The following is a 55,652-nucleotide window of genomic DNA, read 5'->3' as shown; positions in this document are numbered from 1 at the left end:
CTCCACAGGGCCGCGTCCCCCTCATCGATCAAAACACCTTACTGGCCCTTGCAGATCAGCTCGAAAACCCGTCGGCCGTCAAGGCATTCATCCTCGACTTCATCCATGTTTGGGATGAAAGGTTTATCCGGCTGGCGGACACCGTTTCCCGTGGTGACCACGCCGCCGCTATGGAAGCGGTGCTGAGCGTCAGAACCAGCGCGATGATGGTCGGGGCAGCGCGGCTCGCCAGCCTGGCTTCCGCCCTTGAGGAATCAGTCCGGCTCAACGACCTGATCGAAGCCGCCGACATCCTTCCGCTCGTGGAAGCGTGCGGCATCCAAACGATCCGCGAACTGGCTCTTTGCTCTGAGGCTGTTCCCGGGTAGAACGAATGATGGCCGCTGGATCAGGTTCGCTTGGGCGCCAACCTGTAGCCAACCCCGCGGACGGTCAACAGCCACCTGGGTTCGCGCGTATCCTCGCCCAGCTTCCGGCGGAGATTGCCCATATGGACCTCTACCGCCCGCTCGTCGGCATCACTGATATAGGCGTCGTCCCGGTAGTGGTGACCCCTGACAACCCGGACCAGATTCGCTTTGGTACGGACTGATCCGCCGCTTCGCAGGAGATCGTGCAGCAAGTCGAACTCACTGCGTGTGAGGCTGAGTTTGTTCCCCGCCAACGTCGCGGTCCGCGTTTCGTGGTTGAGCGCCAGCCCATTGTGCAGCAGTACCCCGGGTTCCCCTTCGTCGGGAGTCGGAGCGCTGCCCTCCCCTGTTGCATCGGGGTTCCGTGGCCTACGGAGCATTGCGGCTATCCGCGCCCGAAGTTCCCGTGGTCGGAAAGGTTTGGTGATGAAATCATCCGCACCTGATTGCAGTGCAGTAAGGGTATCCAGTTCGTCGGTTCGAGCCGTAAGCATCAGAACGTAGCAATTACTCGACTGCCGGATCCTGCGGAGCACCTCGTACCCGTCGATATCCGGAAGGCCCACATCGAGGGTCACAATGGTCGCGTGATGTTTGCCGACCAGCTCGACCCCTTCGCGGCCGGAGCCCGCCGAATGAACTTCAAATCCAGACTGGGTCAGGACAGCATCGACCAGGTTTCGCACATCGGCATCGTCTTCGATAACCACTGCAACTCCGGGATCGCTCATATCATTCCCTATTGTCGGCTCGTCTGGCCACTAGGCCATTGGGCTGTAAAGGATACGTCCCCCCGCATTTCACAATACTTCCGTTCGGTCCCCCAGCATACTCTTTGCAGTGGAGTCTGCTCGGTTTGAATCCGCAGACCGTCTCGACTGCGTATCAATATGCGAGATTCCCGGTGCGAGGGTAGGCAACTCCGATTGTTGGGAGATAATGGGCGCATGCGTTACGACGGCTCGGGGAAGCCGACAACCGAATACTCTCGCCATGATTCCGGAAACTCGGCTACGCCTGAGCGCTTGTGGCTGCCCGGATTCGGACGGTTCGAAGGGGGCTTCAACCCTCGTAAAAAGGCGGCAATGCACCAATTGCCCCTGACGATTGCGGTCGTAATCATTGCCGGGACCGCACCGCTATTGAATCCGGATTTACTGCTGAGCGGACTCTTTCTCACAGGACTATTCCTGACCATTGCTCTTTTCGCGGCGTGTTTCCTGGTTCCATGGGGGCGCCTACCAACAGGGGCAATGCTTGCCATCCCCATCCTGGATTTTGTAGCCATTTTGCTCTGCCGGAACGGCGCCGTCGACATCGTCCCTGGCCTGGGCGCGCTTGCGGCCTTCCCTGTCGTCTGGCTGGCTGCGTCCGGTCTGATGCCCCTGCTGGCCGCGATAGTCAGCTTCGTTGGACCCTACCTCATTGTCCTTTTCCCCTATTTGCTGGACTCCACCACCACTTATGCATCCCTGGTGGACACCCTGTTGCTCCCGACCATGACGCTGGCCCTTTTCCTCGTGATGAGAGTCCTCACGCTCCAGATGCGGATGCAACGGCTGGAGTTACAGCAAAAGGCCGATGAGGTGTTAGCCCTTGAGGCTCAGAGTGGTGATCGCGAGAGACTGCTCGCTGCCATCCTCGACACGGTCGACGTCGGCGTCCTCGCCGTCGATACGGAAGGAAGGACCTTGCTGTCCAACCGGCAGCAGCAACTGTTCCAGCAGGGAGCGTCCTCCCAAGACTGCGACGAAGACATCAGGTTCTTCGGAAGCAAGGGATCCACTCCCCTACCCGAATCGCTGCACCCCATTCGACGGGCCGCCGAGGGCGAATCCTTCTCCAATAACCTTCTCTGGTTCGGCGAGGGAGACTGTCAACGGGCGGTGTCCACAGCAGCCCGGCCGATGACTGGTAACGGCGGGGAGTTCACCGGCTCAGTCATCGTCTTCACGGACGTCACCGACCTGGCGAAGGCGCTGACGGTGAAGGAGGATTTCGTCTCCAATGTCACGCACGAGTTCAGCACACCGCTCACTTCCATTCTCGGCCATCTCGACCTGGTACTCGAGTCCCCGGACGTCCTGACCCCGCATACCCGGGAGTCCCTGGGCATCGCCAGACGGAACGCTGAACGCCTCTCCATCCTGGTTTCGGACCTCCTGTCGGCAGCCTCCGCTTCGATCAACCTGCATGCCAAGCCGACCGAGCTGACGGCTCTTCTGACCTCCCGGATACGGTCGGCCCGGACGCACGCGACCAACGCCGGAATCACACTCGTTTCGGAGGTACCTCAGTGCCTGTGGGCCATCGCCGATCCAATGAGGATGGGCCAGGTGGTAGATAACCTGCTCTCGAACGCCATCAAATACTCGCCCGATGGTGGAGCCGTCACTGTCCGGGCACATGCGGGAGAGGGAAAGGTCCTGCTGGAAGTCGAGGACTGCGGAATAGGTATGACCCCGGACGAGACAGCGCTGATTTACGGTCGGTTTTTTCGCGCTCACAGCGCAAGGGAATCGGCGATTCCCGGGGTCGGTTTGGGCCTGGCCATCACCAAGGCAATTGTCGAAGGCCACGGCGGCACGATTCATTGCTCGAGCTCACTCGGAACCGGTACAAAGTTCACTGTCAGTCTGCCAACAACCATGGCCCATGCGCCGGCAGTCGTTGGCTGACCGGATGCCGATGAGGGAATCTGTTGGCAGCGAGGTCCTGGCTTTGCCACGCGCTGCCCGCATCGTGACCGTGGCTGTGACGGCGTTGCTGGCCGGACTAGTTCTCCTGCGGTTCGGGTGGGCACCCGAGACCCCTTCGTTCCTTGTGCTGCCCCTGTTCGGGGTAGTGCTGGCCATGATCGATCTGCGCACAAGGCTCCTGCCGAACGCGCTCTTGCTGCCGTTCGCGGCCACCACGCTGGTCCTTCTCCTAGCGTCCAGTGGCCTGTCCGGCGACTGGAACCGGCTGGCCGGCGCGGCCCTCGGCGGTGTTGCCATGTTCGGCATCTACCTTGTGCTTGCACTTGTTTCACCGGGCAGCCTCGGGATGGGCGACGTAAAGCTCGCCGCGGTGCTTGGTCTCTACGGGGGTTATGCCGGAATGACCACCTGGTTGGCAACGCTGCTCGGCGGCTTCCTCATCGGCGGCCTTATCAGTGTGTTCCTGCTTCTCTTCACCAAAGCGTCGGCCCGTTCGGTTTTCCCGTTTGGACCGCCGATGCTCGCCGCGTGCTTCGCTGCGATCGTCGCGTTCGGCTAATGCCGTAGCGCGGTGACGCTGCCGTCTCGGCGCGCACGGGTCTCCTCAGCGCGGGAGCCAATGCCGTCGTCGTCGGGGTACCGGACCTCTTCGAGGACCAGCGGGTGAGGGGCAGCGAGCACGGACCGCGCCTCCTTGCTGCGCGCGGTGAGCCGTTCGAAGAGCCACTCGGGGTCTTTCTCCCCCACACCCACACGCAACGTTGAGCCGATAAGCCCTCGCACCATGTTGTGGCAAAAGGCGTCAGCCTGAATGGCCGCGGTGATGACGCCGTCGTCGCCGCGGCTGAAGTCGAACCGCTGCAGCTCGCGGACAGTTGTCGCGCCGGGCCGCGGTTTCACAAAGGAGCGGAAGTCCTGCAGGCCGAGTAGCAGCCGGGCGCCGTCGTTCATCCGGTCGACCTGCAGCTCGTCGGGGTGCCAGAGCGTCACGCCGCGGACCAAGGGGTCCCGCAGTTCGGGACGGTCGGCGATCCGGTAGCTGTAACGACGCCACAGCGCCGAGAACCTGGCATCGAACCCGGTGGGGGCCAGCCCTACCTTGAGAACGACGACAGCGGGCACCTGGTGGCGCTGCCGGTCGACTTTGTTGAGTTCACGGCTGATCGTGGCTCCCAGCCTGCGCATCATTGCCGTTTCCGGGGTCATCTCCTTGCCGCGGCTGAGACCAAACCATTCCGCTGGGGTGAGATCCACATGAGCCACCTGACCGCGGGCGTGGACGCCGGTATCGGTGCGCCCCGCGACCGTCAGCCGAGCGGGACGGCGCAACAGCGTTGCGAGCCCTGCCTCGACCGCTCCCTGTACGGTGAGCAACCCAGGTTGCAGGGCCCATCCGGAGAAGGACGCTCCATCGTAGGCAAGATCGAGCCGGACACGCAAAAGCCCGCTGTCCTCACGAAGGACAGCGGGCTTTTGCTCAGTCATGGTGCTTATTCAGATGCGGAAGAATTACTTCTTGCCGTCGTCTTCGGTGGTGCCTTCTTCGACTACAACAACCTCATCGGCGCCGGCCTCGGCGCTGACGTTGGTGTCCTCAGCGGCGACCTCTTCGGCCGACGATGCTGAATCTGCTGAATCTGCTGAATCGACCGAGTCAGCTGACTCTGGCGAATCCGCTGAATCCGCTGACTCTGGTGAGTCTGCCTCTACCGGAGCGGCTGGAGCTGCGTTCGCCTTGGACTGCTCGGCTTCTGCAACGACTGACTGCTTCGCTGACATTGGCTCCAGAACCAGTTCGATGACGGCCATCGGGGCGTTGTCGCCCTTACGGTTACCGATCTTGGTGATGCGGGTGTAGCCACCTTCGCGCTCGGCAACGGCAGGAGCGATGTCCGTGAACAGCTCATGGACGATGCTCTTGCTGCTGATGACGCCCAGGACGCGACGACGTGAGGCGAGATCGCCCTTCTTCGCGAAGGTGATCAGGCGCTCGGCGTAGGGGCGAAGCCTCTTCGCCTTGGTCACCGTGGTGGTGATGCGCTTGTGCTCGAACAGTGAGGCGGCCAAGTTGGCGAGCATCAGGCGTTCGTGCGCCGGACCGCCTCCGAGACGTGGGCCCTTTGTTGGTGTGGGCATGATTGTTTCTCCTCTAAGTGGTCCTGTCCGCCGCTATCAGCGGCGGACAGGTCTTTCTAACGTTGTTAGAGCTCGTCGTCGCTGTATGCGGCGTCGTCTTCTTCAATGGCTGCTGCGCGAGCCGCGAGGTCGAACCCTGGAGGGGAATCCTTCAGGGACAGACCCAGCTCAACCAGCTTGGCCTTGACCTCATCGATCGACTTGGCACCGAAGTTCCGGATGTCCATCAGGTCGGCCTCGGAGCGCGCAACGAGTTCACCCACGGTGTGGATACCCTCACGCTTGAGGCAGTTGTATGACCGAACAGTCAGCTCGAGATCTTCAATGGGCAGCGCCATGTCGGCTGCCAGGGCAGCGTCCGTTGGCGATGGGCCAATCTCGATGCCTTCGGCGGCGGTGTTCAGCTCACGAGCCAGTCCGAACAGTTCCACCAGGGTGGTACCGGCCGAGGCTACTGCATCGCGGGGGGCGATGGCGTCCTTGGTTTCGACGTCGACGATCAGACGGTCGAAGTCGGTGCGCTGCTCAACACGGGTTGCTTCGACCCGGAAGGTGACCTTCAGGACCGGCGAGTAGATCGAGTCGACCGGGATGCGGCCGATCTCCGAGTCGCCGGACTTGTTCTGTGAGGCCGACACGTAGCCACGCCCACGTTCGATGGTCAGCTCGAGTTCAAACTTCCCCTTCGAGTTAAGGGTGGCGATGTGCAGATCCGGGTTGTGGAACTCGACACCGGCTGGCGGTGCAATGTCCGCCGCGGTGACGACGCCGGGACCCTGCTTGCGCAGGTAGGCGACAACTGGCTCGTCGTGCTCGGAAGACACGGCCAGGTTCTTGATGTTCAGGATGATCTCGGTGACATCTTCCTTGACACCAGGAACCGTGGTGAACTCGTGCAGAACACCGTCGATACGGATGCTGGTTACAGCTGCACCCGGGATCGAGGAAAGCAGGGTGCGGCGGAGTGAGTTTCCGAGGGTGTAGCCGAAACCGGGCTCAAGCGGCTCGATGACGAACCGTGAGCGGTTGTCGGCGACGACTTCTTCAGTCAGGGTGGGGCGCTGTGCAATAAGCACTTACATTTCCTTTCAGGGTGCATCCGCTATATGACGCAACACAAATGGTGGAAAGGGACAGCTAGCAAGCAACGCTTATTAGCTTGGGGAGCGGTGTCGAACGCCGCCCTGAACAATCCCAGGTAGTGGAATCATTCAGCGCGGCATTCGCACCGTAAAAGCTAATTAGACGCGGCGACGCTTCGGAGGCCGGCAACCGTTGTGGGCGCTGGGGGTGACATCCTGGATGGAGCCAACCTCCAGGCCGGTGGCCTGCAGCGAGCGGATAGCTGTTTCGCGTCCTGAGCCTGGGCCCTTGACGAAAACGTCGACCTTCTTGACGCCGTGTTCCTGCGCACGCTTGGCGGCAGCCTCGGCTGCCATCTGAGCGGCGAACGGGGTCGACTTACGAGAGCCCTTGAATCCAACTTCACCGGCGGAGGCCCAGGAGATAACTGCTCCTGACGGGTCCGTGATGGACACGATGGTGTTGTTGAAGGTGCTCTTGATGTGCGCCTGTCCAAGCGCGATATTCTTCTTATCCTTGCGACGCGGCTTACGTACCGCTCCACGAGTCTTGGGGGGCATTGCTTCTCCTACGAAAGGTGATGGGTGAGGTGCCGGGACCTGAGGGCCTGGCGAAGGCGAGCTATGGAACCAATCCTGGGCCGCCTGATGAGGAAGCCAATGGGTGGGCCCATGGCCGCCGGATTCCCTGGCCGGACGAGCGCTAGCGAGTCAGGTTAGGGAGCTGCCAGAGACTAGCGCGCGGCCTTCTTCTTGCCGGCCACGGTGCGCTTGGGGCCCTTACGGGTACGCGCGTTGGTCTTCGTACGCTGTCCGCGTACAGGAAGACCGCGGCGGTGCCGGATGCCTTCGTAGCTTCCGATCTCCACCTTCCGGCGGATGTCGGCGGCTACCTCACGGCGGAGGTCACCTTCGACCTTGTAGTTGACTTCGATGTAGTCACGCAGCTGCAGCAGCTCCGCGTCACTGAGGTCCTTGACGCGCGTATTCGGGCTGATCCCGGTTTCTGCCAGCGTCTGGTCTGCACGGGTCTTGCCCACGCCATAGATATAGGTAAGCGCTATCACTACCCGCTTTTCGCGGGGAATGTCTACGCCAGCGAGACGTGCCATAGTGGCGGTTCTCCTTTGGTGTTTCTGGAGGTCTGAGACAGAGCGGCCTGCTGAGAATCTCAGCTCCCCGGCCTCCGTGCCCGGGGGTGTGCTCCCACTGATCGTGGGAACTGCTCTGCCTTTATGGTTGTACTACTGCAGCGCGTGGGTGGTGCTTCTCCTGAAGAGAAGAACTAGCCCTGACGCTGTTTGTGGCGCGGGTTTTCGCAGATTACGAGTACGTTGCCCTTGCGGCGAACCACCTGGCACTTATCGCAGATCCGCTTGACGCTCGGCTGGACCTTCATGGTTTTCCTTTGCGTTGTTTGCAGATTGTGCTGTAACTACACTCCCTATCCTGAGGCAGGACGGGAGAATTCCTTATTTGTAGCGGTAGACGATACGGCCTCGTGTGAGGTCGTAAGGGCTAAGCTCCACTACCACCCGGTCCTCAGGAAGGATCCGAATATAGTGCTGACGCATTTTTCCCGAGATGTGGGCGAGGACAATGTGACCGTTTGCCAGCTCAACGCGGAACATCGCGTTGGGCAGAGCCTCGTTCACAGTGCCTTCAATCTCAATGACACCGTCTTTCTTGGCCATATCCTCCGCTAACGTCTATGCCAGCCACTTACGCGGTTGGCGATTGGGGTTGTGATCGTTGACCTACTCCCAGCGCAGCAACAGATTCGGGTTACCGGACCGTGCACACGTGGCACCCTAAATGGGCACACGAGTAGAGACAACCAACAGGCAACTCTACGCTAACAGTTGTGAAATGTTAAATCTGAGGCCCGGGAATCAGAGCGCGACGGGCGTGACACCCAAGGGCGCGAGCTTGGCCGCTCCCCCGTCTTCGGCGCTGAGCACCCAGATGCCACCGTCGTGTACCGCAACGGTGTGCTCCCACTGACATGACCGCTTGCCGTCAGTGGTGACAACGGTCCAGTCGTCGTCGAGCAAAGTTGTCTCCAGGCCACCAAGAACAAGCATGGGCTCTATCGCCAAACACAGCCCTGGCTTAACCTTGGGACCGCGGTGTCCACTGCGGTAGTTGAGCACGTCGGGAGGCTGGTGCATGGCGGTCCCGATGCCATGCCCAACATAGTCCTGCAGGATCCCTAACGGAGCGCCATCAAGCCCGGAGACGTAGTCGTCAATAGCGTTGCCCACGTCGCCGACATTCCGAGCGTTCGCCAACGCGGCGATCCCATGCCACATGGCCGACTCTGTCGCGTCTGACAGCCGCTGGTCCTCGGCGCGCGCCTGCCCGACAATCACCGAGCGGGCGGAGTCTGAATGCCAGCCGTCCACGATGGCGCCACCATCAATGGAGAGGATATCTCCGTCCTGCAGCGCATAGTCCCCTGGGATCCCGTGCACAACCTCATGGTTCACCGATGCGCAGATCGATGCGGGGAACCCGTGGTAACCCAGAAAGTTGGACGTTGCTCCCGAAGCCTTCAAGACACCAGCGAACACGTCGTCGAGTTCGCGGGTGGTCACGCCCACCGCGGCGGCGGCTACGGCCTCATCCAGCGCTGCCGAAAGGATCAACCCGGCCTTCCGCATGATGCGGATCTGCTGGTTGTTCTTGTATTCGACCTTCGACTGGCGGAACATCGTCAATCTACCGGGTGCCGTTCAGGGCGCCGACAACTCGTTCGGTGACTTCGTCGATGGCTCCGATCCCGTCGACCCGCCTGACGATGCCGCGCCCCTCGTACTGCGAGACAACCTCTTCGGTCTGCTCGTGGTACAGGTCGAGCCGGTGGCGGATGACGGTTTCGTTGTCATCGCTGCGGCCGTCCAGCTCGGCGCGCCCGGTCAGGCGACGGATCAGTTCCTCGTCTGGGGCCGTGAGCTGCAGAACGGCGTCGAGGGTGAGCTCGTTCTGCTTGAGGATGTCATCCAGTTCCACCACCTGGGCTGGCGTGCGCGGGTAGCCGTCGAGGAGGAACCCCTCGCGGACATCGTCTTCCTTCAGACGATCCCGCACCATCGAGTTGGTGACGCTGTCTGGTACGAAGTCTCCGGCGTCCATGTACTTTTTGGCCTCCAGGCCAAGTGGAGTCTCGCGCTTCACGTTGTCCCGGAATATGTCTCCGGTAGAAATCGCGACGACGCCTAGCCGCTCGGAGATCCGCGAAGCCTGTGTGCCTTTGCCGGATCCGGGAGGACCAATTATGAGCATGCGTGTCATCGCAACAACCCTTCGTAGTGACGCTGCTGAAGCTGGGCGTCGATCTGCTTCACCGTTTCGAGTCCAACACCCACCATGATGAGGATTGAAACACCACCGAACGGGAAGTTCTGGTTTGCGTTGATCAGCACGAGCGCGATCAACGGGATCAGTGCTACCAGGCCGAGGTAAAGGGCGCCCGGGAGGGTGATGCGGGACAACACGTACTGCAGGTACTCGGCCGTTGGCCGCCCCGCACGGATGCCCGGAATGAACCCACCGTATTTCTTCATGTTCTCCGAAACCTCGTCCGGGTTGAACGTGATTGCTACGTAGAAGTAGGTGAAGAAGACGATCATGGCGAAGTAGAGCGCCATGTACAGCGGGTGGTCGCCGTTGGCGAGGTAGGTGGTGATGAAGTTGACCCATTCCGGCGGCGGAGTCTGGCCGTCGGTGGGTGTGTTGAACTGTGCGATCAGGCTTGGCAGGTACAACATCGACGACGCGAAGATCACCGGGATGACGCCGGCCATGTTCACCTTGATCGGGATGTAGGTACTGCTTCCCCCGAGCGTGCGTCGACCAACCATCCGCTTGGCGTACTGCACGGGGATTCGACGCTGCGACTGCTCAACAAAGATCACCAGTGCAACCACCACCAGACCGATGGCGATCACTGCCACAAACACCGTCCAGCCCTGGGTGCGGAGGATCTCGCCCAGAGAGGTTGGGAAGCCTGCAGCGATGGCGGTGAAGATGAGCAGTGACATGCCGTTGCCGACTCCACGCTCGGTGATGAGTTCACCCATCCACATGATCAGGCCGGTGCCGGCAGTAAGGGTCAGGATCAAAAGCAGGATGGTGATGATGCTGTCATCCGGGATGATCGGCACTGGACAGTCACCCAGCAGGGCTCCCGATCGGGCCAGGGAAACCAGCGTGGTCGCGTTGAGCAAGGCCAACGCGATGGTCAGGTAACGCGTGTACTGGGTCAGCGTTGACTGCCCCTGCGCGCCTTCCTGATGCAGCTCCTGGAACCGCGGGATGACCACGCGGAGGAGCTGGGTGATGATGCTCGCCGTGATGTAGGGCATGATGCCCAGAGCGAAGATGGACACTTGCAGGAGAGCGCCACCACTGAAGAGGTTCACGAACTCGTAGAGACCGCCCTCGGTGTTGCCGAGCTGCAAACACTGCTGAACATTGCCGTAGTCAACACCGGGCGCGGGGATGAAGGCACCCAGGCGGAAGATGGTGATGATTCCAAGCGTGAACAACAGCTTGCGCCGCAAGTCTGGCGTCCGGAAAGCCCGGCCAATAGCGCTAAGCAAGCGTCCTCCTGAAGGTCTTGGTGTCCATGGCGGACAGATACACAACAACCGAGTCTAACGGTTGAAACCCGGTGCGTCGGACCCGGGGGCGGCTAGGTAAGCCTACTTGGCCGTAAAAAAACTCTTGGTGGGCCGGAATGTTCCGGCCCACCAAGAGTCTAGTTGCTAGATCGGGTAGATCACAGCGGCTCTGAATTAGAGTCCGGTGACCGAACCGCCGGCTGCAGTGATCTTCTCTGCAGCGCTAGCCGAGTACGCGTGCACGGTGACATCGACCTTGACGGTGATATCACCGGTGCCCAGTACCTTCACGGGCTGGTTCTTGCGAACCGCACCGTTGGCGACCAGGCTGTCGACCGACACCTCGCCACCGTTGGGGTAGAGCTCCGAGATCTTGTCCAGGTTTACAACCTGGAACTCGACCCGGAATGGGTTCTTGAACCCACGCAGTTTAGGAAGGCGCATGTGCAGGGGAAGCTGTCCGCCTGCGAAGCCTGCCTTGACCTGGTAACGGGCCTTGGTTCCCTTCATACCGCGTCCTGCAGTCTTACCCTTGGAGCCTTCGCCACGGCCCACGCGGGTCTTGGCGGTCTTCGCTCCAGGGGCGGGACGCAGGTGGTGGACCTTGAGCGCGTGAACGCGCTCGTTGTCCGGATTGACCGTGGCTGCTGCCACATTCTTCTCTGCCATTAGTTGGCCTCCTCAACCTTCACGAGGTGCGGAACCGTGTTGACCATGCCAACGGTAACGGCATCAGCGGTACGGACAACTGTGTGCCCGATGCGCTTGAGGCCGAGGGACCGCAGGGTGTCGCGCTGGTTCTGCTTGCCGCCAATGACGGACTTGATTTGGGTGATTTCAAGCTTCGCTGAGCTTACTAACACGCGCTTGGGAGTTGCCATTACGCACCTGCCTTTTGTTCCTGCATTGCGCGCAGCATCGACGAGGAAGCCACCTGATCCAGCGGCAACCCACGACGGGCCGCTACTGCCTGAGGCTCTTCCAGCCGCTTCAGCGCGTCAACAGTTGCGTGAACAATGTTGATGGCGTTCGAAGAACCGAGTGATTTGGACAGAACGTCGTGGATGCCGACGCATTCCAGCACAGCACGCACCGGGCCACCGGCGATAACGCCGGTACCTGGGGAGGCTGGGCGGAGCAGGACTACGCCTGCGGCCGCTTCGCCCTGAACCAGGTGAGGAACCGTACCACCGATGCGGGGGACCTTGAAGAAGGACTTCTTGGCCTCTTCAACGCCCTTTGCGATAGCTGACGGAACTTCCTTGGCCTTGCCGTAACCGACGCCGACCATTCCGTTACCGTCGCCAACGACAACCAGGGCGGTGAAGCTGAAACGCCGTCCACCCTTGACTACCTTTGACACACGGTTGATGGCAACCACGCGCTCGACAAACTTGTCTTTGTCGTCGCCACGGCCCCCGTCACGGCCACCACGGCCGCCGTCGCGACCGCCACGGCCGCCGTCACGGCCACCGGCGCCGCTGTTGCGGCCACCACGTTCTCCGCGGGCACCGCCCTTGCGGTCGTCGGCTGCTGCCGTTGCGGGTGCCTCTGTAGCCGGAGCTGCAGCGGCAGGCTGTTCAGTACCTGTACTCAATTCAGGTTCCTTTGCATTGTTTTCCTCGGTCACAGTGCCAACCCACCTTCGCGGGCGCCATCAGCGATGGCGGCAATACGGCCGTGGTACTTGTTGCCGCCGCGGTCGAAGACTACTGCTTCGATTCCCGCGGCCTTGGCACGCTCAGCTACGAGGTTGCCCACGCGCTTAGCTTTGGCGGTCTTGTCGCCGTCGAATGCACGCAGATCGGCTTCGAGGGTCGATGCCGAAGCAACCGTGACACCCAAACCGTCGTCGACAACCTGAACGAACATGTGACGTGCAGACCGGTTGACTACCAGACGCGGGCGGACCGCTGTTCCGGTGATGCGCTTACGCACACGGAGGTGGCGGCGTCCACGCTGGGCGGACTTGCTCTTCGAGCTTCGCTTCTTATTAATGCTGATAGCCATGATTATTTACCAGACTTTCCGACTTTACGGCGAACAACTTCGCCTGCGTAGCGCACGCCCTTGCCCTTATAGGGGTCCGGCTTCCGCAGCTTGCGGATGTTTGCGGCGACTTCGCCGACCTGCTGCTTGCTGATGCCGGAGACGGAAACCTTGGTAGGTCCCTCAACGGTCAGAGTGATGCCCTCCGGTGCCTTGACGGCGACCGGGTGGCTGAAGCCCAGTGCGAACTCCAGGTCGGAACCCTTAGCCTGCACGCGGTAACCGGTGCCAACAATTTCCAGGTTCTTCTTGTATCCGTCAGTGACACCGGTGATCATGTTGGAGATCAGCGTGCGTGTCAGGCCGTGCAGCGAACGCGATTCGCGCTCGTCGTTGGGCCGGGTGACGGTCAGTGTGCTCTCGTCGAGATCCACCAGGATTGGGCTGGGCACGGTGTGGCTCAGCTCGCCCTTGGCTCCCTTGACGGAGACCACGTTTCCGGTGATTTTTACCTCAACACCCGCGGGAACGGAGATGGGGAGACGTCCAATACGTGACATGTGTTTACTCCTTCTCTGTTCCGGCTACCAGACGTAGGCGAGGACTTCCCCACCCACGCCCTTCTTGGATGCCTGGCGGTCTGTCAGCAGTCCGGAGGACGTGGACAGGATTGCGATACCAAGACCACCCAGCACGTGCGGCAGGTTGGTGGACTTCGCGTAAACACGGAGTCCGGGCTTGGAGATGCGGCGGATGCCGGCGATTGAACGCTGGCGCTCAGGACCGAACTTGAGGTCGATGGTCAGCTTCTTGCCAACCTCCGCTTCCTCTTCCTTCCAGCCTGCGATGTAGCCTTCAGCCTTGAGGATGTCGGCGACGCGAGCTTTGAGCTTGCTGTATGGCATGCTCACGGTGTCGTGGTATGCGGAGTTTGCATTGCGCAGACGTGTCAGCATGTCTGCCACAGGATCTGTCATTGTCATGTGGGCTCTTGCCCTTCCTCGTAACGGTTTCCGGGGCCCGGTTTAGGGTGTTGGACTTGCGCCCTGCCCTGCCCGGTACGGACCTGGAACGTAGTTAGATTAATCTTCGGATTTAAACGGGAAGCCGAGCGCTTTGAGCAGTGCGCGACCTTCGTCATCGGTTTTTGCGGTGGTGACAACGGTGATGTCCATGCCACGTACGCGGTCGATCTTGTCCTGGTCGATCTCGTGGAACATTGACTGTTCCGTGAGTCCGAAGGTGTAGTTGCCGTTTCCGTCGAACTGGCGGCCGCTAAGGCCACGGAAGTCGCGGATACGGGGCAGTGCCAGTGACACTAGACGGTCGACGAATTCCCACATCCGGTCGCCACGGAGAGTTGCGTGGCAGCCGATTGGCATTCCCTCGCGCAGCTTGAACTGAGCAATGGATTTGCGGGCCTTGGTGACCTGAGGCTTCTGACCGGTGATCTGGGTCATGTCGCGTACAGCGCCATCAATGAGCTTGGAGTCCTTGGCGGCATCTCCAACACCCATGTTCACAACAACCTTGACCAGGCGTGGAACCTGGTTGACGTTGGTGTAACCGAATTCTTCCTGCAGTCCGGACTTGATTTCAGCGGCGTAGCGCGTCTTCAGGCGCGGGGAGATCTTTGTCTCTACGGCTTCGGTAGTCATTAGAGATCCTTCCCTGATGCCTTGGCGACACGAATCCGGACCGTACGCTCTTTACCGTCTTTTTCGACGGTATCGATGCGGTAGCCAACGCGGGTTGGCTTGTTGGTCTCGGGGTCAACCACTGCAACATTGCTGATGTGGATGGGGGCTTCAATGACCTCGATGCCGCCGGTCTTCGAGCCGCGCTGCGACTGTCCAACCTTGGTGTGGCGGGTGACGCGGTTGATTCCCTCGACGAGGACCCGGTTGTTCTCCCGGAATACCTTCAGAACCTTGCCCTGCTTGCCGCGGTCTCCGCCGCGTTCCTGCTTGGCTCCGCTGATGACCTGTACCAGGTCACCCTTCTTGATCTTGAACTTCACTGTCTTATTCGCTCCCATGGATTAGAGCACCTCCGGCGCTAGCGAGATGATCTTCATGAAGCGCTTGTCGCGGAGTTCGCGACCGACGGGACCGAAGATACGCGTACCGCGTGGGTCGCCGTCTGTCTTCAAGATCACCGCAGCGTTCTCGTCAAACTTGATGTAGGAACCATCCGCGCGGCGGCGTTCCTTCTTGGTGCGGACGATAACCGCCTTGACGACGTCGCCCTTCTTTACGTTACCGCCGGGAATTGCATCCTTGACGGTGGCGACAATGACGTCGCCGATGCCTGCGTAGCGACGTCCAGATCCACCGAGAACACGGATTGTCAAGATTTCCTTGGCACCCGTGTTGTCGGCGACCTTAAGTCGCGACTCCTGCTGAATCACTTATTGCTCCTGTCGTCGCGCTGGTTCTCTATACGAGCCTTGCGGAACGGATATGGGTTGGCCCCGTAATACTGGTCCTCAGCCTGCGCGGGCGCGAACACGCCTGCGCAAAGAATGCTGAACAAGATTATCGGGCTTTTGTCTCAATCGCCGGTGTGGAAGCTCATACCTCTAACCCACCGGACAGACAAGATTTTCATCTTATCGCGAAAGTGCCCCGGAGGTGAAATCGCAGTGCGATATCACCTCCGGGGCCCAGTCGTAACAGCTGGTTCCCTTGCGGGAGCCTACTTGGCGCGCTCGATTACCTCGACCAGACGCCACCGCTTGGTAGCGGACAGCGGGCGGGTCTCGCTGATGAGAACGTGATCGCCGATGCCGGCGGTGTTCTCTTCATCGTGGACCTTGACCTTGGTGCTGCGGCGAAGAACCTTGCCGTACAGTGCGTGCTTCACCCGGTCCTCAACCTGGACCGTGATGGTCTTTTCCATCTTGTCCGAGACTACGTAGCCACGACGGGTCTTACGGTAGCCGCGGGCCAGATCGTCCGACGTCGTTGCTTCACTCTTCTGTTCACTCACTTGGCGTCCTCCTTAGAAGCCTCGGTGCCTGCGTCAGGCGTGCCCGCATCCGGGGCGTCTTTGGTGGAGGCCTTCTTGGACTTCTTGGCCTTTTCAGGCTTTGCTTCCTCAACGGGAGCAACATAGTCAGGCCGAATGCCGAGCTCACGCTCACGCATCACCGTGTACAGGCGTGCGATATCGCGCTTCACTGAGCGCAAACGCCCGTGATTTTCCAACTGACCCGTAGCGGACTGGAAGCGAAGGTTGAACAACTCTTCCTTACCCTTGCGGAGTTCTTCGACCAGGCGATCACGATCGAAGCCGTCCAACTGCTCGGATGTCAGTTCCTTTGAACCTATAGCCATGTCTACTCACCACCTTCACGACGCACAATGCGTGCCTTCAACGGCAGCTTGTGGATTGCTAGGCGCAATGCTTCGCGGGCTACCTCTTCTGATACACCGGAGAGTTCGAAAAGAACCCGACCCGGCTTGACGTTGGATACCCACCATTCTGGGGAACCCTTACCGGAACCCATACGGGTTTCAGCAGGCTTCTTGGTCAGTGGGCGGTCGGGATAAATGTTGATCCAGACCTTGCCGCCACGCTTGATGTGGCGGGTCATGGCAATACGTGCAGCTTCAATCTGACGGTTCGTGACGTAAGCCGGGCTCAGTGCCTGGATACCCCACTCACCGAAGCTGACCTCAGTGCCACCGGTTGCAGCGCCGGAACGACCCGGGTGGTGCTGCTTACGGAACTTGACTCGACGAGGGATAAGCATTTAAGCCTGTCCTCCTTCCGCTGCTGCCGGAGCTGCAGCTTCAGCCGGTGCGGCAGTTGCCTGCGCCTCGGTAGGAGCGGAACCGGCCGGGTTACGACGACGACGGTCTGCACCGCGGTCTCCGCCGCGGTCAGCGCCAGCTGGGCCACGGCTCGGACGGTCGCTTCCGCCGCCGCGTCCGCGGGACGGTGCAGCTGCAGCCTGGGCTGCGAGCTCCTTGGCGGTGATGTCGCCCTTGTAGATCCAGACCTTCACGCCGATACGGCCGAAGGTGGTCTTGGCTTCGAAGAAGCCGTAATCGATGTTCGCGCGGAGGGTGTGCAGGGGCACACGGCCTTCACGGTAGAACTCGGAACGGCTCATTTCTGCGCCACCCAGACGGCCGGAACACTGGACACGGATGCCCTTCGCTCCTGCACGCTGTGCCGACTGCATAGCCTTCTTCATCGCCCGGCGGAATGCCACGCGTGAGGAGAGCTGCTCAGCAACGCCCTGGGCAACAAGCTGAGCTTCCATCTCGGGGTTCTTGACCTCGAGGATGTTCAGCTGAACCTGCTTGCCGGTCAGTTTCTCCAGCTCGCCGCGAATGCGGTCTGCTTCGGCGCCGCGGCGGCCGATAACGATGCCGGGACGTGCAGTGTGGATATCCACACGAACACGGTCACGGGTGCGCTCGATCTCTACCTTGGCGATGCCGGCGCGATCCATGCCCGTCGCCATGAGCTGACGGATCTTGATGTCCTCACGGACATAGTCCTTGTACCGCTGACCTGGCTTGTTGCTGTCGGCAAACCAGTGCGAACGGTGGTCCGTGGTGATACCGAGCCTGAACCCATGCGGGTTTACTTTCTGTCCCACTAGCGGACCTGCGCTTTCTCAGGGGTGGCTACTACAACTGTGATGTGGCTAGTCCGCTTCAAAATGCGGAATGCACGGCCCTGGGCGCGCGGTCGGAACCGCTTCATCGTGGGGCCTTCATCAACAAATGCCTCGCTGATGAACAGGTTATCTTCGTCGAATGCGATGCCGTCCCGGTCCGCGAGGACACGGGCGTTGGCGACCGCCGACTGTACTACCTTGAATACCGGCTCTGAAGCTGCCTGCGGGGCGAACTTCAGTATTGCCAGAGCCTCATTCGTCTGCTTTCCACGAACCAGGTTGACGACGCGCCGGGCCTTCATAGGCGTGACACGCGAAAAACGCGCAACTGCCTTGGCTTCCATTGCTTTCCTTCTCTCGTCTTCTGCCGCTCGAGCAGCGCCTAGCGGCGCTTGCCCTTGCGGTCGTCCTTTACATGGCCGCGGAAGGTCCGCGTCGCAGCGAATTCGCCGAGCTTGTGCCCGACCATTGACTCTGTGACAAACACCGGGATGTGCTTGCGCCCGTCGTGCACGGCGATCGTGTGCCCCAGCATGTCGGGGATGATCATTGAGCGGCGGGACCACGTCTTGATGACGTTCTTGGTGCCCTTGTCGTTTTCACGAGCTACCTTCACAAAAAGGTGCTGATCGACGAAGGGGCCTTTCTTCAGGCTGCGTGGCATGTCTCCAGGCTCCTATCGCTTGTTCTTGCCGGAACGACGGCGACGCACAATCAGTGAGTCGCTCTCTTTGTTTTTGCGGCGGGTACGGCCTTCGGCCTTACCGTTCGGGTTCACCGGGTGACGGCCACCAGAGGTCTTACCTTCACCACCACCATGTGGGTGATCAACCGGGTTCATGGCAACGCCACGAACGGTTGGGCGGACGCCCTTCCAGCGCATGCGGCCGGCCTTGCCCCAGTTGATGTTGGACTGTTCTGCGTTTCCAACTTCACCGATGGTGGCCCGGCAGCGAACATCCACGTTGCGGATTTCACCGGATGGGAGACGGAGCTGCGCGAAGCGGCCCTCTTTGGCAACCAGCTGTACTGACGCACCGGCCGAGCGAGCCATCTTGGCCCCGCCGCCTGGACGCAGTTCCACAGCGTGAATCACGGTACCAACCGGGATGTTACGCAGTGGCAGGTTGTTGCCTGGCTTGATGTCAGCACCGGAACCGGCTTCCACCATGTCGCCCTGCTTCAGGCGGTTAGGTGCAACGATGTAGCGCTTGGTGCCGTCAACGTAGTGGAGCAACGCGATGCGAGCCGTGCGGTTGGGATCGTATTCGATCTCAGCAACGCGGGCGTCAACGCCGTCCTTGTCGTGGCGACGGAAGTCAATCAGGCGGTACTGGCGCTTGTGGCCACCACCCTTGTGACGGGTCGTGATCTTGCCGGTGTTGTTACGTCCACCCTTTTTAGGGAGGGGACGCACCAGGGACTTCTCCGGTGTCGACCGAGTGATTTCTGCGAAGTCAGCAACGCTTGAACCGCGACGGCCAGGCGTTGTTGGCTTGTATTTACGAATAGCCATGTGTCATTTCCTCGTTAAAGTGGTCTCCGCCCTAACCGAGCGGACCGCCGAAGATGTCGATCGTTCCTTCTTTGAGGGTCACGATGGCACGCTTGGTGCCCTTACGCTGCCCCCAGCCGAAGCGGGTGCGCTTGCGCTTACCCGAACGATTGAGTGTGTTGATCGAATCGACCTTGACGGAGAAAATCTTCTCCACGGCCAACTTGATCTCTGTCTTGTTCGAGCGAGGGTCGACCAGGAAGGTGTACTTACCTTCGTCGATCAGGCCATAGCTCTTTTCCGAAACGACCGGCGCAAGGACGACGTCGCGGGGATCTTTGGAGATGGTCGCGCTCACTTGGCGTCCTCCGTAGCTGTTGTGCTCTCGTCAGCATCTACGGTCGAGTCAGCTGACCCGACGAACGTGTCGTAAGCGGCCTTCGTGAAGATCACGTCGTCGGAAACCAGCACGTCATAGGTGTTGAGCTGGTCAACATAGAGGACGTGTACTTCCGGGACGTTCCGCACGGACAGAGCCGTGAGATCGTTGGCGCGCTCGATAACGATGAGCAAGTTTGGACGCTCCGAGATGCTGCGAAGCGCTTCGATTGCACCCTTGGTGGACGGCTTGTCGCCGGATACCAGGGACTCGAGGACGTGGATACGACCGTTGCGTGCCCGATCAGAGAGGGCACCGCGCAGAGCGGCAGCCTTCATCTTCTTGGGGGTGCGCTGGCTGTAATCGCGTGGGGTGGGTCCGTGTACGACGCCGCCACCGGTCATGTGAGGGGCGCGGATCGAACCCTGACGGGCGCGACCTGTTCCCTTCTGCTTGAACGGCTTGCGGCCGGCGCCGGATACCTCTGCGCGGGTCTTCGTCTTGTGCGTACCCTGACGGGCAGCAGCAAGCTGAGCTACAACAACCTGGTGCAGCAAGGGCACGTTGGTCTGCGTGTCGAAGATCTCCGCTGGGAGATCGACGTTGACGGTGTTGACAACTGAGTTCGTGACCATATTGGTCATGCTCCCTTCACGGCGGTACGCACGAGGACGACCTGGCCGCGGGCGCCGGGAACGGCACCCTTGATCAGCAGCAGCGACTTCTCGACATCCACAGCGTGAACTGTGAGGCTCAGAGTGGTCTGACGAACGGCACCCATACGGCCTGCCATTTTCATACCCTTGAAGACGCGGCTAGGGGTGGACGCGCCACCGATAGAGCCGGGCTTGCGGTGGTTCTTGTGGGCACCGTGGGATGCGCCGACGCCGTGGAAGCCGTGACGCTTCATGACACCTGCGAAGCCCTTGCCCTTGGTGGTGCCGATGACGTCGACCTTCTGGCCGGCTTCGAAGATCTCAACAGAGAGCTCCTGGCCCAGCGAGTAGGTGTCAGCATCGGAGGTACGCAGCTCAACTACGTGGCGGCGCGGTGTGACGCCAGCCTTTTCGAAGTGACCGGCCAGTGGCTTGGTCACCTTGCGAGGGTCGATCTGGCCGAAGCCGATCTGGACAGCTGTGTAGCCGTCCTGGTCCGCTGAGCGGAGCTGGGTAATGACGTTGGAGTCAGCCTGGACGACGGTAACCGGTACCAGCAGGTTGTTTTCGTCCCAGACCTGGGTCATTCCGAGCTTGGTGCCCAGAAGACCCTTTACCTGACGCGTAAGTGAAGTAGACATTATGATCCGCTCTCCCTTACAGCTTGATTTCGATGTTCACGTCCGCAGGCAGGTCGAGACGCATCAGCGAATCAACGGCCTTGGGCGTGGGGTCAATGATGTCGATCAGACGCTTGTGAGTACGCATTTCAAAGTGCTCGCGGCTGTCCTTGTATTTGTGCGGTGAGCGGATAACGCAGTACACGTTCTTCTCCGTCGGCAGGGGCACTGGGCCAACTACCGTAGCGCCTGCGCGCGTCACCGTCTCAACGATCTTCCGTGCTGATACGTCGATGACCTCGTGGTCATACGACTTCAGCCGGATGCGGATTTTTTGTCCCGCCATGGCGTCTCGACTCTCTCTCTCAAGAATTCTTGAATATCTGTCAGTTCCTGCACGTGCTGCGCCCGTTGCACTGGCGCTCCTCCCACAGACTGAATCCGGAAGTTTCCGGGTTCCTCACCCTGTGGAGGTACCGACCCCCGCGCTCGGGCGTGTCGCGGATTTTCTGCAAACTGATCCCTCTGTTTGCTTCCACGTTTCCAGCCGAACTGAAATGGGGGTGGTTATATTTGGGCTAACCGCCCGGCGAACACTGACCCTGCATCAGGCATTATCCTGATCGGGACGGTATCTCAAACCGCGCGCGCAAGCGCTTGAACAACTTGTCCAGTTTGCCAGATATCAGGGCATAAGGCGAATCCACGCGGCGACACGCCCCCGGATAGTGAACTTTGCAGGCACCCACCTTCAAAATAGTGGTCAGGCCGCAGAATCGCCGTCGGGCAACCACTCCCCTGCCCCTCCGCCACTATGCTGCGAACCAAACTGCAGCTGGACCATTCCTTCGGCCCGTTCCCGGCCTCTCCCCCACGGGTGAACGCGGCCCAAACCCGACAGAGCGGCCGAAAGCGGCTGGCGCAGCACACATACCTGGGGCGTTTGCCGTTTTCTGCTGCGCTGGTCGGGTTCTACCGCTTCCATCTGAGTGGGCTTCCAGCAATCAATCCCTTGGAGACCAGCAAAGAGAGCAGCCGCTGCGGTTTGTTGACATCCTCCCAGACCCAGCGCACCACAGTAAAACCGAGGGCACGCAGCCGATCTTCGCGGATCTTTTCATCGACCACCACCTGGCTGGCGCTACGTCCGCCCATGTACTCGGGCTTCTGGTATTTGATGAGGCCGTCGAACTCACCAATCAGCCCCCGTTCCCGCCAATAGAAGTCCGTCTGGGCGACGAAGCCCTGGGCATCGCGGAACGTCTTCTGAAGTTCGGGCGGCTGGATCCCGAACAGGGCCATGAGCGCCCGGCTGGCGGACTCCCCCGGGGATTCCGACGCCGGATCGCCAAAGTCCAGCACCATGCCAAACCGATGGTTCGCCGCCGCCGTCCCCAGACATTGCGCTGCGGTCCGTAACTGGACCGGGTCAGTCCTGTTCCGCCGGAGTGAGTCATCCAGCGCGACGACGGCGCTGGGGAAGGTGGTCTCAGTGGCCAGAGCCAAAAGCGTGTAGTTCAACGAGGTCGCGCGTAGACCATCCAACCGTACCTTTGCCGGCTCGTAGTCATCCGTAAAATGGCGGCGGATATCCTTCCGCGACCTGTCGGACCGACGGCCCTCCTGTTGCGTGTGAACCACGCGGGGGACACCCAGAATTGGTATTGAATGAATCAGGGCTGCAGACTCGTGGGAGAAAAGCGGCGGTCGCTGGGCGCTGAGGTTTACTGCCAGGACCAACATCCGATACCTGTCCCAGCGGTCCAGGTTGTGCCATACCTCGGCCCCCAGGTAGATGCCGTGCCTCACCCGGACCAGGGTGCCGGCTCTGCATTGACGCTGCAGTTGGGTGGGGTCCACGCCTTGCAGTGCCAGTTCCGAGGAAGTCCTCAGGTGGTTACGCAATTCGAGCATACGATTCATACCCCGAGTGTGGCGCGCCAGCGACCGGCCAGGGTGCAACGTCGTCGTTTTGTGGACAACGCTCCCCCGGCCAGCGTCCCGGAACTCTTCTCCCGCAGCCGAAAACGTCCTGCGCTGCGGTAATCGGCAAGCGCTGCAGCTATAGGTGGGGCGGATGCCGATATGTACTGCGCCCGCCGACACCTGCTGCGCCATCAAAAGACCGACGCGAGGGCAAACTCAAAAAGGAAAGGCCCCGCTGCAACTGCAGCGGGGCCTTTCCTCAGTGACTCGTGAAGAGTTACTTGATGATCTTGGTAACGCGTCCTGAGCCTACGGTGCGGCCGCCTTCGCGGATAGCGAAGCCGAGGCCTTCTTCCATAGCGATTGGCTGGATGAGCGCAACGGTCATCTCAGTGTTATCGCCAGGCATAACCATTTCAGTACCCTCGGGGAGAGTAATGACACCGGTGACGTCAGTTGTACGGAAGTAGAACTGAGGGCGGTAGTTGGAGTAGAACGGGTTGTGACGCCCGCCTTCGTCCTTTGCCAGGATGTAGACGTTGGCATCGAAATCGGTGTGCGGGGTGATTGAACCCGGCTTGACGATAACCTGTCCACGCTCAACATCTTCGCGCTTGATTCCGCGGAGCAGGAGACCACAGTTCTCGCCTGCCCATGCTTCGTCGAGCTGCTTGTGGAACATCTCGATACCGGTAACCGTGGTCTTCTGGACCGGACGGATGCCGACGATCTCGATTTCCGAGTTGATCTTCAGGGTTCCACGCTCGGCGCGGCCCGTAACAACGGTGCCACGGCCAGTGATGGTGAAGACGTCTTCAACAGGCATCAGGAACGGCTTGTCCTTGTCGCGGACTGGGTCCGGAACGCTGTTGTCGACTGCGTCCATCAGGTCCTCAACGGACTTGACCCACTCGGGATCGCCCTCAAGTGCCTTCAGGCCGGAGACGCGCACAACTGGTGCCTCGTCGCCGTCGAAGCCCTGCGCGCTGAGCAGCTCGCGGACCTCCATCTCGACGAGATCAAGCAGTTCCTCGTCGTCGACCATGTCGGACTTGTTCAGCGCGACCAGCAGGTAGGGAACGCCAACCTGGCGGGCGAGCAGAACGTGCTCGCGGGTCTGAGCCATCGGGCCGTCGGTCGCAGCAACCACGAGGATTGCTCCGTCCATCTGTGCGGCACCGGTGATCATGTTCTTGATGTAGTCAGCGTGGCCGGGAGCGTCTACGTGTGCGTAGTGGCGCTTCTCGGTCTGGTACTCAACATGCGAGATGTTGATGGTGATGCCGCGCTGCTTCTCCTCGGGGGCCGAGTCGATGGACGCGAAGTCGCGTGCCTCGTTGAGATTGGGGTACTTGTCGTACAGCACCTTGGAAATGGCAGCCGTCAACGTCGTCTTTCCATGGTCAACGTGACCGATGGTTCCGATGTTAACGTGCGGCTTAGTCCGCTCGAACTTTGCCTTCGCCACGGGTTCCTCCTAGAACGTTTTGAGAAGATTTGCTTCCCAGCCGCGCTGTTCGCGGCTGAAACTGTTGCAAGTCTACTGGGGGCTTTTACTTTGATGAAATTACTGCATGCTGCAGGAGCCGGATGGCTCCTGCAGCTGGTCTGCGGAAAAGTTATTCGCCGCGGGTCTTCTGGATGATCTCGTCGGCAACTGCCTTCGGAACTTCCGAGTAGCTGTCGAACTTCATCGAGTACACCGCGCGGCCCTGGGTCTTCGACCGCAGGTCACCGATGTATCCGAACATACCCGACAGGGGCACCATGGCCTTGATGACCTTGACACCGCTGGCGTCCTCCATGGACTGCATCTGGCCACGACGTGAGTTGAGGTCACCGATAACTTCACCCATGTATTCCTCAGGGGTGCGGACTTCAACTTCCATCAATGGTTCGAGCAGGACAGGATTAGCCATCCGTGCCGCTTCCTTGAACGCCATCCGGCCAGCGATCTTGAACGCCATTTCGGACGAGTCAACATCGTGGTAAGCGCCGTCGAGCAGCACAGCCTTGATGCCGACAACCGGGTAACCGGCCAAGACGCCGTCGTTGAGGGCATCCTGGATGCCCGCGTCGACGCTGGGGATGTATTCGCGAGGGATACGACCACCGGTGACTTTGTTGTCGAACGCGTACAGGACGCCGTCTTCAACTTCCATCGGCTCGATGGCGATCTGGATCTTCGCGAACTGACCCGATCCACCCGTCTGCTTCTTGTGGGTGTAGTCGTGCTTGGCGACGGCGCGCTTGATCGTCTCGCGGTAAGCAACCTGGGGCTTACCCACGTTGGCTTCGACGCGGAACTCGCGGCGCATGCGGTCCACCAGGATGTCCAGGTGAAGCTCGCCCATGCCGGCGATGATCGTCTGGCCAGTGTCAACGTTGAGGGAGACCTGGAAGGTCGGGTCCTCAGCGGAGAGCTTCTGGATAGCCGTTGACAGCTTCTCCTGGTCACCCTTGGTCTTCGGTTCAATCGCAACCGAGATCACTGGGTCAGGGAAGCTCATCGACTCGAGCACGATCTGGTTGGCACTGTCCGACAGCGTGTCGCCGGTGGTGGTGTCTTTCAGACCGATGGCTGCGTAGATGTGACCTGCAAGGGCTTCCTCAACGGGGATCTCCTTGTTGGCGTGCATCTGGAACAGCTTGCCGATGCGCTCCTTCTTGTTCTTCGTGGAGTTGGTCACCTGCGTGCCAGCCGAAATCTGGCCGGAGTACACGCGGATGAACGTCAACTGTCCGAAGAACGGGTGGGTAGCCACCTTGAAGGCCAGAGCCGAGAACGGCTCTTCGGTGCTCGGCTTGCGAGTCAGTTCGATTTCCTCGTCCCGGGGATCGTGACCGATCATCGGGGGAACATCCAGTGGATTCGGGAGGTAGTCGACAACAGCGTCAAGCATCGGCTGAACGCCGCGGTTCTTGAACGCTGAGCCACACAGGACCGGGTAGATCTCCGAAGCAATGGTGAGCTTACGGATTCCAGCCTTGATCTCGGCAACCGAAGGTTCTTCGCCGGCGAGGTACTTCTCCATGAGCTCGTCATCAGCTTCGGCAACGGCTTCGAGCAGACGCGCCCGGTAGTCGTTAGCCTTCTCCACGAGGTCAGCCGGGATCTCTTCGATCTCGTACTTGGCACCCATGGTGACGTCACCCTTGGAGTCGCCGCGCCAGGTCAGCGCGCGCATTTCCACGAGGTCGATGACGCCCTCGAAGTCGTTCTCCGCGCCGATTGGCAGCTGGATGACCAGCGGCTTGGCGCCGAGACGGCTGATGATGGTGTCAACGGTGAAGTAGAAGTCGGCGCCCAGCTTGTCCATCTTGTTGACGAAGCAGATACGGGGAACTTCATACTTGTCAGCCTGGCGCCAGACGGTCTCGGACTGCGGTTCTACGCCTTCCTTGCCGTCGAACACTGCCACTGCACCGTCGAGGACGCGCAATGAGCGCTCAACCTCTACCGTGAAGTCGACGTGGCCCGGGGTGTCGATGATGTTGATCTGGTTGTTGTTCCAGAAGCAGGTCACGGCGGCGCTCGTGATGGTGATGCCGCGTTCCTTTTCCTGTTCCATCCAGTCAGTCGTGGAGGCGCCGTCGTGCGTCTCGCCGATCTTGTGGTTTACACCCGTGTAGAACAGGATGCGCTCGGTAGTAGTGGTCTTGCCGGCATCAATGTGGGCCATGATGCCGATATTGCGGACCTTGTTGAGGTCGGTAAGCACGTCCTGTGCCACGGTGTCTCCCTTATTCTTGGGTTTCTAGAAGTCGGAGTCTGGTTACCAGCGGTAGTGTGCGAAGGCCTTGTTCGACTCAGCCATCTTGTGCGTGTCCTCGCGGCGCTTGACAGCTGCACCGAGACCGTTGGAAGCATCCAGGATCTCGTTCATGAGGCGCTCGGTCATCGTCTTCTCGCGGCGAGCCTTCGAGTAGCCAACGAGCCACCGCAGGGCGAGTGCCATGGAGCGGCCGGGCTTGACCTCGACGGGGACCTGGTAGGTCGCGCCGCCGACTCGGCGGGAGCGGACCTCGAGGGAAGGCTTGACGTTGTCCATTGCCTTCTTCAGTGCGGCGACAGGATCGCCGCCGCTCTTGGCGCGGGCACCCTCAAGTGCGCCGTACACGATGCGTTCTGCAGTGGACTTTTTGCCGTCGACGAGTACCTTGTTGATCAGCTGAGTGACCAGTGGGGAACCGTAAACGGGATCTACAACTAGCGGCCGCTTAGGGGCCGGGCCCTTACGTGGCATTACTTCTTCTCCATCTTCGCGCCGTAGCGGCTACGAGCCTGCTTGCGGTTCTTGACACCCTGGGTATCAAGCGCACCACGGACGATCTTGTAACGGACACCGGGCAGATCCTTCACACGACCACCGCGCACCAGCACGATGGAGTGTTCCTGAAGGTTGTGACCGACACCTGGGATGTAAGCGGTAACTTCGATGCCGCCGTTGAGGCGCACACGGGCGACCTTACGGAGCGCCGAGTTCGGCTTCTTGGGGGTGGTCGTGTAAACGCGGGTGCAAACGCCGCGCTTCATGGGGCTGCCCTTCAGTGCGGGCGCCTTGGTCTTGACGACCTTAGGTGTCCGGCCCTTACGGACCAGCTGGTTAATAGTAGGCACTTCTGCGTTCTCCGTAATGTCTAGAGATATTGGCTGTCGTTTGCGCCGAACCCACACATGTAAGCCGTCGCGACTTGACCGTAGGCGTGCGAAAATGTGGCATTCGTTGTACAAGTTCCCTACAACGCGGAGATACGTCCGTCAAGACGCCGATCCTCTGCCACACAAACAATTACCACTACTCTACCAGAGATCGCTTAGCGCTTAGACGCGCCCCAGGAGTCCCAACTTCTGCTGGCCGCTCCCCCACCCAGGGCGGAAGGGTTTAACGCGGCAAGCCCCGCCCACCCGAAGGTGTGCGGGACCTGCTGCTTCAGTATCTTCTAGCGGATCGCCTAGCGGAACTCGGAACCCATGTCGTAGTCATCCAGTGGGATGGCGTGGAACTCGGGTGTCATCGAACCTTCGACGCCTGCATAGTCAAAGTCGCTGAAAGCGCTCGGACCAGTAAACAGGTTGGCCTTTGCTTCTTCTGTCGGTTCGACGGTGATCTTCGTGTAGCGGTCCAGGCCAGTTCCGGCCGGGATCAGCTTACCGATGATCACGTTTTCCTTCAGACCCAGCAGAGGGTCGCTCTTGCCTTCCATGGCGGCCTGCGTCAGAACGCGGGTGGTCTCCTGGAAGGATGCGGCTGACAGCCACGACTCGGTGGCGAGCGACGCCTTGGTGATACCCATGAGCTCGGGACGGCCTGAAGCCGGCTTCTTGCCCTCGGATACCACTCGACGGTTCTCGTCCTCGAAGCGACGGCGTTCTGCCAGCTCTCCGGGGAGGAGGTTCGATTCACCTGACTCGATCACCGTGACGCGGCGAAGCATCTGGCGAACGATGACCTCGACGTGCTTGTCGTGGATGCCTACACCCTGGCTGCGGTACACGGTCTGTACCTCATCGACCAGGAATTCCTGTGCCTTACGAGGGCCGAGGATCCGGAGGATCTGCTTCGGATCGACAGCACCAAAGACCAGCTGCTGTCCAACCTCAACATGCTCGCCATCAGTGACCAGCAGGCGCGCACGCCGCAGGACTGGGTAGGCGATTTCCTCGGAGCCATCGTCGGGGGTGACAACCAGCCGAAGCTGCTTCTCGCCGTCCTCGATGTTGACGCGACCCGCGACCTCGGAGATCGGAGCGACACCCTTGGGGGTACGCGCTTCGAAGAGCTCTTGGATACGAGGCAGACCCTGGGTGATGTCTTCCGCCGACGCGATACCGCCGGTGTGGAATGTACGCATGGTCAGCTGCGTGCCTGGCTCACCGATGGACTGTGCAGCGATGATGCCAACCGCCTCACCGATGTCGACCGTCTTGCCGGTAGCCAGCGAGCGGCCGTAGCAGAGGGCGCAGGTTCCGACCTTCGACTCACAGGTGAGCACGGAGCGCACCTTGATGTCAGTCACACCGGCAGCGAACAGCTCGCCGATCAGGACGTCGCCGACGTCGGAACCGGCTGGTGCGAGCACCTTGCCCTTGGAGTCAACAACTTCGCTGGCCAGGGTGCGTGCGTACGCAGAGTTCTCGACCTCTTCGTGCAGCACCAGCTCACCGTCGCTGTTCGGCACCGCAATGGTGACGTTCAACCCACGCTCGGTACCACAGTCGTCTTCGCGAACGATGACGTCCTGCGACACGTCCACCAGACGACGGGTCAGGTAACCCGAGTTGGCGGTACGCAGAGCGGTATCTGCCAGACCCTTACGGGCACCGTGCGTTGCGATGAAGTACTCCAGCACCGACAGGCCCTCACGGTAGGAGGACTTGATCGGACGAGGGATGATCTCACCCTTGGGGTTCGCTACCAGACCACGGATACCCGCAATCTGACGGACCTGGAGCCAGTTACCACGCGCACCGGAGGAAACCATACGGTTGATGGTGTTGTCCTTCGGCATGGCGCCGCGCATGGACTCGGCAACCTCGTTGGTTGCCTTGTTCCAGATGTCGATCAGTTCCTGACGACGTTCCTCATCAGCGATGAGGCCCTTGTCGAACTGGGACTGGACCTTGGCGGCCTGCTTTTCGTAGACCTCCATGATGCCGGCCTTGTTGATCGGCGCGGAGATATCGGAGATGGCCACGGTGACACCGGAGCGGGTTGCCCAGTAGAAACCGGCATCCTTCAGGTTATCCAGCGTTGCCGCCGTAACAACCTTCGGGTACCGCTCGGCGAGATCGTTGACGATGGTGGACAGCTGTCCCTTATCGGCAACCTTCTCAACCCAGGGGTAGTCAGCGGGCAGCGTCTCGTTGAACAGCACCTGTCCGAGGGAGGTTTCGATCAGCGCGGGAGTTCCTTCAACCCAGCCTTCGGGCGCAGCGACATCAGCGCTGGGCACGAAGTTCGGAATCCGGATCCGCACTACCGAGTTCAGGTGCAGGACACCCATGTCGAAGGCCATGATGGCTTCGGCCGGGGTGCTGAAGACACGACCCTCGCCTGCTGAACCTTCACGCTTGGTGGTGAGGTGGTGCAGGCCGATGATCATATCCTGCGAAGGCAGGGTCACCGGACGGCCGTCCGAAGGCTTCAGGATGTTGTTCGAGGAGAGCATCAGGATGCGCGCCTCGGCCTGGGCCTCAGGGCTCAGCGGCAGGTGAACTGCCATCTGGTCGCCGTCGAAGTCAGCGTTGAACGCGCCACAAACGAGTGGGTGCAGCTGAAGGGCCTTACCTTCAACCAGCTGTGGTTCGAACGCCTGGATACCCAACCGGTGCAGGGTAGGTGCGCGGTTAAGCAGGACAGGGTGCTCAGTGATGATCTCTTCGAGAACATCCCAGACCTGCGGGCGGTAACGCTCAACCATCCGCTTGGCGCTCTTGATGTTCTGCGCGTGGTTGAGGTCAACCAGACGCTTCATCACGAACGGCTTGAAGAGTTCCAGCGCCATCTGCTTGGGCAGACCACACTGGTGCAGCTTCAGCTGAGGGCCGACGACGATTACCGAACGACCCGAGTAGTCAACGCGCTTACCCAGAAGGTTCTGGCGGAACCGACCCTGCTTGCCCTTGAGCATGTCAGAGAGCGACTTCAGCGGGCGGTTGCCTGGTCCGGTGACCGGGCGGCCACGACGACCGTTGTCGAACAGGGAGTCAACAGCTTCCTGGAGCATCCGCTTTTCGTTGTTGACGATGATCTCGGGCGCACCGAGATCGAGCAGGCGCTTCAGGCGGTTGTTGCGGTTGATCACGCGGCGGTACAGGTCGTTGAGGTCGGAGGTCGCGAAGCGGCCACCGTCCAGCTGAACCATGGGGCGCAATTCCGGTGGGATCACTGGGACTGCATCGAGCACCATGCCGAGTGGGCTGTTGGTGGTGGTGAGGAACGCGTTGACGACCTTCAGTCGCTTCAGAGCCCGCGTCTTACGCTGGCCCTTACCGTTCTGAATGATGTCGCGGAGCATTTCGGCCTCGGCGGGCATGTCGAAGTTCTCAAGACGCTTCTTGATTGCTTCGGCGCCCATCGAGCCCTCGAAGTACAGTCCGTAACGGTCGCGCAGCTCGCGGTAGAGGCCCTCGTCGCCTTCAAGGTCTGCGACCTTGAGGCTCTTGAACCGGTCCCAGACCTGCTCGAAGCGTTCGATCTCGATGTCAGCGCGCTTACGCACGTTGGCCATCTGGCGGTCAGCCGAGTCGCGAGCCTTCTTCTTCTCGGCAGCCTTGGCGCCTTCACCCTCAAGCCGGGCAACCTCATCCTCAAGGTCCTTGGCAATGGTGGCGATGTCGGAGTCGCGCTGGTCGATCATTTGCTTCTTCTCAAGGTCGTGCTCGGCCTGGAGGTTCGGCAGTTCAGCGTGACGGTTTTCCTCGTCGACTGAGGTGATCATGTAGGCAGCGAAGTAGATGACCTTCTCGAGGTCCTTCGGTGCAAGGTCCAGCAGGTAGCCCAAGCGCGAGGGAACGCCCTTGAAGTACCAGATGTGGGTGACGGGAGCTGCAAGCTCGATGTGTCCCATGCGCTCACGGCGTACCTTGGCGCGGGTTACTTCGACGCCACAACGCTCACAAATGATGCCCTTGAAGCGGACACGCTTGTACTTGCCGCAGTAGCATTCCCAGTCGCGGGAAGGTCCAAAGATCTTCTCGCAGAAGAGGCCGTCTTTCTCAGGCTTGAGGGTACGGTAATTGATGGTTTCCGGCTTCTTGACCTCGCCAAAAGACCAACCACGGATTTCGTCCGCAGTGGCAAGGCCGATTCGCATGAGGCCGAAGGAGGATTCGCTGGACATATGGTCCCTGTTCTCTCTTTGTTCTCTAAATTCTTGAAGTCTTCATAAGGGGCGGGGAGGAGGCGTTCACGGGGTCACTGGTCCTCGCAGACCTGGCGACCGCCGGCGCCATCCGGACCGGTGTTCGAGGGAGCGGCCTTTAATATTTCTAGGCCGTCCGCGGCCGACGAAATTTCGTTGGCCGCTTTTCGAACACCGGTTCGGGTGAACTAAACTTCCTCGACAGAACTTGGCTCGGCCCGTGACAGGTCGATGCCCAGTTCCTCCGCGGCCCGGAAGACTTCTTCATCCGAGTCACGCATCTCTATCGTGGTTCCGTCAGTGGAAAGTACTTCCACGTTCAGGCACAACGACTGCATTTCCTTGATCAGCACCTTGAAGGACTCGGGGACACCCGGCTCTGGGATGTTCTCACCCTTCACGATCGCTTCGTAGACCTTCACGCGGCCGTGGATATCATCCGACTTGATCGTCAGAAGTTCCTGCAGCGTGTAGGCGGCGCCGTAGGCCTCGAGGGCCCAGACTTCCATTTCACCGAAGCGCTGTCCGCCGAACTGTGCCTTACCACCCAGCGGCTGCTGCGTGATCATGGAGTACGGTCCGGTGGAACGTGCGTGGATCTTGTCGTCCACCAGGTGGTGCAGCTTCAGGATGTACATGTAGCCGACCGAAATGGGGTCCGGGAACGGCTCGCCGGAGCGACCGTCAAAGAGCAACGCCTTGCCGGATCCGCCGATGAGGCGGTTTCCGTCGCGGGTTTCCCGGGTGGAGTTCATCAGACCAACGATTTCGTCCTCTGTTGCGCCGTCGAAGACGGGGGTTGCAACAGTGGTCGAACCGCTTTCGCGGGGCAGGTTCGGGAGGTTCTTCAACCATTCCGGCTCGCCATCGATCTTCCAGCCCTGCTTGGCCACCCAACCGAGGTGGATTTCCAGGACCTGGCCGACGTTCATTCGACCTGGGACACCCAGCGGGTTCAGCACGATATCGACGGGGGTTCCGTCTTCCATGAACGGCATGTCCTCGATCGGCAGGATCTTGGAGATGACGCCCTTGTTACCGTGGCGGCCAGCCAGCTTGTCGCCGTCGGTGATCTTACGCTTCTGGGCCACGTAGACGCGGACCAGCTGGTTCACGCCGGGGGGCAGCTCGTCGTCGTTGTCGCGATCGAAGATGCGCACACCGATAACTGTTCCGGACTCGCCGTGGGGAACCTTCAGTGACGTGTCGCGAACCTCGCGGCTCTTCTCGCCGAAGATGGCCCGCAGCAGACGCTCCTCAGGGGTCAGCTCAGTTTCACCCTTGGGAGTGACACGGCCAACCAGGATGTCGCCAGCTTCAACCTCGGCACCGATGTGGATGATGCCACGCTCGTCCAGGGCCCCAAGGACCTCTTCGGAGACGTTCGGGATGTCGCGGGTGATTTCCTCGGCACCAAGCTTGGTGTCGCGGGCGTCAACCTCGTGCTCCTCGATGTGAATCGAGGTCAGCACGTCGTCGGAGACGATGCGCTGGGAGAGGATGATCGCGTCCTCGAAGTTGTGACCTTCCCAGGACATGAACGCAACGAGCATGTTCTTGCCCAGTGCGAGCTCACCCTGGTCTGTGGACGGACCGTCGGCGATCATCGTGTTGTACTCGACCCGGTCACCCTCGGAGACCAGCACGCGCTGGTTGTACGCGTTGCCCTGGTTGGAGCGTGCGAACTTCATGATCGGGTAGTTGGTCTCGGTGCCGTCGTCGTTGAGGATGCTCACCAGATCGGCTGAGACCTCCTTGACAACGCCCGCCTTCGTGGCGGTGACAGCGTCACCGGCGTCGACTGCTGCGTTCTTCTCCATGCCGGTTCCCACGAGGGGACGCTCGGAACGGAGCAGGGGAACAGCCTGACGCTGCATGTTTGCACCCATCAGGGCACGGTTCGCGTCATCGTGTTCCAGGAACGGGATCATGGCCGTAGCCACCGACACCATCTGGCGCGGGGAGACGTCCATGTACTCGACCTCAATGGCCTCGACCAGAACGGGCTCGCCCGAACCGCCTCGGGTACGCACCAGAACCGTAGGCTCGATGAAGTTACCCTTGCCGTCGAGAGGCGCGTTCGCCTGTGCAATCAGGCGCTCCACCTCGTCGTCGGCGGTGAGGTAGTCAATCTGCTCGGTGACGATTCCGCCGACTACCTTGCGGTACGGGGTTTCGATGAAGCCGAACGTGTTGATGCGTCCGTAGGATGCCAGCGAACCGATCAGACCAATGTTCGGTCCTTCAGGGGTTTCGATGGGGCACATACGACCGTAGTGGGACGGGTGAACGTCACGAACTTCCATGCCTGCGCGGTCACGGGACAAACCGCCCGGGCCCAGCGCTGACAGGCGACGCTTGTGCGTCAGGCCGGCCAGAGGGTTGTTCTGATCCATGAACTGCGACAGCTGGGACGTTCCGAAGAACTCCTTGATCGCCGCAACTACTGGACGGATGTTGATCAGGGTCTGAGGTGTGATGGCCTCAACGTCCTGCGTGGTCATCCGCTCGCGGACAACGCGCTCCATCCGGGACAGGCCGGTGCGGACCTGGTTCTCGATGAGCTCGCCGACCGCACGGATGCGTCGGTTACCGAAGTGGTCGATGTCATCGACCTCAACGCGCAGTTCGACGTCGCCGCCGTCGCGCTTACCGGTCAGAGTCTTCTCATTGGCGTGCAGGGCCACCAGGAACTTGATCATCGCGACAATGTCGTCAATGTTCAGGACCGAAGCGTCCTTGTCGTCAAGGCTCTTGTCGATACCCAGCTTGCGGTTGATCTTGTAACGACCAACCTTGGCCAGGTCGTAGCGCTTGGGGTTGAAGTACAGGTTGTCGAGCAGCGTCTTGGCAGCCTCGACTGTGGGGGGCTCTCCCGGGCGAAGCTTCCGGTAGATATCCAGCAACGCGTCTTCCTGGGTTTCGGTGGTGTCTTTCTCCATGGTGGCGCGGATGGAGTCGTACTCGCCGAAGGTTTCGAGGATCTGGCCCTCGGTCCAGCCCAGTGCCTTCAGGAGCACTGTGACTGACTGCTTGCGCTTGCGGTCAAGGCGGACGCCGACCTGGTCGCGCTTGTCAATTTCGAGTTCAAACCAGGCACCACGTGACGGGATGATCTTCGCACTGAAGATGTCCTTGTCACTGGTCTTATCGGCGGTGCGCTCGAAGTAGGCACCCGGTGAACGGACCAGCTGTGAAACGACGACACGCTCGGTGCCGTTAATCACAAACGTGCCCTTCTCCGTCATCAACGGGAAGTCGCCCATGAACACTGTCTGCTGCTTGATTTCGCCAGTGTTGTTGTTCATGAACTCGGCCTTGACATACAGAGGGGCCGCGTACGTAGCGTCGCGGTCCTTGCACTCAGCCATGGTGTATTTCGGATCGGCGAACTCCGGCTCCGAGAAGCTCAGGGACATGGTGCCCTGGAAATCCTCGATCGGGGAGATCTCTTCAAAGATGTCAGCGAGACCGGATGTGGAGGCCACACCCTGCAGCTTCAGCTCCAGGGCTTCCTGCACGCGCGCCTTCCAGCGATCGTTTCCAACCAGCCAGTCGAAACTGTCAGTTTGGAGCGCGAGGAGGTTAGGAACGTCCAGCGGTTCGTGAATCTTTGCGAATGAAAGCCGGGTGGAGACGCCTTCGGCGTCGACCTGGCTGGTAGCGGTTGCATTATTAGAGGTGCTCGAGGCGACCAAGAGGGATCCTTCCACAGACCTTCGGCTTGTTCAGCTATATCCGCCCTCTTTGCACTGCCATCGCGTATCAACGCGAGGATTGTGTGTGCGAACCAGGAGCCTGCGGTCAATGACCGGACAGTAAATCTGCCGTTAAATGACTAACGCAAGACAAAGCCCACCGCTATATGAAGGCCGAGGTTAAGAGGAAAGACGCAAATATCTACTGTACTGCAGAGCTCCCGTCCTGTCCAGCCCGGGTGTGGTATACGTAATCCGGGTCAGCCTGCCTGGGTCACCCAGATCAGGAGCATGGTCACCAGGAATCCGGTGAGGAAGTTCAGCCTGATGAAGCGCCGCCATCCCCGGTTGGCAGTTTCGCAGTGCTCATCGCTGAGGTTGGCGTACGGCAGGATACTGAGGATGTAGGGCAGGGCCAGCAGCCCACCCAGCGTCGCTGGCCACGGCGCCAGCAGCATCAGCAAGCCGCTCACCAGATAGGCGCCGACGGCGAACCGCACCACCGCACGCGCGCCCAGGACCGTGGCGATCGAGGCAATGCCGCCTTCGCGGTCGGCCTGGATGTCCTGGACGGCGCCGAACGCCTGGCTGGCGATGCCCCACAGGAAGAACGCCCCGAGCACCGCCCAAAGCCCGGCGTCGAAGGTGGCGCCGGCCAGGACCAGCCCAAACACTGCGGGGCTGACAAAGTGGGTGCTCGACGTGACCGAGTCGATGAACGGCCGTTCCTTGAACCTCAGACCCGGCGCGCTGTAGGCGACGACGGCGAACACACTCACTGCGAGTACCAGTGCCGAGAGCGGATGCCCCAGCACCAGCAGCACGCCCAGGAACGGAGCGTTGGTGAGTACTGCAGCCCACAGGGTGATGCGGTGGAACCGGCGGTCGAGGACTGCCCCCTCGACGCCGCCCTTGCGTGGGTTGCGGAGGTCCGACTCGTAGTCGAAGACGTCATTGATGCCGTACATCGCGAGGTTGTAGGGAATCAGGAAGTACAGCGTCCCGATGACGAAAGCCGCGTCGATGGTTCCGGTGGTGAGGAAGTAGGCGGCGGCGAAGGGGAACGCCGTGTTGACCCAGGAAACCGGGCGCGAGGACAGCAACAGCATCCGCGCCACCCCCGTGTGGCCGGTCCCGGCCTGCGCACTCATGGGCGGGCCTGCTCAGGCGAGCGGGTGGAGGAGGACGGAGTGAAGAGGGTCCACAGTGCCGGCAGCAGCACTACGGCCGCCAACGGGTAGGCGAAGTCTTCGAGGGGCGCAACTCCCACAAACACGCCGGAGATCCATTCAGGGTTGTAGCCAAAAAATCCCAGCCGGATCATCAGGTTGTCGAAAACCGCTGTGAGCGCCAGCAGGATGATTGCCGACAGCCCTATCGCACGCCAGGAAAGCGTAGCCGCAGTGTCGGGAGCTGCCGTCGAGCCGGTCGCTGACGCCCCGGTACGACGACGGGAGCTCACCACCGCTGCGACGGCGACGATGGCGACGGGGATCAGGAAGATCGCGTTGAGGGTCCAGTACGTCACTGCGCCACCCGCGTTCGTGTCTCGATGGTCCGTTTCATCAGCAGGTAGATGTTCATCGCCATCCAGCAGAGGAAGGTCAGGAAGAACAACTCCTCCAGGGGAAGTTCGGGTGCCAGCATGGCGCCGATCATGAACTCGGAGTCACCTTTATAGAAGATGTCCAGCCCTATTCCGCCCAGGTCCCAGGCCAGGAAGAACCCCACTCCCACGGCCAGGACCAGTCCTGCCCGGCGGGGCGCTGCCCAGAAGAACAATCCGTACCGGTAATCCATCAGGGCTGCACACGCCAGTCCGCCGAGCAGGGAGACCAGGTACAGGGCACTGATCATTGTCTGCCCTTGCTTTCGGCGACCAATGGAGCAGCACCTGGGGCGACCAGCGGCTCGGCCAGCGGACCGGTGCTGGTGTCGGAGCGCAGCCGTTTGATCAGCAGTTCGGCGCTGATCAAACACATCGGGATGCCGATGCCGGGGATGGTTGAGCTGCCCGCATAGTAGAGCCCTTCCACCTTGCGGCTCTTGTTGCGGCCCCTGAAGAACGCGCTCTGCTTCAGCACGTGCGCCGGGCCCAGCGAAGTGCCTTGCCAGGCGTTGAAGTCCCCCACGAAATCCTGCGGCCCGTAGGTCCGCCGCACCACAATCCGGTCGGCGAGGTCGGGGATGTCCGCCCACTTGCTGATCTGGTCGATCACCGTGTCGGCGAGGCCTTCGATGCGCCGGTCCCCCGCACCGCCGATCCCGCCGGCGCCCAGCCCTGGATCAGCCGGCAGCGGGACCAGGACAAACACGTTTTCGTGACCCTGGGGGGCCACCCCGGGGTCGGTGGCGCTGGGCCGGCACACGTACAGCGACGCCGGGGTCGGCACTGAGGTGGTCTTGCCGAAGATCCGGGCGAAGTTGTCTTCCCAGTCCGCGGTGAACAGAAGTGTGTGGTGTTCCAGTTCGGGCAACTGCCCCTTGACGCCCAGGTACAGGAGCAGGGCACTGGGGCCTGCGGTCCGCCCGGACCAGTACTTCTCCGGGTAGGTCTGGTCGGCGGGCTGCAGAAGCTGCGTCTCGGCGTGGTGCAGATCGTTGGCGGCGACCACCGTGTCTGCGGCGGTGGTGTGCTCGGTGCCGTCGGCCGACACCCAGCGGACGCCGGTCACCCGGGCCTTTTGGGACCGGCCATCGCCGGGCAGGGTGAGGATCTGTTCCACCCGGGCGCCGGTGATGACCTCGACGTTCCTCGATCGGGCCTGGGAGTCGATGGCCTCGGTCAGCCGGGTGAACCCGCCCATCGGGTACAGGACGCCGTCGTCGAGATCCAGGTGGCTCATCAGGTGGTACATGCTGGGGGCTTCGAACGGGGAGGTGCCCAGGAAGACCGCCGGGTAGCCGAGGATCTGTCGCAACCGGTTATCGGTCACCGTTGCGGCAGCGAGCTTGGACAGCGGTTGCAGGAGCAGGCGCACCAGCTTCGGGACACGGCTGAGCACATCGGGGCGGAGCAGGGGCAGGAAGGACTGGAAGGTGGTGTAGAGGAACCGGCGGGTGGCCATGGTGTACGTTTCGCCGGCCGAATCCAGGTACTTCTCCAGGGCCTCCCCCGCCCCGGGTTCGACGTCGTTGAACAGCTTGACGACGTCGGCCCGCTCAGCGGGAACGTTGATGGGCTCGGTGTGCCCCTCGGAATACACCCGGTACCCCGGATCCAGTTTGACCAGTTCCAGGTGGTCGGCCGCGCTGGTGCCGAGGAGCCTGAAGAAATGGTCGATCACCTCGGGCATGAGGTACCAGGACGGCCCGGTGTCGAACCTGAACCCGTCGCTCTCCCATAGCCCGGCGCGGCCCCCGGTAGCCGCCTGCTTTTCGAGCACGGTGACGGCGTGCCCCTCCTCAGCGAGCAGCGCGGCCGACGCGAGGCCGGCGATCCCGCCGCCAATGACTACTACGTTCCGGCGTGGGCCGTTCAGGGGTGCGTGCGCGTTCATGGCAGCCTTCCGGTGGTCATCAGGGTGTTTCATCAGGCTGCGGGACACGGCCCGCCAGTGCCTGGGCGGCGATCCGGAGTTTCACGGGATTGGGAACCCGGACCCGTGAGGTGAGGAGCTCCTCGGCGGGAGTCCTGCGCAGCCGCAGGGACAGTTCGGTGAAAAGTCCCTGGGCCAGGGCGACGGCGCGGCGGCTGGAACCCGGCAGGTCGCGGAGGGCGTCGGCCGAGACGGCGAGATCCGCGGCAATGTCATCGAGCAGCCGGTGTTTGTCAGCTTCGCCAAAATTGCCGGGCCTGATCCCCGGGAAGTAGCTGCGCCCCAGGGCCTCGAAGTCGTCGGCGAGGTCGCGCAGGAAATTGATCTTCTGGAAGGCAGCTCCCAGCCGGCGGGCTCCGTCGACCAGCTTGCGTTCCTGGTCAGCGCTGCGCGGGCTGGCTTCCTGGTAGAGGAAACACTTCAGGCACATGAGCCCCACCACTTCGGCCGACCCGTAGACGTACTCGTCGAACGATTCGGCGGTGTGCTCGGTCCGCTCCAGGTCAGCGCGCATCGAGGCGAAGAAGGGCCTGGTCAGGTCCGCGGCGATTCCGGTTTCCCTGGCGGTGTTGGCAAAGGCGTGCACAACCGGGTTGGCGCTGTATCCCACGGCCATGGCCCGTTCGGTTTCCTGCTCCAGGTCGTCAAGCACCGCGCGCGTCTGATCAAGGCTGAGCCCGGCGGCGGCTGCAGCGCCGTCCACCACTTCATCGGCGACCCGGACCAGGGCATAGACAGTCTCAACGTGCTGGCGGACATCGCCGCCGAGGAGCCGTGATGCCAGCCCAAACGAGGTGGAGTAGGACCTGATCACCACCGCCGAGGTTCGGTGAGTCACATCGGTGTAGAAGGCAAGAGCATCGCGTGGCTGCATGAGAAGCTACCGCACCCTCGCCAGGACGGCAGTGGCCACGGGGCTCAGACCCTGGCGCAGTTCGGCAGGGATATGGCCGGCCTCCAGATGGACTTGCGCCCGCTGCGCATATTCGGTAGCCAGAGCCACCGCATGATCCAGGGCCCCGCAGGTCCGCAGAACGCCGCGGATCTTTTCGGCCCCGGCAGCTGAAAGCTCGGACGATCCGATCAGTGAGGAAACCTCTTCCCACTCGGCCCGCTGGGCAACGTAGGAGATCAGTGCTGTCCGTTTGCCCTCCCGCAGGTCTCCCCAGGTGGTCTTGCCGGTGGTTTTCTCGTCACCGAAGACCCCGAGAATATCGTCGGCAACCTGGTAGGCGATCCCCACATCCCTGCCGAAGTCACCGAGCGAATCGATGATGGTTTCATCAGCGCCAGCCAGGACAGCGCCGGCTTTGAGCGGGCTCTCGAAGGAATAGACCGCCGTCTTCAGGCGCGCCATCTGAAGGGTGTCCTCAGACGACGTCGTGTTAGAGGTTGAGGCGTCGACGTCGAGTAGCTCCCCTGCTGCTGAGGCGAACACTGCGTCGTCCAGGAGCCAGCCGAGCCGTTCCCGGGTGGCGGGGTCGGTGCGGACGCCGTCAAGGAGGCGGTGCGCGCTGGAGAGGGCCAGGTCCCCGGCAATGACCCCCATGGAGAGCCCACGGTGCGCTGCGTCGTCGGGCGCGAGACCGGCGTTTTCCGCGAGCTGACGGTATGTGCCCGAAACGTTGGGGATTCCCCGCCTGACGAAGTCGCGGTCGATGACGTCGTCGTGAACGATCAGGGCTGTGTGGAGCATTTCGAAGGACGCCGCCACCATGGCCGCGGTGGCACGGTCGGTTCCCGCCAGGCAATCGTAGGCTGTCATGACCATGCGCGGCCGGAATCGTTTGCCACCGGCTGCGCAGTTCTCGAGGGTTTCCCACAGGTGGTGATAGGTGGGTCCAAGGGTCGCGGCACGGGCCTTCGAGCGGGCGAAGCTCTTGGCGAGGACACTTTCCACCTGCTCCAAGCCGCGGGAGTCAACCAGCAAGGTTTCCATGTCCATAGGTAAAGTAAACACTGACCCCACATTTTTATGCTAAACGACTCAGGTCAGAGAGCGGTCAGACAGTGTTTGTAGCAGAAGGCAGTCCCCGCTCCAGTGCGGAACTTGTCGTCCTGGTGGACGACGACGGCACCCCCACCGGGACGCAGGAGAAGTCCGAGGTGCACCACGCGTCAACTCCGCTGCACCTCGCCTTTTCCACCCATGTCTTCGACGCCGACGGCCGGATTCTCGTCACCCGCCGGGCGCTCACCAAACGCACATGGCCGGGGGTCTGGACCAATTCGTTCTGCGGGCATCCCGGTCCGGGAGAGTCCACGGTGGATGCGATTGCGCGGCGTGCCGACTATGAGCTGGGAATCACCGTCACTGACCTGACCCCCGCCCTGCCGGACTTCAGGTACCGGGCAGTGGACTTTTCGGGAGTGGTGGAGAACGAGATTTGCCCCGTCTACACCGCCCGTTGCAGCGGGCAGCTTTCCCCGCGGGCATCGGAGGTCTGCCAGTGGGAGTGGGTTGAACCCCGCCAGCTCGTGGAAGCGGTCCGTCTCACCCCCTGGGCCTTCAGCCCCTGGCTGACGCTCCAGCTTCCGCGGCTCTACCCCGCTGAGTGATACCGCCGCCGGGTAGCCGGCCTTAGGTGATTGGCCCAGCGCTCCCACGGTGGTGCGATGCTCCAGTGCAATGCAATGGTGTGAAAGGCACGGGTGACACGACGTCGCAGGTCGGCTCCCCCCACCAGCGCACGAGGTGAGATCCCGACCCGCAGGGAAAAGTCACACGCCGTCCGGTGGCCGGGATCCAGCGCAAACGCGAGGTCGACGTCGTCGTGCACCTCGGGATCGGTTGAGTGCACCCGGGACTGCACCGCCTCCCACACCTCGGTGCGTATCGCCATGTTGGAACCGAACAGCGGCCAGCGCGCCATGGCCGCGCCCATGGAGAGGAAATAGGCCCGCATGTACAGCAAATCTGCTGTGACGGCCCGCAGCCGGGATACACCGTAGAACTGGCCAGGCCCGGTCAGCGCCGCGAGCCCGACGTCGGCGGCGAAGCGGGCGGCAATCTTCTCCAGCCAGTCGTCGGAGGGCACTGAATCGGCGTCGCACCGCACGATGACAGCGCCCTGGGCCTGGTTGTAGCCGGCAGCGGCAGCCGCGCCAATGCCCACCCGGGGCTCGGTGACCACCAGCGCACCGTGGGCCTCAGCGATCGCGGCCGTGAGGTCGGTGGAGCCGTTGTCGACAACGATCACCTCCAGCGGCTGATAGGTCTGGGCGGCGAGGGCGTCAAGGCAAACCGAGAGGAGCTCGCCGTCGTTCCGGCAGGGAATGACCACTGAGAGCGTAGGGAGCATGCCTTTGATACTAGGGTGTTTTACATGATCGACGATTTACTTCGACCTCCGGCAACCCCCTGGGCGGTGATGGCTGACGCGGTCCGCGGGGCCGCTCTGCTCAGCGTCATTGTCGTGCTGCTCTGGTGGGGGCCGGTCGAGTTTGCAGTACTTTTCTTAGTGCTCGGTGGAGTCCTCGTGTCGAGGATGGTCCGGGTTGATCCGAGGATCGATACCGTCTACGGTCTCGCTCTGCTGGTGGCCGCGTGGAGCGCCGTAGTGGATCTGTACGAGCTGATCTCCTGGTGGGATCTTGTCATCCACACGCTCGCCACAGCGGCAATCGCGCCCATCGCCTACCTGCTGCTGTTGCGGATGCGGTACGTGCCTCGGCCCGAGCCGACCCGACGGGCCGGAACGGGAGTCGCGATCATCACCCTCACGCTCGGTCTGGGCCTCAGTGTGGTGTGGGAGTTTGCTGAGTGGGCTGGAAACGAGTACATCACCAAGGAGATCAATGTGGGCTATGAAGACACGCTGGCCGACATGGCTGCCGGCGGTGCCGGCTCCCTGGCGGCCGGGGTGGTCCTCGCTTCCTCGTTGTCACGACACCGGCACTCCATTTCAGTTAATGCTCACTAGCTGAGCTGGGGAGGAGGGAGTAGCCTTGTCTGCAACTGCTTCAAAGACGAAAGTGAGCGTTCCCCTCGATGAACACTGCAGAAAAGTCACCCGCCGACGTCGTTATTGTCGGAGGTGCCCGGACCCCTCAGGGCCGCCTGAACGGCCAGCTGTCCTCCTTTACCGCTGTTGATCTGGGAGCCCTGGCGGTTGCCGGTGCACTGGACAAGGCTGGGGTCGACGCCGGCACAGTGGGGGCCGTCATCATGGGCCACGTCATCCAGGCGGGCTGCGGCCAGAATCCTGCACGACAGACCGCATTAAAAGCAGGGATCGGCTGGGATGTCCCAACGGTCACCATCAACAAGGTCTGTCTCTCCGGCCTGACGGCTGTCATCGACGCAGCCCGACTGATCCGCAGCGGCGAGGCGACAGTGGTGGTTGCCGGGGGCCAGGAATCCATGACCCGTGGGCCCCACCTGCTGCCGGGATCCCGCCAGGGCTGGACCTACGGCAACATTCAGGCAATCGACTCGGTGGCCAACGACGGCCTGACCGACGCGTTCGACAACGAGTCGATGGGCGCCTCTACCGAGCGCGGCAACACCGGCCTGGGCATCAATCGGGACGAGCAGGACGCCGTCGCCGCCGCTTCACATCAGCGCGCTGCGGCAGCAATGGAATCCGGTGTGTTCGACGTCGAAATTGTGCCGGTTTCGGTCCCCCAGCGAAAGGGCGACCCGGTGGTCCTGAGCCGGGATGAGGGGATTCGCCCGACGACGACAGTCGAGTCCCTCGCAGGGCTGCGGCCAGCGTTTGATCAAGCTGGCACCATCACAGCAGGTAATTCGTCACCACTGTCAGACGGTGCAGCAGCACTTGTCCTGACAACGCGGGCTTACGCCGAGGAAAATTCGCTCACCGTCCTCGCGGTGGTGGGGCAGCCTGGCCAGGTGGCCGGACCCGACAACTCGTTGCACTCGCAGCCATCGCGGGCGATTGAGCAGGCTTTGGGGCGCGCCGGCTGGCAAACGTCGGAGCTGGACTTCGTGGAAATCAACGAGGCTTTTGGCTCGGTGGCGTGCCAGTCGCTCAAGGATCTGGACTACCCGCTGGAGAAGACCAACATCCACGGTGGGGCCATTGCGTTGGGGCACCCCATCGGTGCCTCGGGCGCCCGCCTGGCCCTGCATGCTGCGCACGAGCTCGCCCGTCGGGGTACCGGCAAGGCGGCCGTTTCATTGTGCGGCGGCGGCGGGCAGGGAGAAGCCCTGCTCCTCTACCGCGACTGAGCCGTGACATGAAAAAACCCCTGACTCCATGAGTCAGGGGTTTTTTCGTAAACCAGAAAAGACTACTTCAGGGTTACCGTCGCGCCAGCGGCCTCGAGGGATTCCTTGGCCTTCTCGGCAGCTTCCTTGGTTGCGCCTTCCAGCACAGCCTTCGGGGCGCTGTCGACAACGTCCTTGGCTTCCTTCAGACCCAGGGAAGTCAGTGCGCGTACTTCCTTGATCACTGCGATCTTCTTGTCGCCTGCTGCTTCGAGGATAACGTCGAAGGAATCCTTCTCCTCTTCAGCAGCTTCGCCTGCGCCGCCACCGGCGGGGCCTGCAACTGCAACTGCAGCTGCGGTGACGTCGAAGGTCTCTTCGAACAGCGTAACGAACTCGGAGAGTTCGATAATGGTCAGTTCCTTGAAAGCTTCAATGAGCTCTTCGTTGGTGAGCTTCGCCATGGCGAGAGCCTTCCTTCCTATAGTGGTGCCTGGCATCGGGTTCGACGCTCGGTACCGGAGTTTGGTGGATGAAGAAAATTACTTCTCTTCAGGCGCTGCGGCAGCTTCGGGAGCGGCCTCTGACTCGGCTGCTGCTGGTGCAGCTGCTTCCTCTGCAGCAGGAGCGTCGGCGGCTGGCGTCTCTGCTGCTGCAGGCGCTCCACTTTCCTCCTCTTGCTTGATGCGCAATGCATCAATGGTGCGGGCGAGTGCTGCCATGGGTGCTTGCAGCACTCCGGCAACGCGGGCCAGCTGAAGTTCACGCGACTCGAGAGCAGCGAGAGCCTTTACACCGGCGGCGTCAAGGGCTCGGCCCTCGAAAACACCAGTCTTGATGATGAGCTGTGGGTTGGACTTCGCGAAATCCGTCAGGCTCTTTGCCGCTGCAATAGCGTCACCCTTGATGAAGGCGATTGCAGTGGGTCCGGCGAGCTGGCTATCGAACGCGTCGATGCCGGCTTCCTTGGCTGCAATGCCCGTCAGGGTGTTTTTGACGACAGCGTACTTGGTGTCCTGGCCGAGTGAACGGCGCAGTTCCTTGAGCTGTGCAACGGTGAGCCCGCGGTATTCGGTTAGGACTGCAGCATTTGAGTCTTTGAAATCAGTGACGATTTCCTCAACTGCGCTTACCTTGATTGCGGTTGCCATAACCCTCCTTCCGGGGAATTGATGCCGGCTTTTACTGCCCCAATAAAAAACGCCCCGCGCAGATGCACGGGGCTTCGGTACATCGGCTTTACCGTGTGTACTGAGGAGCTTCGTTCACCTGCGCTGGCCGCCCTTGACGGGAACCTTCAGACACATGCCCCGGCCCGCAAACCACAGGAAACCTGTGGATAAAGGGTGGGGTACGCATCGACCGACGGTCTTTGGTTCTTCAAGGGTACGTCACCGGTCAGAGGGTAACCAAATCCTGGCCCCTCGCGGAGTTTCCGCCCCGGTCTGGGACGCGGGATGGCCAGCCCTCTCACGGAAAAGTGGCCCACCCGCAGGACAACGGTCGGGCCACCACTTTTCCGCAGGCCAGCCACTTTCCTGCGCCGCCGGACGCGGGGCAGCCACTTTTGTCCTTAGCGTCAACCCTTCTTTTGCCAGGCGGCGGTGTACCCCGCGGGCACGAAACCCAGTTCCACGTTCACCGCGAGCATGTGCGCATTTTCCTCGGCGTTCCAGGTGTAGACCCGCTGCGCCTCGGGCCAGACGGAGGGTGCGGACAGCAAATTCGCTGCCTTCAACCACATACCGAGTCGATGCCCTCGATGGTTACGCAACACCAGGGTGTCGTCCTGGGACACCACTTCCGGCTTCTCCGGCTGGTACTCCAGGATGGTGTGGCCTGCGAGCAGTCCGGTAGGACAATGCCGGACCGCCCGGACCAGCGAATGGCCACCGGAGCGAAGCAGGCGGTCTTCGCCCTCCCTGATCCGTGCGGCATCCCAGACTTCCTCTTCCCAGTCCAGATCCCCCATCGGCACGTCCGTGCTCATCGTCTGGCGCAGCAGGGCGTATTGCTCCACGAGGTCTTCGGGGCAGCGGTCCCGCCACTGCACCAGCTCGTAATCCTGACCTGCTGTCTTCTGGGCGGTCCGGGCCAGCGCGTCGGCCCGCGGAAGTGACCTGTCCAGGAGCAAGACGCTACACCGATCGATCTGCGCCAGCTGGAACCCGTTACGGAGGGCAAGCGCCGTCGTCGCACAGTGCCGCGGGAAGGCTCCCGCACCCGTCGCCGGGACCAGCACGTTGACTGGACTGGCATCGAATCCGGCGGGCTCGTCGGTCCAGGCCATGATGATCGTTCTGCCGATCTCCCGCGCGTGATCTTCCAGGGCACGGTAGAGCCGCGCGCCGATGCCCTGTCTGCGGTAGTCAGGATGGACTGCGACGAAGACGTAGCACGTGCCAAGGTTATCGATGAGGGGAATGTCGATGACGGCTTTCCCGACGACGACGACGCCGTCGCGCGCCACGAACATCACACGTTCCTCGTAGTCGTTCGGCTGTGAGGACTCGTACCGCGCCTGTGGACTGTAGTAGTGGTCGTCGTTGCCCCAGAGGACCCGCTCAACCAGGTTGCTTAACTCAGCTGCCGCGACGAAGTCGGCTCCGCCGGCATGGTCGAGCGACGCCGGTCGGGTAAGGACTTCAATGGTGGTGGCAGTGGTTTTCATATCGGAAGTCTAACCGAGTGATTGAGAACTGCCAATCACTAATTCCAAACCGACTGAAATCGACGGTTAAACGACGAAGGGACGCAGCGTTATGCTGCGTCCCTTCGGCTGTCTAGCTCAGAAACTGTGCCCGACGGCGTTCGAACTGCCTAGGCGTCGGCCAGAACCTTGGTGACGCTTGGGTCAACGGTGATGCCTGGACCGAAGGTAGTGGATACCGTGGCCTTCTGGATGTAGCGACCCTTGGAAGCTGAAGGCTTCAAACGAAGCACCTCTTCCAGAGCGACCGCGTAGTTCTCGGCGAGCTTCTGCACATCGAACGACACTTTGCCGATGATGAAGTGCAGGTTGGAGTGCTTGTCGACGCGGAAGTCGATCTTGCCACCCTTGATGTCTGTAACAGCCTTCGTGACGTCGGCGGTTACGGTGCCGGTCTTCGGGTTTGGCATCAGGTTACGGGGACCCAGCACCTTACCCAGACGGCCAACCTTTCCCATGAGGTCAGGGGTGGCGACGGCGGCGTCGAAATCGACCCAGCCGGCTGCAACCTTCTCGATCATGTCGTCGGAACCAACGAAGTCGGCGCCTGCAGCAATTGCCGCTTCTGCCTTTTCGCCCGTCGCGAAGACCAGGACGCGCTTGGTCTTGCCGGTGCCGTGCGGGAGGTTGACCGTGCCGCGGACCATCTGGTCAGCCTTGCGAGGGTCAACACCCAACCGGAACGCTACCTCGACGGTGGCGTCGAAGGTTGAGGGGTTGGTTTCCTTGGCCAGAACTACTGCCTCGAGCGGGGCGTACTGCTTGTCTGCCTCGATCTTGGCTTCGGCCGCCTTATATGCTTTGCTGCGCTTTGCCATCTGCTTTTTCTCCTTATGCAGTTGTGGTCTGCGGACCGCGCGGGCCCTGCCACACTCCGACGCTCGATTCCGCCAAGTTGGCGGTTCTCGCGTCTACGTTTTCTTTGTGAGGTGCACGGTGAATCGCTTCGCCGAGCGGTGGGTGAAAGGCTTTAGCCTTCTACCGTGATACCCATTGAGCGGGCGGTACCGGCGATGATCTTGGCTGCTGCCTCGACATCGTTGGCGTTGAGGTCTTCCATTTTCATGGTGGCGATCTCGTTGACCTGGTCCTTGCTCAGCTTGGCAACCTTGACGGTGTGCGGCGTTGCGGAACCCTTGGCAACTCCGGCAGCCTTCTTGATGAGCTCGGCAGCTGGAGGGGTCTTGGTGATGAACGTGAATGAGCGATCCTCATACACGGTGATTTCAACGGGGATGACGTTTCCGCGCTGGGATTCTGTTGCAGCGTTGTACGCCTTGCAGAATTCCATGATGTTGACGCCGTGCTGGCCAAGTGCTGGACCAATGGGTGGTGCCGGGTTAGCGGCGCCCGCATTGATCTGCAACTTGATCAGGCCGGTGACCTTTTTCTTGGGGGCCATGAAGGGTCCTTCTTTCACATTACGTCCACAGGACAGGAGCGTCCCATGGGTTGTTGGTCACCATGGCGTGATGACCTACCGCACCACCTGGGCTAAGCCGGCCCGGGCGGTACGAAGCTTGATTACTGCAGCTTGGTGACCTGGCTGAACGAGAGCGTCACCGGGGTTTCGCGCTCGAAGATCGATACCAGAACAACCAGCTGCTGGGACTCCGGTTTGATCTCGGAAATTGTCGCCTGCAGGGTCTCGAATGGGCCCTCGTTGACCGTGACCGGCTCGCCTACTTCGAAGTTGACCGTCGCTGGGGTGAGCTGGTTCTTCGCTGGCTTGCCCGATTCAGGATCGGTGTGGACCACTGTGTGCTCGAGCATGGAGAACACTTCACCGAGGCTCAGTGGCACCGGGTTGTGGGCGTTACCCACAAAGCCGGTGACTCCCGGGGTGTGCCGGACGGCACCCCACGATGCGTCGGTGAGGTCCATGCGGACGAGCACGTAACCGGGAATACGGACCCGGTTGACGATTTTGCGGGTGGTGTTCTTGATCTCCACCACTTCCTCCATCGGCACCTGGATTTCGAAGATGTGCTCTTCCATGTCCAGGGTCTGGATACGAGTCTCGAGGTTCGCTTTCACGCGGTTCTCGTAACCCGCATAGGAGTGGATGACATACCAGTCACCCTCCTGCCGGCGGAGCTGCGCCTTGAAAAGTGCCACCGGATCTTCCGCCGGAGCGGCATCCTCGTCGGCGGCCGGCTCGGAATCATCGACGTCGGTTTCGACATCGGTGGATTCTGCGGTCTCGGTGGATTCTTCAGTTTCGCCTTCGAAAGGTTCCACTGGGGACTCGGTCTCGCCGTCGGCCGAGGCATCGCTGTCAGCCGGGGTCGCTTCGACTCCGGAATCAGCTACCTGATCCTCGTTCTCCAGATCATCCTCAACAGAAGTGATCTGCCGTTCGAGTTCTTGCTCGGACACCTAGCTGCCTGCTTTCTAAAATTCTTCAGCTTGTTTACTGCATTACCGCGCGGGTCTCGCTATGCGCCGCCGAAGACCCATACCGCAGCCGTCCCGAACAGGAAGTCCAGGGCGGTCACAATCAGCATCATGATGATCACGAAGACCATCACGGTGATGGTGTACCGCACGAGTTCCCTGCGGGTCGGTACAACTACCTTCTTGAGCTCAGAGACAACCTGCCGCACGAAGAGGATGATTCGGCCGAAGAAACCCCGCTTGGGAGTGTTCTTCTCGGAAGGGCCACCCTGGGGGCTGCCCGCAGCCGTTTCGGTCACCTTCAACCTCTTCCATTTGTGTCGGTTTCTGTAGTCCGTGAGGACTCTCTTGCTACGTCGAATGCGCAGGGCAGACAGGACTCGAACCTGCAACCTGCGGTTTTGGAGACCGCTGCGCTACCAATTGCGCCACTACCCTATGGATTGATTCCGCCGATCCGACTACGCTAACGCAGGCACGAACCATCATGGCGATTTCAACACCGAGGAATAAGTCTACGCAATGTCCGCCCCGGCGTCGAACCGGAAGACCCGGCGAACCGCCTGGACCGCTAGAAGTGCCCGAAAAAGGCTGAGTTGTGCGACAGTAACGTGGCCGGACGGCGTCTTCGGCCTAAGCTGGAATCACGTCACAGTCCACTGCACCACCAACTCTAAGGGAACACCATGACTGCCACCCCTGACGCCCAGACGCAGGACGCCCCGAACGAGCCACGACGGCGGATCTCGAAGCGAATTGCCGCCATCGCTGAATCGGCGACACTCGCCGTCGATGCCAAGGCGAAGGCGCTTAAGGCCGCCGGCCGTCCGGTAATTGGGTTTGGTGCTGGCGAACCCGATTTTCCTACACCCGACTACATTGTGGAAGCGGCGATCGACGCGGCACGGCAGCCCCGTTTCCACAGGTACTCGCCTGCAGGGGGGCTTCCCGAACTGAAGCAGGCCATCGCCGAGAAGACGCTGAGGGACTCGGGCTACACGGTTGATCCGGCCCAGGTGCTTGTCACCAACGGTGGCAAGCAGGCCGTCTATGAATCCTTCGCCACCTTGCTCGATCCCGGAGACGAGGTTCTGGTTCCCACACCGTTCTGGACCACCTACCCCGAGGCTATCCGGTTGGCTGGCGGCGTTCCGGTGGAGGTGTTTGCCGGACCCGAGCAGGGCTACCTGGTGACCGTCGACCAGTTGGAGGCTGCGCTGACCCCGCGCACCAAAATTCTGCTGTTTGTTTCCCCATCCAACCCCACCGGAGCGGTTTACAGCCCGGACCAGGTGAAGGAAATCGGCGATTGGGCTGCGGGGCATGACCTGTGGGTAGTTACCGACGAAATCTACGAGCACCTCACGTACGACGGCGTCCCGTTCACCTCCATTGCCACTGCGTCACCTGCAATTGGCGACCGAATGGTGATCCTCAACGGCGTCGCAAAGACCTACGCCATGACCGGCTGGCGGGTGGGCTGGATGATCGGGCCGAAGGACGTGGTGAAGGCCGCCACCAACCTGCAGTCCCATGCCACGTCCAATGTCTCGAACGTACCCCAGATGGCGGCCTTGGCCGCAGTGTCCGGCCCGTTGACAGCAGTTAACGAGATGAAGGTGGCGTTTGACCGACGGCGGATTGCGATGGTGGAGGGGCTGAACGCGATCGACGGCATCGAGTGCCCGGTCCCCAAAGGCGCCTTCTATGCCTACGCTGACGTTCGGTCTCTGCTGGGTCGCGAACTGGGAGGGATTCGGCCAGCGACCTCAGCTGAGCTGGCCGCGCTGATTCTGGACAAGGTCGAGGTGGCGGTGGTGCCGGGTGAAGCGTTCGGCCCCAGTGGGTACCTTCGGCTGTCCTATGCCTTGGGTGATGCTGACCTCGCCACCGGCGTCGGTCGCCTGCAGGAGTTCCTCGCCACGGCGCAGTAATTAACGACGGCGCAGTAGTTTGCACAGTGTCCTCCCGGCCAGCCGCCCGGGCGCTAGAGGAGCCGCCGTTCGGCGGCCCACCGGGTGAGTTCATGCCGGGAGGACAGCTGGAGCTTCCGTAGCACCGCCGATACGTGCGTTTCGACCGTCTTGATGGAGATGAACAGCTCCTTGGCGACCTCTTTGTAGCTGTAACCGCGGGCGATGAGGCGCATCACCTCGAGTTCGCGGGCCGAAAGCCGGTCCAGTTCGCTATCCACCGAGGCGACTGCCGCGGTGCCGAAGGCGTCAAGGACAAAACCGGCCAGCCGCGGCGAGAACACGGCGTCCCCGGAGGCAACCCTCAACACGGCGTCGGAAATCTCGGGGCCGGATATGGTCTTGGTGACATATCCCCTGGCACCGGCACGGATCACAGTCACCACGTCCTCTGCCGCGTCTGACACGCTCAGCGCCAGGAACCGCGTCCCCGCGAGCAGGCCAGTACAGCCCGCGATAACCTCGGCACCGCCGCCGCCGGAACCGCCCGGCAGGTGCACATCCAGGAGCACCACCTGCGGCCGGTGCTCGTGGATGGCAGCAATGGCTTCAGCTACTCCGGCGGCTTCTGCAAGAACTGTGATTCGGCTGTCGAGGTCGGCGCGAAGACCGGATCGGAAGATGGCGTGGTCATCAACCACGACCACCGTGATTGGCTGCTGGGGATCATTCACTGCGCACCGTCTGCTTCCTTTTCTGGCATCACCAGTTTAACCTCGGTGCCTTCCGAGTTACTGCGGATGGACACCTCACCTCCGTGTCGGTCCATCCGGCTATACAGGGAGACGCGGATCCCCATCCGATCCTCCGGAATGGTCTCCGGATCGAACCCGCTGCCCCGATCCCTGACGAAGATCGTCGATCCGGTCGGGCCGGCCTCCAGGTACACGGAAATGTTGCCCCCCGCGTGTTTCGCGGCGTTGAGCACCGCCTCGCGGGCTGCCTGCGCCAGAATCTCCTGCCGCGCGGAGAGTTCAGCGTCCCCCACAACCACTACGTCGATGGGAGTGCCGTAGCTATCCTCGATCTCGGCAGCGAGGGCGCGGATCCGCTCCGCCAGGTTTCCAGACTGCTGGGTGGCATCGGCGTACAGCCAGTTTCGCAACTCACGTTCCTGCGCTCGGGCCAGCCGGACCACATCCTGTTCGGAGCCCGCCCGGTTCTGGATCAGCGCGAGGGTCTGCAGCACCGAATCATGGAGGTGGGCGGCGATTTCGGCCCGTTCAGTTTCTCTGGCCCGCCCCGATCTTTCGGTTTCAAGATCCCGCCAGAACTTCAGCCCCCACGGGGCCAACACCAGAAAGACCCCAGCCAGCACCGCTCCCGTGGCTATCAGTGTTGACCAGGTGAGCTCCCAGGAGATGGACCCGGAAACCATGATCAGCACTCCAACAGTCACCAACAGCAGGCCGGCTACCAGTCGGGCCAGGCCTCCGGCCTGCGATGCCCCGGCACGGTTCATCAGGCCAGCACGGCGTGTCTCGTCCAGTTGGGTCCAGGCCAGTACTGCCCCGGCCACCACCACACCGACCGGCAGCAGGGTGTCGAGCGGCAGGTTGGCGCCAAGCTGCTGGGCAATCGCCACTGCCGCCACCAGCAAAAGTGCAGTGCCGAGCAGGACTTCGCGTTTACCGATGAGGGATTGAGTGCTGCCGCGCGACCCAGCCGAGGGATCCGCCGTCGGGCTCACCATTGGGCTTGCGGAACTCCCTACGAAGCTGCTGGTGGCCCCACCGGCAGCCCCCTGGGACGTCGGGAAGGTGAGGCGGGGGCCCACTGGGGTGGGGGCCCGCCGGAGTTGTTCCTCCTGGGTGGGGACCAGCACCCACAACCAGCCATAGAGGAAGATCCCTGCCCCGCCGGCAAATGCCAGGCCCACCATGGCGATCCGTGCCACGTTGATCGTGATGCCGAGGTGGGCGGCAAGTCCCGCGCACACACCGGCGATCATCGCGTCGTTGGAGCGAAGCAGGGCTGGTCTCATGACCCAATCCAAACACGATCCCGGGCCGACTGGTGCGGGATTCAGGGAAAGTCAGGTGCCCCTCAGGGACAGGTCAGGGTAGCCCCCGATAGAAACTCTGTTCCCCTGCCGACAGGATTGAAGTATGAATTCGCATCAGGACCCGAACGACCACTCGGATAACCCTCCGATTGAAGCAACACCCGATCCCGTGGAGCCGGCTGCCGGACATGGTCAGGACTTCAGCCCCCGGGACCAGCCCGCAGGCGAGGCTCCTCCCNCCCGCCGTCAACGGCATGCCTGACCCAGACAGCGCTCCCGGGGGGACGCCTCGGGCCGACACACCCCCAGCAGCCTCCACCAACTTCTTTGGCTGGCTTCGTGGCCTTGGCATCGTCAGGGGTCAGGACCGCTGGATCGGCGGGGTCGCCAGCGGTATCGCGGTCCGGACCGGCCTGGACCCGGTCCTCATCCGGGGCGGGTTTATCCTGCTGGCAATCTTCGGCGGCGTGGGAGTCCTGCTGTACGGCCTCGCGTGGGCGCTGCTGCCCGAACCAGACGGACGCATCCACCTCGAATCCGCGGCGCGGGGCAGCTGGACCTCAGGCATGACCGGCGCCCTGATCCTGACGGTTGTGGGAATCGGCCGCCCCAACTTTCCGTTCTTCGTCGACGACGGTGGTGGTGGTGCATTTTTCTGGACCATCTTCTGGATCGGCGCCGTTATCTTCGGGATTTATGTGGTGGTCACTATGTCGAACAAGAAGACGGACGCCCCAGGGACTGCAAGCGCGCCACCCGCCGGGGCCCACACCAGCTCGACTCACACTGTCGCCACCGACAAACCTGGCACGTCCCGACCGCCGGGCACCCTAACCCCACCACCTCTGTACAGTGAGCTGCCACCGCTCCCGGCTCCCAGGCAGAGACCGCCTGTGCCGCAGAAACCTCCGGTCCCCAAGCCGAGCGGCGCCGAATTGGCTCTCTATCTGGGTGGCGCACTCATCGCCGTCGGCGCCGTCCTGGTCCTCGACTACACCGGAATTTTCAGCCTGGGCAACTCAGCGATCCCGGTTGCGATCGCCGCTGGCCTGATCCTGCTCGGATTGGGCATCGTGACGCTGGGTCTCCGCGGCCGCACCTCAGGCTTCCTCGGCTTCATGGCTGCAGTCGGCATGGCGGCAGCAGTGGTGACCGGCTCAACCCTAGGCACGGGAGCTCTCACGATCGGCAGCAGTGCCGCCTGGAGTCCCACCACCGAGAGACCTGCCAGCGACGGATACACCGTGGTTGCGGGTCAGGGCACCGTTGATCTCAGCAACCTGGCCAACCTCGACGAAGATCTGGTGGTCCCAGTGAACAGCCTCGCAGGAAATGTGGGCATCCTGATTCCCGACGACGTCCCGGTTGAGGTGCGCTCCTCAATCGCTCTCGGAGCTCTCAGCACCGTGGATAACGGCCAGGAAGCGACGGCTGGCGGCATGTGGCATCCCGCGCAGATCGATTTGAACCAGGACGCCTCCGGACCGAGGATCATCCTCGAAATCCGCGGCGCCATGAGCCACACCACGGTGGCCGCCACCCAAACCGAACTTGAAAACGTAGGAGGCATCTCGCGATGAGCACCACTGGGTACACTGCCAAGAACGACGGCGGGAAATCAGTCCGCGCCGGCACCGTGGTCTGGGGGCTGATAGCGATCGCGGTGGGAATTCTGGTGCTGCTGTCTCAACTTGTTGACATCAACCTGGACACCGGTCTGGTGCTGATCGGTTTACTGGTCGGCACCGGGGTGGCCCTCGTGGTCGGCGGTCTGATCTCAATGACCGGCCGCAAATCCAACCACCACTGACTACCGAAACGGGTTAGCCTAAATCATGGACAAATTCTTCGATATTCTCCGTAAATCACCCATCAAGCGTGCCCCGGGCGGGTGGCTCGGCGGGATTGCTTCCGGCATCGCACTGCAGTTCAACTGGCCAGTCGCGTACGTCCGGATCGGCATCCTCCTGAGTTTCCTCCTGCCGTTCATCAGCATCCCGATGTACTTCGTGGCGTGGCTGCTCCTTCCCAAGACGGACGGCACCGTAGCGTTGCAGAAGATCATCGCCAGCCGGTAACGAACGCCGTAGTGAAGTAGGGGGCGCCCCGCAGCAGCGGGGTGCATCTAGGCAGACACTGCTCAGAATGGCGGTGGGGTTTCCGGCCGTGGTGCTGGTGGTGGGTCTGGTCGGGTGAGGTAGGTTTCGCCGAGTGGTGAGATCGCGATGATCGTCCCGGGGTCGGGTTGTTGGTAGTGCCAGTAGCCTTCGGTTTTGAACATGTGGTGACGTTTACACAGGGACGCCAGATTCCCGTAGGACGTTTTGCCGCCTTGGGACCAGGGGGTGGTGTGGTCGAGTTCGCAGAACACCGCCAACCGGTTACATCCCGGATGCCGACACGTCCCGTCCCTGACCCGGACCGCATCCTTCAGGTCCTGCGGGACCCGATACGTGGTCGCATCAGCGCCCAGCCTGGCCCCGGTAAAGGGGTGGGTGAGGATCCTGGTGAACGATGGTGCGTGCCCGGCGAGCTGACGTGCCGTCTCAGGATCAATCGGCCCATACCCTTCCAACTCACCCGGAGCATCCCCGCCGAGGAGAGTCATCACCGGAACGGTGACGAACACCTTCGCC

At 61.6% G+C, this 55,652-nt stretch carries 65 protein-coding genes and 1 tRNA gene (1 of these 66 running past the window's edge); 10 read left to right on the top strand and 56 right to left on the bottom strand.

What is annotated here, in order from left to right; translation table 11 throughout:
- Positions 1-368, top strand: the 3' portion of a protein-coding gene (locus tag B384_RS0102280; protein WP_019481524.1) for a hypothetical protein. It extends 19 nt beyond the left edge of the window; 368 of the gene's 387 nt are visible here — the last part of the coding sequence; its start codon lies beyond the left edge, outside the window; the stop codon is at positions 366-368.
- A 20-nt stretch (positions 369-388) separates the two neighbouring features.
- Here the strand turns inward: B384_RS0102280 and B384_RS0102275 are convergent, their stop codons facing one another.
- Positions 389-1,141 carry a response regulator transcription factor gene (locus B384_RS0102275; protein ID WP_019481523.1) on the bottom strand — a complete coding sequence of 251 codons (753 nt, stop codon included), beginning with the start codon at positions 1,139-1,141 and terminating at the stop codon, positions 389-391.
- 354 nt (positions 1,142-1,495) lie between these two features.
- Between B384_RS0102275 and B384_RS0102270 the strand changes: the two genes are divergently transcribed.
- Positions 1,496-3,088, top strand: coding sequence for an ATP-binding protein (locus B384_RS0102270; protein ID WP_083850810.1), 1,593 nt, complete (start codon positions 1,496-1,498; stop codon positions 3,086-3,088).
- Entirely contained in the window at positions 3,066-3,668 is a 603-nt protein-coding gene (locus tag B384_RS17460) for a prepilin peptidase (RefSeq protein ID WP_083850806.1), read from the top strand. The genes B384_RS0102270 and B384_RS17460 overlap by 23 nt, the downstream gene beginning before the upstream one ends.
- Here B384_RS17460 and B384_RS0102260 read toward each other — a convergent pair.
- The 43 genes from B384_RS0102260 to B384_RS0102055 all read right to left on the bottom strand — a co-directional run bounded on the left by B384_RS0102260 (position 3,665) and on the right by B384_RS0102055 (position 40,703).
- A complete protein-coding gene (locus B384_RS0102260) occupies positions 3,665-4,594 on the bottom strand; it encodes a tRNA pseudouridine synthase A (protein WP_019481520.1) in 930 nt (309 codons plus the stop codon). The two genes, B384_RS17460 and B384_RS0102260, sit on opposite strands and share 4 nt — an antisense overlap.
- A gap of 24 nt (positions 4,595-4,618) precedes the next feature.
- Positions 4,619-5,245 carry a 50S ribosomal protein L17 gene (rplQ, locus tag B384_RS0102255; protein WP_019481519.1) on the bottom strand — a complete coding sequence of 209 codons (627 nt, stop codon included), beginning with the start codon at positions 5,243-5,245 and terminating at the stop codon, positions 4,619-4,621.
- A 65-nt stretch (positions 5,246-5,310) separates the two neighbouring features.
- Positions 5,311-6,321, bottom strand: a complete 1,011-nt coding sequence (locus B384_RS0102250) for a DNA-directed RNA polymerase subunit alpha (RefSeq protein ID WP_019481518.1) — start codon at positions 6,319-6,321, stop codon at positions 5,311-5,313.
- Positions 6,322-6,486: 165 nt separating this feature from the next.
- Positions 6,487-6,888 carry a 30S ribosomal protein S11 gene (rpsK, locus tag B384_RS0102245; protein WP_019481517.1) on the bottom strand — a complete coding sequence of 134 codons (402 nt, stop codon included), beginning with the start codon at positions 6,886-6,888 and terminating at the stop codon, positions 6,487-6,489.
- A 173-nt stretch (positions 6,889-7,061) separates the two neighbouring features.
- Entirely contained in the window at positions 7,062-7,439 is a 378-nt protein-coding gene (rpsM, locus tag B384_RS0102240; RefSeq protein WP_019481516.1) for a 30S ribosomal protein S13, read from the bottom strand.
- Positions 7,440-7,612: 173 nt separating this feature from the next.
- The gene (gene rpmJ / locus B384_RS19945; RefSeq protein ID WP_024475611.1) at positions 7,613-7,726 is read right to left on the bottom strand and encodes a 50S ribosomal protein L36; all 114 of its coding nucleotides are present in this window, start codon (positions 7,724-7,726) and stop codon (positions 7,613-7,615) included.
- Positions 7,727-7,799: 73 nt separating this feature from the next.
- Positions 7,800-8,021: a translation initiation factor IF-1 gene (infA, locus tag B384_RS0102235; protein ID WP_019481515.1), complete on the bottom strand. Its 222-nt coding sequence runs from the start codon at positions 8,019-8,021 to the stop codon at positions 7,800-7,802.
- Between the two features lie 198 nt (positions 8,022-8,219).
- Positions 8,220-9,041: a type I methionyl aminopeptidase gene (map, locus tag B384_RS0102230; protein WP_019481514.1), complete on the bottom strand. Its 822-nt coding sequence runs from the start codon at positions 9,039-9,041 to the stop codon at positions 8,220-8,222.
- A gap of 7 nt (positions 9,042-9,048) precedes the next feature.
- Positions 9,049-9,621 carry an adenylate kinase gene (locus tag B384_RS0102225; protein ID WP_019481513.1) on the bottom strand — a complete coding sequence of 191 codons (573 nt, stop codon included), beginning with the start codon at positions 9,619-9,621 and terminating at the stop codon, positions 9,049-9,051.
- Complete coding sequence (gene secY / locus B384_RS0102220) at positions 9,618-10,931, bottom strand: preprotein translocase subunit SecY (RefSeq protein WP_026040899.1); 1,314 nt, start codon at positions 10,929-10,931, stop codon at positions 9,618-9,620. Before secY ends, B384_RS0102225 begins: the two co-directional genes overlap by 4 nt.
- 195 nt (positions 10,932-11,126) lie before the next feature.
- A complete protein-coding gene (gene rplO, locus B384_RS0102215; RefSeq protein WP_019481511.1) occupies positions 11,127-11,621 on the bottom strand; it encodes a 50S ribosomal protein L15 in 495 nt (164 codons plus the stop codon).
- Complete coding sequence (rpmD, locus tag B384_RS0102210) at positions 11,621-11,833, bottom strand: 50S ribosomal protein L30 (protein ID WP_019481510.1); 213 nt, start codon at positions 11,831-11,833, stop codon at positions 11,621-11,623. Before rpmD ends, rplO begins: the two co-directional genes overlap by 1 nt.
- A complete protein-coding gene (rpsE, locus tag B384_RS0102205) occupies positions 11,833-12,582 on the bottom strand; it encodes a 30S ribosomal protein S5 (RefSeq protein ID WP_019481509.1) in 750 nt (249 codons plus the stop codon). Before rpsE ends, rpmD begins: the two co-directional genes overlap by 1 nt.
- On the bottom strand, positions 12,579-12,962 hold the full coding sequence (gene rplR / locus B384_RS0102200) for a 50S ribosomal protein L18 (protein ID WP_019481508.1): 384 nt from the start codon (positions 12,960-12,962) through the stop codon (positions 12,579-12,581). Before rplR ends, rpsE begins: the two co-directional genes overlap by 4 nt.
- 2 nt (positions 12,963-12,964) lie before the next feature.
- On the bottom strand, positions 12,965-13,501 hold the full coding sequence (gene rplF, locus B384_RS0102195; RefSeq protein WP_019481507.1) for a 50S ribosomal protein L6: 537 nt from the start codon (positions 13,499-13,501) through the stop codon (positions 12,965-12,967).
- A 24-nt stretch (positions 13,502-13,525) separates the two neighbouring features.
- Positions 13,526-13,924, bottom strand: coding sequence for a 30S ribosomal protein S8 (rpsH, locus tag B384_RS0102190; protein WP_019481506.1), 399 nt, complete (start codon positions 13,922-13,924; stop codon positions 13,526-13,528).
- Between the two features lie 99 nt (positions 13,925-14,023).
- Positions 14,024-14,599 (bottom strand): 50S ribosomal protein L5, encoded by a 576-nt coding sequence (gene rplE / locus B384_RS0102185; protein WP_019481505.1) that lies wholly within the window; start codon positions 14,597-14,599, stop codon positions 14,024-14,026.
- Complete coding sequence (rplX, locus tag B384_RS0102180) at positions 14,599-14,979, bottom strand: 50S ribosomal protein L24 (protein WP_019481504.1); 381 nt, start codon at positions 14,977-14,979, stop codon at positions 14,599-14,601. The genes rplE and rplX overlap by 1 nt, the downstream gene beginning before the upstream one ends.
- A gap of 3 nt (positions 14,980-14,982) precedes the next feature.
- Complete coding sequence (gene rplN / locus B384_RS0102175) at positions 14,983-15,351, bottom strand: 50S ribosomal protein L14 (RefSeq protein WP_019481503.1); 369 nt, start codon at positions 15,349-15,351, stop codon at positions 14,983-14,985.
- Positions 15,352-15,638: 287 nt separating this feature from the next.
- A complete protein-coding gene (gene rpsQ / locus B384_RS0102170; RefSeq protein WP_019481502.1) occupies positions 15,639-15,932 on the bottom strand; it encodes a 30S ribosomal protein S17 in 294 nt (97 codons plus the stop codon).
- Entirely contained in the window at positions 15,929-16,279 is a 351-nt protein-coding gene (gene rpmC / locus B384_RS21260; RefSeq protein WP_019481501.1) for a 50S ribosomal protein L29, read from the bottom strand. Before rpmC ends, rpsQ begins: the two co-directional genes overlap by 4 nt.
- A gap of 2 nt (positions 16,280-16,281) precedes the next feature.
- Positions 16,282-16,698: a 50S ribosomal protein L16 gene (rplP, locus tag B384_RS0102160; protein ID WP_019481500.1), complete on the bottom strand. Its 417-nt coding sequence runs from the start codon at positions 16,696-16,698 to the stop codon at positions 16,282-16,284.
- Positions 16,699-17,556 carry a 30S ribosomal protein S3 gene (gene rpsC, locus B384_RS0102155; protein WP_019481499.1) on the bottom strand — a complete coding sequence of 286 codons (858 nt, stop codon included), beginning with the start codon at positions 17,554-17,556 and terminating at the stop codon, positions 16,699-16,701.
- Positions 17,556-17,921, bottom strand: coding sequence for a 50S ribosomal protein L22 (rplV, locus tag B384_RS0102150; protein ID WP_019481498.1), 366 nt, complete (start codon positions 17,919-17,921; stop codon positions 17,556-17,558). The genes rpsC and rplV overlap by 1 nt, the downstream gene beginning before the upstream one ends.
- Before the next feature lie 38 nt (positions 17,922-17,959).
- Positions 17,960-18,241, bottom strand: a complete 282-nt coding sequence (gene rpsS, locus B384_RS0102145; RefSeq protein ID WP_019481497.1) for a 30S ribosomal protein S19 — start codon at positions 18,239-18,241, stop codon at positions 17,960-17,962.
- A gap of 12 nt (positions 18,242-18,253) precedes the next feature.
- Entirely contained in the window at positions 18,254-19,093 is an 840-nt protein-coding gene (gene rplB, locus B384_RS0102140) for a 50S ribosomal protein L2 (protein WP_024475620.1), read from the bottom strand.
- Positions 19,094-19,124: 31 nt separating this feature from the next.
- Complete coding sequence (rplW, locus tag B384_RS0102135) at positions 19,125-19,430, bottom strand: 50S ribosomal protein L23 (RefSeq protein WP_019481495.1); 306 nt, start codon at positions 19,428-19,430, stop codon at positions 19,125-19,127.
- Complete coding sequence (rplD, locus tag B384_RS0102130) at positions 19,427-20,095, bottom strand: 50S ribosomal protein L4 (RefSeq protein WP_019481494.1); 669 nt, start codon at positions 20,093-20,095, stop codon at positions 19,427-19,429. The genes rplW and rplD overlap by 4 nt, the downstream gene beginning before the upstream one ends.
- Positions 20,092-20,748: a 50S ribosomal protein L3 gene (gene rplC / locus B384_RS0102125; RefSeq protein WP_024475622.1), complete on the bottom strand. Its 657-nt coding sequence runs from the start codon at positions 20,746-20,748 to the stop codon at positions 20,092-20,094. Before rplC ends, rplD begins: the two co-directional genes overlap by 4 nt.
- A gap of 16 nt (positions 20,749-20,764) precedes the next feature.
- Positions 20,765-21,073: a 30S ribosomal protein S10 gene (rpsJ, locus tag B384_RS0102120; protein WP_003803825.1), complete on the bottom strand. Its 309-nt coding sequence runs from the start codon at positions 21,071-21,073 to the stop codon at positions 20,765-20,767.
- 626 nt (positions 21,074-21,699) lie between these two features.
- Positions 21,700-22,650: a type IV toxin-antitoxin system AbiEi family antitoxin domain-containing protein gene (locus B384_RS17455; protein WP_192813045.1), complete on the bottom strand. Its 951-nt coding sequence runs from the start codon at positions 22,648-22,650 to the stop codon at positions 21,700-21,702.
- A 280-nt stretch (positions 22,651-22,930) separates the two neighbouring features.
- On the bottom strand, positions 22,931-24,121 hold the full coding sequence (gene tuf / locus B384_RS0102110; RefSeq protein ID WP_019481491.1) for an elongation factor Tu: 1,191 nt from the start codon (positions 24,119-24,121) through the stop codon (positions 22,931-22,933).
- Positions 24,122-24,272: 151 nt separating this feature from the next.
- A complete protein-coding gene (gene fusA / locus B384_RS0102105) occupies positions 24,273-26,387 on the bottom strand; it encodes an elongation factor G (RefSeq protein WP_019481490.1) in 2,115 nt (704 codons plus the stop codon).
- Between the two features lie 42 nt (positions 26,388-26,429).
- A complete protein-coding gene (rpsG, locus tag B384_RS0102100) occupies positions 26,430-26,900 on the bottom strand; it encodes a 30S ribosomal protein S7 (RefSeq protein WP_019481489.1) in 471 nt (156 codons plus the stop codon).
- Positions 26,900-27,274: a 30S ribosomal protein S12 gene (gene rpsL / locus B384_RS0102095; protein ID WP_019481488.1), complete on the bottom strand. Its 375-nt coding sequence runs from the start codon at positions 27,272-27,274 to the stop codon at positions 26,900-26,902. The genes rpsG and rpsL overlap by 1 nt, the downstream gene beginning before the upstream one ends.
- A 335-nt stretch (positions 27,275-27,609) precedes the next feature.
- Complete coding sequence (locus tag B384_RS0102090; RefSeq protein ID WP_019481487.1) at positions 27,610-31,500, bottom strand: DNA-directed RNA polymerase subunit beta'; 3,891 nt, start codon at positions 31,498-31,500, stop codon at positions 27,610-27,612.
- Positions 31,501-31,709: 209 nt separating this feature from the next.
- Positions 31,710-35,219, bottom strand: coding sequence for a DNA-directed RNA polymerase subunit beta (rpoB, locus tag B384_RS0102085; RefSeq protein WP_019481486.1), 3,510 nt, complete (start codon positions 35,217-35,219; stop codon positions 31,710-31,712).
- 260 nt (positions 35,220-35,479) lie between these two features.
- Complete coding sequence (locus tag B384_RS0102080) at positions 35,480-36,370, bottom strand: prenyltransferase (RefSeq protein WP_019481485.1); 891 nt, start codon at positions 36,368-36,370, stop codon at positions 35,480-35,482.
- Complete coding sequence (locus tag B384_RS0102075; protein ID WP_019481484.1) at positions 36,367-36,747, bottom strand: lycopene cyclase domain-containing protein; 381 nt, start codon at positions 36,745-36,747, stop codon at positions 36,367-36,369. The genes B384_RS0102080 and B384_RS0102075 overlap by 4 nt, the downstream gene beginning before the upstream one ends.
- On the bottom strand, positions 36,744-37,076 hold the full coding sequence (locus B384_RS0102070) for a lycopene cyclase domain-containing protein (RefSeq protein WP_019481483.1): 333 nt from the start codon (positions 37,074-37,076) through the stop codon (positions 36,744-36,746). Before B384_RS0102070 ends, B384_RS0102075 begins: the two co-directional genes overlap by 4 nt.
- Positions 37,073-38,719 carry a phytoene desaturase family protein gene (gene crtI, locus B384_RS0102065; protein WP_050994826.1) on the bottom strand — a complete coding sequence of 549 codons (1,647 nt, stop codon included), beginning with the start codon at positions 38,717-38,719 and terminating at the stop codon, positions 37,073-37,075. The genes B384_RS0102070 and crtI overlap by 4 nt, the downstream gene beginning before the upstream one ends.
- A 19-nt stretch (positions 38,720-38,738) precedes the next feature.
- Positions 38,739-39,632 (bottom strand): phytoene/squalene synthase family protein, encoded by an 894-nt coding sequence (locus tag B384_RS0102060; protein ID WP_019481481.1) that lies wholly within the window; start codon positions 39,630-39,632, stop codon positions 38,739-38,741.
- A gap of 6 nt (positions 39,633-39,638) precedes the next feature.
- On the bottom strand, positions 39,639-40,703 hold the full coding sequence (locus B384_RS0102055) for a polyprenyl synthetase family protein (protein ID WP_019481480.1): 1,065 nt from the start codon (positions 40,701-40,703) through the stop codon (positions 39,639-39,641).
- Between the two features lie 65 nt (positions 40,704-40,768).
- Here B384_RS0102055 and idi point away from each other — a divergent pair, with 65 nt between their 5' ends.
- On the top strand, positions 40,769-41,317 hold the full coding sequence (idi, locus tag B384_RS0102050) for an isopentenyl-diphosphate Delta-isomerase (protein WP_019481479.1): 549 nt from the start codon (positions 40,769-40,771) through the stop codon (positions 41,315-41,317).
- Here idi and B384_RS17450 read toward each other — a convergent pair.
- Positions 41,302-42,060, bottom strand: coding sequence for a glycosyltransferase family 2 protein (locus tag B384_RS17450; RefSeq protein ID WP_035766227.1), 759 nt, complete (start codon positions 42,058-42,060; stop codon positions 41,302-41,304). The two genes, idi and B384_RS17450, sit on opposite strands and share 16 nt — an antisense overlap.
- Positions 42,061-42,084: 24 nt before the next feature.
- Here B384_RS17450 and B384_RS0102040 point away from each other — a divergent pair, with 24 nt between their 5' ends.
- Complete coding sequence (locus B384_RS0102040; protein ID WP_019481477.1) at positions 42,085-42,681, top strand: hypothetical protein; 597 nt, start codon at positions 42,085-42,087, stop codon at positions 42,679-42,681.
- Between the two features lie 68 nt (positions 42,682-42,749).
- Complete coding sequence (locus B384_RS0102035; RefSeq protein ID WP_019481476.1) at positions 42,750-43,952, top strand: acetyl-CoA C-acetyltransferase; 1,203 nt, start codon at positions 42,750-42,752, stop codon at positions 43,950-43,952.
- A gap of 62 nt (positions 43,953-44,014) precedes the next feature.
- Here the strand turns inward: B384_RS0102035 and rplL are convergent, their stop codons facing one another.
- The 8 genes from rplL to B384_RS0101995 form a co-directional block, all read right to left on the bottom strand.
- Positions 44,015-44,395: a 50S ribosomal protein L7/L12 gene (gene rplL / locus B384_RS0102030; protein WP_019481475.1), complete on the bottom strand. Its 381-nt coding sequence runs from the start codon at positions 44,393-44,395 to the stop codon at positions 44,015-44,017.
- A 78-nt stretch (positions 44,396-44,473) separates the two neighbouring features.
- The gene (gene rplJ / locus B384_RS0102025; RefSeq protein ID WP_019481474.1) at positions 44,474-45,082 is read right to left on the bottom strand and encodes a 50S ribosomal protein L10; all 609 of its coding nucleotides are present in this window, start codon (positions 45,080-45,082) and stop codon (positions 44,474-44,476) included.
- A gap of 428 nt (positions 45,083-45,510) precedes the next feature.
- Positions 45,511-46,602 carry a GNAT family N-acetyltransferase gene (locus B384_RS0102020; protein WP_019481473.1) on the bottom strand — a complete coding sequence of 364 codons (1,092 nt, stop codon included), beginning with the start codon at positions 46,600-46,602 and terminating at the stop codon, positions 45,511-45,513.
- A gap of 149 nt (positions 46,603-46,751) precedes the next feature.
- On the bottom strand, positions 46,752-47,459 hold the full coding sequence (gene rplA / locus B384_RS0102015) for a 50S ribosomal protein L1 (RefSeq protein ID WP_019481472.1): 708 nt from the start codon (positions 47,457-47,459) through the stop codon (positions 46,752-46,754).
- A gap of 152 nt (positions 47,460-47,611) precedes the next feature.
- A complete protein-coding gene (gene rplK, locus B384_RS0102010; protein WP_024475782.1) occupies positions 47,612-48,043 on the bottom strand; it encodes a 50S ribosomal protein L11 in 432 nt (143 codons plus the stop codon).
- A gap of 122 nt (positions 48,044-48,165) precedes the next feature.
- Positions 48,166-49,020 (bottom strand): transcription termination/antitermination protein NusG, encoded by an 855-nt coding sequence (gene nusG / locus B384_RS0102005; protein ID WP_019481470.1) that lies wholly within the window; start codon positions 49,018-49,020, stop codon positions 48,166-48,168.
- 59 nt (positions 49,021-49,079) lie between these two features.
- Positions 49,080-49,337: a preprotein translocase subunit SecE gene (gene secE / locus B384_RS0102000; protein WP_019481469.1), complete on the bottom strand. Its 258-nt coding sequence runs from the start codon at positions 49,335-49,337 to the stop codon at positions 49,080-49,082.
- Positions 49,338-49,403: 66 nt separating this feature from the next.
- Positions 49,404-49,476: transfer RNA gene (locus B384_RS0101995), tRNA-Trp, on the bottom strand.
- Between the two features lie 248 nt (positions 49,477-49,724).
- On the opposite strand from B384_RS0101995, the gene B384_RS0101990 reads away from it, so the two are divergent.
- On the top strand, positions 49,725-50,972 hold the full coding sequence (locus tag B384_RS0101990; protein ID WP_019481468.1) for a pyridoxal phosphate-dependent aminotransferase: 1,248 nt from the start codon (positions 49,725-49,727) through the stop codon (positions 50,970-50,972).
- A gap of 53 nt (positions 50,973-51,025) precedes the next feature.
- Here B384_RS0101990 and B384_RS0101985 read toward each other — a convergent pair whose 3' ends face one another.
- Positions 51,026-51,685 carry a LuxR C-terminal-related transcriptional regulator gene (locus B384_RS0101985; protein ID WP_019481467.1) on the bottom strand — a complete coding sequence of 220 codons (660 nt, stop codon included), beginning with the start codon at positions 51,683-51,685 and terminating at the stop codon, positions 51,026-51,028.
- The gene (locus B384_RS0101980) at positions 51,682-52,995 is read right to left on the bottom strand and encodes an ATP-binding protein (RefSeq protein ID WP_019481466.1); all 1,314 of its coding nucleotides are present in this window, start codon (positions 52,993-52,995) and stop codon (positions 51,682-51,684) included. Before B384_RS0101980 ends, B384_RS0101985 begins: the two co-directional genes overlap by 4 nt.
- 209 nt (positions 52,996-53,204) lie before the next feature.
- Between B384_RS0101980 and B384_RS17445 the strand changes: the two genes are divergently transcribed.
- The 3 genes from B384_RS17445 to B384_RS0101965 are packed head-to-tail and all read left to right on the top strand — an operon-like array spanning position 53,205 to position 55,094.
- Entirely contained in the window at positions 53,205-54,596 is a 1,392-nt protein-coding gene (locus tag B384_RS17445) for a PspC domain-containing protein (protein ID WP_019481465.1), read from the top strand.
- Entirely contained in the window at positions 54,593-54,826 is a 234-nt protein-coding gene (locus B384_RS0101970) for a hypothetical protein (RefSeq protein ID WP_019481464.1), read from the top strand. The genes B384_RS17445 and B384_RS0101970 overlap by 4 nt, the downstream gene beginning before the upstream one ends.
- Positions 54,827-54,851: 25 nt before the next feature.
- On the top strand, positions 54,852-55,094 hold the full coding sequence (locus B384_RS0101965) for a PspC domain-containing protein (RefSeq protein ID WP_019481463.1): 243 nt from the start codon (positions 54,852-54,854) through the stop codon (positions 55,092-55,094).
- 62 nt (positions 55,095-55,156) lie between these two features.
- Here B384_RS0101965 and B384_RS17440 read toward each other — a convergent pair.
- Positions 55,157-55,652 (bottom strand): HNH endonuclease signature motif containing protein (locus B384_RS17440; RefSeq protein WP_035766225.1); only part of this gene is annotated, 496 nt, incomplete at its 5' end.

The organism is Arthrobacter sp. TB 23, assembly GCF_000294595.1.
Taxonomy (GTDB): Bacteria; Actinomycetota; Actinomycetes; order Actinomycetales; family Micrococcaceae; genus Arthrobacter_D.
This window is presented reverse-complemented; position numbering and strand designations above follow the sequence as displayed.

Bases quoted from the DNA above. Each gene is read 5' to 3' on its own strand.
- B384_RS0102020 (WP_019481473.1), bottom strand. From the start codon at position 46,602: ATGAAAACCACTGCCACCACCATTGAAGTCCTTACCCGACCGGCGTCG.
- B384_RS0102060 (WP_019481481.1), bottom strand. From the start codon at position 39,632: ATGCAGCCACGCGATGCTCTTGCCTTCTACACCGATGTGACTCACCGA.
- map (WP_019481514.1), bottom strand. From the start codon at position 9,041: ATGTTCCGCCAGTCGAAGGTCGAATACAAGAACAACCAGCAGATCCGC.
- rpsK (WP_019481517.1), bottom strand. From the start codon at position 6,888: ATGCCCCCCAAGACTCGTGGAGCGGTACGTAAGCCGCGTCGCAAGGAT.
- rpmC (WP_019481501.1), bottom strand. From the start codon at position 16,279: ATGGCTATAGGTTCAAAGGAACTGACATCCGAGCAGTTGGACGGCTTC.
- rplK (WP_024475782.1), bottom strand. From the start codon at position 48,043: ATGGCCCCCAAGAAAAAGGTCACCGGCCTGATCAAGTTGCAGATCAAT.
- B384_RS0102035 (WP_019481476.1), top strand. From the start codon at position 42,750: ATGAACACTGCAGAAAAGTCACCCGCCGACGTCGTTATTGTCGGAGGT.
- B384_RS0101965 (WP_019481463.1), top strand. From the start codon at position 54,852: ATGGACAAATTCTTCGATATTCTCCGTAAATCACCCATCAAGCGTGCC.
- B384_RS0102270 (WP_083850810.1), top strand. From the start codon at position 1,496: ATGCACCAATTGCCCCTGACGATTGCGGTCGTAATCATTGCCGGGACC.
- B384_RS0102080 (WP_019481485.1), bottom strand. From the start codon at position 36,370: ATGAGTGCGCAGGCCGGGACCGGCCACACGGGGGTGGCGCGGATGCTG.
- rplC (WP_024475622.1), bottom strand. From the start codon at position 20,748: ATGTCTACTTCACTTACGCGTCAGGTAAAGGGTCTTCTGGGCACCAAG.
- rpsS (WP_019481497.1), bottom strand. From the start codon at position 18,241: ATGCCACGCAGCCTGAAGAAAGGCCCCTTCGTCGATCAGCACCTTTTT.
- rplD (WP_019481494.1), bottom strand. From the start codon at position 20,095: ATGACCAATATGGTCACGAACTCAGTTGTCAACACCGTCAACGTCGAT.
- rplA (WP_019481472.1), bottom strand. From the start codon at position 47,459: ATGGCAAAGCGCAGCAAAGCATATAAGGCGGCCGAAGCCAAGATCGAG.
- B384_RS0101990 (WP_019481468.1), top strand. From the start codon at position 49,725: ATGACTGCCACCCCTGACGCCCAGACGCAGGACGCCCCGAACGAGCCA.
- B384_RS17455 (WP_192813045.1), bottom strand. From the start codon at position 22,650: ATGAATCGTATGCTCGAATTGCGTAACCACCTGAGGACTTCCTCGGAA.
- B384_RS0102040 (WP_019481477.1), top strand. From the start codon at position 42,085: ATGATCGACGATTTACTTCGACCTCCGGCAACCCCCTGGGCGGTGATG.
- B384_RS0102260 (WP_019481520.1), bottom strand. From the start codon at position 4,594: ATGACTGAGCAAAAGCCCGCTGTCCTTCGTGAGGACAGCGGGCTTTTG.
- rplO (WP_019481511.1), bottom strand. From the start codon at position 11,621: ATGGCAGAGAAGAATGTGGCAGCAGCCACGGTCAATCCGGACAACGAG.
- crtI (WP_050994826.1), bottom strand. From the start codon at position 38,719: ATGAACGCGCACGCACCCCTGAACGGCCCACGCCGGAACGTAGTAGTC.
- rplL (WP_019481475.1), bottom strand. From the start codon at position 44,395: ATGGCGAAGCTCACCAACGAAGAGCTCATTGAAGCTTTCAAGGAACTG.
- rplJ (WP_019481474.1), bottom strand. From the start codon at position 45,082: ATGGCAACCGCAATCAAGGTAAGCGCAGTTGAGGAAATCGTCACTGAT.
- B384_RS0102055 (WP_019481480.1), bottom strand. From the start codon at position 40,703: ATGGACATGGAAACCTTGCTGGTTGACTCCCGCGGCTTGGAGCAGGTG.
- rpsM (WP_019481516.1), bottom strand. From the start codon at position 7,439: ATGGCACGTCTCGCTGGCGTAGACATTCCCCGCGAAAAGCGGGTAGTG.
- B384_RS0101970 (WP_019481464.1), top strand. From the start codon at position 54,593: ATGAGCACCACTGGGTACACTGCCAAGAACGACGGCGGGAAATCAGTC.
- rplP (WP_019481500.1), bottom strand. From the start codon at position 16,698: ATGCTTATCCCTCGTCGAGTCAAGTTCCGTAAGCAGCACCACCCGGGT.
- rplB (WP_024475620.1), bottom strand. From the start codon at position 19,093: ATGGCTATTCGTAAATACAAGCCAACAACGCCTGGCCGTCGCGGTTCA.
- rpsJ (WP_003803825.1), bottom strand. From the start codon at position 21,073: ATGGCGGGACAAAAAATCCGCATCCGGCTGAAGTCGTATGACCACGAG.
- rplV (WP_019481498.1), bottom strand. From the start codon at position 17,921: ATGGAAGCCAAGGCAGTTGCGCGTTTTTCGCGTGTCACGCCTATGAAG.
- B384_RS0101980 (WP_019481466.1), bottom strand. From the start codon at position 52,995: ATGAGACCAGCCCTGCTTCGCTCCAACGACGCGATGATCGCCGGTGTG.
- B384_RS17460 (WP_083850806.1), top strand. From the start codon at position 3,066: ATGCGCCGGCAGTCGTTGGCTGACCGGATGCCGATGAGGGAATCTGTT.
- rpmJ (WP_024475611.1), bottom strand. From the start codon at position 7,726: ATGAAGGTCCAGCCGAGCGTCAAGCGGATCTGCGATAAGTGCCAGGTG.
- B384_RS17450 (WP_035766227.1), bottom strand. From the start codon at position 42,060: ATGCTCCCTACGCTCTCAGTGGTCATTCCCTGCCGGAACGACGGCGAG.
- rplQ (WP_019481519.1), bottom strand. From the start codon at position 5,245: ATGCCCACACCAACAAAGGGCCCACGTCTCGGAGGCGGTCCGGCGCAC.
- rpsH (WP_019481506.1), bottom strand. From the start codon at position 13,924: ATGACAATGACAGATCCTGTGGCAGACATGCTGACACGTCTGCGCAAT.
- B384_RS0102090 (WP_019481487.1), bottom strand. From the start codon at position 31,500: ATGTCCAGCGAATCCTCCTTCGGCCTCATGCGAATCGGCCTTGCCACT.
- rpmD (WP_019481510.1), bottom strand. From the start codon at position 11,833: ATGGCAACTCCCAAGCGCGTGTTAGTAAGCTCAGCGAAGCTTGAAATC.
- rplF (WP_019481507.1), bottom strand. From the start codon at position 13,501: ATGTCACGTATTGGACGTCTCCCCATCTCCGTTCCCGCGGGTGTTGAG.
- infA (WP_019481515.1), bottom strand. From the start codon at position 8,021: ATGGCCAAGAAAGACGGTGTCATTGAGATTGAAGGCACTGTGAACGAG.
- B384_RS0102275 (WP_019481523.1), bottom strand. From the start codon at position 1,141: ATGAGCGATCCCGGAGTTGCAGTGGTTATCGAAGACGATGCCGATGTG.
- B384_RS0102225 (WP_019481513.1), bottom strand. From the start codon at position 9,621: ATGACACGCATGCTCATAATTGGTCCTCCCGGATCCGGCAAAGGCACA.
- rpsG (WP_019481489.1), bottom strand. From the start codon at position 26,900: ATGCCACGTAAGGGCCCGGCCCCTAAGCGGCCGCTAGTTGTAGATCCC.
- B384_RS0102070 (WP_019481483.1), bottom strand. From the start codon at position 37,076: ATGATCAGTGCCCTGTACCTGGTCTCCCTGCTCGGCGGACTGGCGTGT.
- rplX (WP_019481504.1), bottom strand. From the start codon at position 14,979: ATGGGAGCGAATAAGACAGTGAAGTTCAAGATCAAGAAGGGTGACCTG.
- rplR (WP_019481508.1), bottom strand. From the start codon at position 12,962: ATGGCTATCAGCATTAATAAGAAGCGAAGCTCGAAGAGCAAGTCCGCC.
- rplE (WP_019481505.1), bottom strand. From the start codon at position 14,599: ATGACTACCGAAGCCGTAGAGACAAAGATCTCCCCGCGCCTGAAGACG.